Source organism: Streptomyces sp. NPDC051738, assembly GCF_044453205.1.
GTDB lineage: Bacteria > Actinomycetota > Actinomycetes > Streptomycetales > Streptomycetaceae > Streptomyces.
On the sequence record NZ_JBITCM010000004.1, the window covers coordinates 424,505 to 482,175 of the forward strand.

General features: G+C 70.5%; 44 protein-coding genes and 1 pseudogene (1 of these 45 cut by a window edge). 22 read left to right on the forward strand and 23 right to left on the reverse strand.

Translation table 11 applies throughout. The features are described 5' to 3' along the window. Positions 1–422: 422 nt before the first annotated feature. Positions 423–929 (reverse strand): MarR family winged helix-turn-helix transcriptional regulator, encoded by a 507-nt coding sequence (locus ACIA8X_RS12595; protein WP_393448974.1) that lies wholly within the window; start codon positions 927–929, stop codon positions 423–425. Positions 930–1,092: 163 nt separating this feature from the next. On the opposite strand from ACIA8X_RS12595, the gene ilvA reads away from it, so the two are divergent. From ilvA to ACIA8X_RS12610, 3 genes are all read left to right on the forward strand, one after another. Beyond that, a complete protein-coding gene (gene ilvA / locus ACIA8X_RS12600; protein ID WP_393448303.1) occupies positions 1,093–2,322 on the forward strand; it encodes a threonine ammonia-lyase in 1,230 nt (409 codons plus the stop codon). Positions 2,323–2,515: 193 nt separating this feature from the next. Further along, complete coding sequence (locus ACIA8X_RS12605; RefSeq protein WP_393448301.1) at positions 2,516–3,493, forward strand: ATP-binding cassette domain-containing protein; 978 nt, start codon at positions 2,516–2,518, stop codon at positions 3,491–3,493. Beyond that, positions 3,490–4,344, forward strand: coding sequence for an ABC transporter permease (locus tag ACIA8X_RS12610; protein ID WP_393448299.1), 855 nt, complete (start codon positions 3,490–3,492; stop codon positions 4,342–4,344). Before ACIA8X_RS12605 ends, ACIA8X_RS12610 begins: the two co-directional genes overlap by 4 nt. A gap of 80 nt (positions 4,345–4,424) precedes the next feature. Here ACIA8X_RS12610 and greA read toward each other — a convergent pair whose 3' ends face one another. Further along, positions 4,425–4,925 (reverse strand): transcription elongation factor GreA, encoded by a 501-nt coding sequence (gene greA, locus ACIA8X_RS12615; protein WP_093905007.1) that lies wholly within the window; start codon positions 4,923–4,925, stop codon positions 4,425–4,427. A 211-nt stretch (positions 4,926–5,136) separates the two neighbouring features. Beyond that, complete coding sequence (locus ACIA8X_RS12620; protein ID WP_393448297.1) at positions 5,137–5,535, reverse strand: DUF4307 domain-containing protein; 399 nt, start codon at positions 5,533–5,535, stop codon at positions 5,137–5,139. Positions 5,536–5,703: 168 nt separating this feature from the next. On the opposite strand from ACIA8X_RS12620, the gene mca reads away from it, so the two are divergent. Both mca and ACIA8X_RS12630 read left to right on the forward strand, forming a co-directional pair. Further along, entirely contained in the window at positions 5,704–6,564 is an 861-nt protein-coding gene (gene mca / locus ACIA8X_RS12625; RefSeq protein WP_393448971.1) for a mycothiol conjugate amidase Mca, read from the forward strand. Beyond that, on the forward strand, positions 6,557–6,817 hold the full coding sequence (locus ACIA8X_RS12630) for a hypothetical protein (RefSeq protein WP_393448295.1): 261 nt from the start codon (positions 6,557–6,559) through the stop codon (positions 6,815–6,817). The genes mca and ACIA8X_RS12630 overlap by 8 nt, the downstream gene beginning before the upstream one ends. A 76-nt stretch (positions 6,818–6,893) precedes the next feature. Here the strand turns inward: ACIA8X_RS12630 and ACIA8X_RS12635 are convergent, their stop codons facing one another. Further along, positions 6,894–10,094, reverse strand: a complete 3,201-nt coding sequence (locus ACIA8X_RS12635) for a tetratricopeptide repeat protein (protein WP_393448293.1) — start codon at positions 10,092–10,094, stop codon at positions 6,894–6,896. A 332-nt stretch (positions 10,095–10,426) separates the two neighbouring features. Between ACIA8X_RS12635 and ACIA8X_RS12640 the strand changes: the two genes are divergently transcribed. The 5 genes from ACIA8X_RS12640 to ACIA8X_RS12660 all read left to right on the forward strand — a co-directional run bounded on the left by ACIA8X_RS12640 (position 10,427) and on the right by ACIA8X_RS12660 (position 19,222). After that, a complete protein-coding gene (locus tag ACIA8X_RS12640) occupies positions 10,427–12,460 on the forward strand; it encodes a thioredoxin domain-containing protein (protein WP_393448290.1) in 2,034 nt (677 codons plus the stop codon). A 213-nt stretch (positions 12,461–12,673) separates the two neighbouring features. Continuing rightward, a complete protein-coding gene (locus tag ACIA8X_RS12645; RefSeq protein WP_393448288.1) occupies positions 12,674–13,951 on the forward strand; it encodes a glycosyltransferase in 1,278 nt (425 codons plus the stop codon). Beyond that, entirely contained in the window at positions 13,948–15,597 is a 1,650-nt protein-coding gene (locus ACIA8X_RS12650; protein ID WP_399458277.1) for an ArnT family glycosyltransferase, read from the forward strand. The genes ACIA8X_RS12645 and ACIA8X_RS12650 overlap by 4 nt, the downstream gene beginning before the upstream one ends. Next, positions 15,594–16,808, forward strand: coding sequence for a glycosyltransferase (locus ACIA8X_RS12655; protein ID WP_393448284.1), 1,215 nt, complete (start codon positions 15,594–15,596; stop codon positions 16,806–16,808). The genes ACIA8X_RS12650 and ACIA8X_RS12655 overlap by 4 nt, the downstream gene beginning before the upstream one ends. Next, positions 16,805–19,222 carry a galactose oxidase-like domain-containing protein gene (locus ACIA8X_RS12660; protein ID WP_399458278.1) on the forward strand — a complete coding sequence of 806 codons (2,418 nt, stop codon included), beginning with the start codon at positions 16,805–16,807 and terminating at the stop codon, positions 19,220–19,222. The genes ACIA8X_RS12655 and ACIA8X_RS12660 overlap by 4 nt, the downstream gene beginning before the upstream one ends. A gap of 3 nt (positions 19,223–19,225) precedes the next feature. Here ACIA8X_RS12660 and ACIA8X_RS12665 read toward each other — a convergent pair whose 3' ends face one another. From ACIA8X_RS12665 to ACIA8X_RS12680, 4 genes and pseudogenes are all read right to left on the reverse strand, one after another. Further along, positions 19,226–19,954: a Mut7-C RNAse domain-containing protein gene (locus tag ACIA8X_RS12665; protein ID WP_393448280.1), complete on the reverse strand. Its 729-nt coding sequence runs from the start codon at positions 19,952–19,954 to the stop codon at positions 19,226–19,228. Positions 19,955–19,987: 33 nt separating this feature from the next. Continuing rightward, positions 19,988–20,626: a TetR/AcrR family transcriptional regulator gene (locus ACIA8X_RS12670; protein WP_393448278.1), complete on the reverse strand. Its 639-nt coding sequence runs from the start codon at positions 20,624–20,626 to the stop codon at positions 19,988–19,990. Beyond that, positions 20,623–22,119: pseudogene (locus tag ACIA8X_RS12675) on the reverse strand (MFS transporter). Before ACIA8X_RS12675 ends, ACIA8X_RS12670 begins: the two are co-directional and overlap by 4 nt. Before the next feature lie 103 nt (positions 22,120–22,222). Next, on the reverse strand, positions 22,223–22,969 hold the full coding sequence (locus tag ACIA8X_RS12680; protein WP_393448276.1) for a hemolysin III family protein: 747 nt from the start codon (positions 22,967–22,969) through the stop codon (positions 22,223–22,225). Between the two features lie 353 nt (positions 22,970–23,322). Between ACIA8X_RS12680 and ACIA8X_RS12685 the strand changes: the two genes are divergently transcribed. Continuing rightward, a complete protein-coding gene (locus tag ACIA8X_RS12685; protein ID WP_393448274.1) occupies positions 23,323–25,146 on the forward strand; it encodes a phosphoenolpyruvate carboxykinase (GTP) in 1,824 nt (607 codons plus the stop codon). Positions 25,147–25,415: 269 nt separating this feature from the next. Here ACIA8X_RS12685 and ACIA8X_RS12690 read toward each other — a convergent pair whose 3' ends face one another. From ACIA8X_RS12690 to ACIA8X_RS12730, 9 genes are all read right to left on the reverse strand, one after another. Beyond that, positions 25,416–26,000: a hypothetical protein gene (locus ACIA8X_RS12690; protein ID WP_393448968.1), complete on the reverse strand. Its 585-nt coding sequence runs from the start codon at positions 25,998–26,000 to the stop codon at positions 25,416–25,418. A gap of 19 nt (positions 26,001–26,019) precedes the next feature. Then, a complete protein-coding gene (locus ACIA8X_RS12695) occupies positions 26,020–27,594 on the reverse strand; it encodes a substrate-binding domain-containing protein (RefSeq protein ID WP_399458279.1) in 1,575 nt (524 codons plus the stop codon). Continuing rightward, a complete protein-coding gene (locus ACIA8X_RS12700) occupies positions 27,591–28,760 on the reverse strand; it encodes a toxic anion resistance protein (RefSeq protein ID WP_393448270.1) in 1,170 nt (389 codons plus the stop codon). The genes ACIA8X_RS12695 and ACIA8X_RS12700 overlap by 4 nt, the downstream gene beginning before the upstream one ends. 15 nt (positions 28,761–28,775) lie before the next feature. Continuing rightward, positions 28,776–29,837: a hypothetical protein gene (locus ACIA8X_RS12705; RefSeq protein WP_399458280.1), complete on the reverse strand. Its 1,062-nt coding sequence runs from the start codon at positions 29,835–29,837 to the stop codon at positions 28,776–28,778. A 291-nt stretch (positions 29,838–30,128) separates the two neighbouring features. Continuing rightward, positions 30,129–30,539 (reverse strand): hypothetical protein, encoded by a 411-nt coding sequence (locus ACIA8X_RS12710; protein WP_399458281.1) that lies wholly within the window; start codon positions 30,537–30,539, stop codon positions 30,129–30,131. A 103-nt stretch (positions 30,540–30,642) separates the two neighbouring features. Then, positions 30,643–31,854: a pyridoxal phosphate-dependent aminotransferase gene (locus tag ACIA8X_RS12715; RefSeq protein ID WP_393448264.1), complete on the reverse strand. Its 1,212-nt coding sequence runs from the start codon at positions 31,852–31,854 to the stop codon at positions 30,643–30,645. Between the two features lie 104 nt (positions 31,855–31,958). After that, positions 31,959–32,399 (reverse strand): hypothetical protein, encoded by a 441-nt coding sequence (locus ACIA8X_RS12720; protein WP_399458282.1) that lies wholly within the window; start codon positions 32,397–32,399, stop codon positions 31,959–31,961. Beyond that, a complete protein-coding gene (locus tag ACIA8X_RS12725) occupies positions 32,396–33,139 on the reverse strand; it encodes a hypothetical protein (RefSeq protein WP_393448260.1) in 744 nt (247 codons plus the stop codon). Before ACIA8X_RS12725 ends, ACIA8X_RS12720 begins: the two co-directional genes overlap by 4 nt. 58 nt (positions 33,140–33,197) lie before the next feature. Further along, positions 33,198–37,937, reverse strand: a complete 4,740-nt coding sequence (locus tag ACIA8X_RS12730; protein ID WP_399458283.1) for a DUF6531 domain-containing protein — start codon at positions 37,935–37,937, stop codon at positions 33,198–33,200. 350 nt (positions 37,938–38,287) lie between these two features. Between ACIA8X_RS12730 and ACIA8X_RS12735 the strand changes: the two genes are divergently transcribed. Then, entirely contained in the window at positions 38,288–39,223 is a 936-nt protein-coding gene (locus ACIA8X_RS12735) for a serine protease (RefSeq protein WP_399458284.1), read from the forward strand. A 4-nt stretch (positions 39,224–39,227) separates the two neighbouring features. On the opposite strand, the gene ACIA8X_RS12740 is transcribed toward ACIA8X_RS12735, so the two are convergent. Both ACIA8X_RS12740 and ACIA8X_RS12745 read right to left on the reverse strand, forming a co-directional pair. Beyond that, on the reverse strand, positions 39,228–40,850 hold the full coding sequence (locus ACIA8X_RS12740) for an amidohydrolase family protein (protein ID WP_399458285.1): 1,623 nt from the start codon (positions 40,848–40,850) through the stop codon (positions 39,228–39,230). 29 nt (positions 40,851–40,879) lie between these two features. After that, positions 40,880–42,151, reverse strand: coding sequence for an amino acid deaminase (locus ACIA8X_RS12745; protein WP_399458286.1), 1,272 nt, complete (start codon positions 42,149–42,151; stop codon positions 40,880–40,882). Positions 42,152–42,289: 138 nt separating this feature from the next. Between ACIA8X_RS12745 and ACIA8X_RS12750 the strand changes: the two genes are divergently transcribed. From ACIA8X_RS12750 to ACIA8X_RS12770, 5 genes are all read left to right on the forward strand, one after another. Further along, positions 42,290–43,366, forward strand: a complete 1,077-nt coding sequence (locus tag ACIA8X_RS12750; protein ID WP_393448250.1) for a sugar kinase — start codon at positions 42,290–42,292, stop codon at positions 43,364–43,366. Beyond that, entirely contained in the window at positions 43,363–44,124 is a 762-nt protein-coding gene (locus ACIA8X_RS12755) for an IclR family transcriptional regulator (RefSeq protein WP_393448248.1), read from the forward strand. The genes ACIA8X_RS12750 and ACIA8X_RS12755 overlap by 4 nt, the downstream gene beginning before the upstream one ends. Positions 44,125–44,146: 22 nt before the next feature. After that, positions 44,147–44,557, forward strand: a complete 411-nt coding sequence (locus ACIA8X_RS12760; protein WP_393448246.1) for a RidA family protein — start codon at positions 44,147–44,149, stop codon at positions 44,555–44,557. Positions 44,558–44,690: 133 nt separating this feature from the next. After that, positions 44,691–46,169, forward strand: coding sequence for a GntP family permease (locus ACIA8X_RS12765; protein WP_399458287.1), 1,479 nt, complete (start codon positions 44,691–44,693; stop codon positions 46,167–46,169). A gap of 75 nt (positions 46,170–46,244) precedes the next feature. Beyond that, on the forward strand, positions 46,245–46,856 hold the full coding sequence (locus ACIA8X_RS12770) for a hypothetical protein (RefSeq protein WP_393448242.1): 612 nt from the start codon (positions 46,245–46,247) through the stop codon (positions 46,854–46,856). On the opposite strand, the gene ACIA8X_RS12775 is transcribed toward ACIA8X_RS12770, so the two are convergent. Continuing rightward, complete coding sequence (locus tag ACIA8X_RS12775; protein WP_393448240.1) at positions 46,857–48,218, reverse strand: M14 family metallopeptidase; 1,362 nt, start codon at positions 48,216–48,218, stop codon at positions 46,857–46,859. It abuts the gene before it with no gap. Between the two features lie 435 nt (positions 48,219–48,653). Here ACIA8X_RS12775 and ACIA8X_RS12780 point away from each other — a divergent pair, with 435 nt between their 5' ends. The 4 genes from ACIA8X_RS12780 (at position 48,654) to ACIA8X_RS12795 (ending at position 54,611) form a co-directional block, all read left to right on the forward strand. Further along, positions 48,654–51,674: a LuxR C-terminal-related transcriptional regulator gene (locus tag ACIA8X_RS12780; protein WP_399458288.1), complete on the forward strand. Its 3,021-nt coding sequence runs from the start codon at positions 48,654–48,656 to the stop codon at positions 51,672–51,674. A gap of 56 nt (positions 51,675–51,730) precedes the next feature. Continuing rightward, positions 51,731–52,645, forward strand: a complete 915-nt coding sequence (locus tag ACIA8X_RS12785) for an anti-sigma factor RsbA family regulatory protein (RefSeq protein ID WP_399458289.1) — start codon at positions 51,731–51,733, stop codon at positions 52,643–52,645. Between the two features lie 110 nt (positions 52,646–52,755). After that, positions 52,756–53,196 (forward strand): ATP-binding protein, encoded by a 441-nt coding sequence (locus ACIA8X_RS12790; RefSeq protein WP_399458290.1) that lies wholly within the window; start codon positions 52,756–52,758, stop codon positions 53,194–53,196. Positions 53,197–53,291: 95 nt separating this feature from the next. Continuing rightward, positions 53,292–54,611 (forward strand): Nramp family divalent metal transporter, encoded by a 1,320-nt coding sequence (locus ACIA8X_RS12795; protein ID WP_393448232.1) that lies wholly within the window; start codon positions 53,292–53,294, stop codon positions 54,609–54,611. A gap of 4 nt (positions 54,612–54,615) precedes the next feature. On the opposite strand, the gene ACIA8X_RS12800 is transcribed toward ACIA8X_RS12795, so the two are convergent. Both ACIA8X_RS12800 and ACIA8X_RS12805 read right to left on the reverse strand, forming a co-directional pair. Continuing rightward, positions 54,616–55,866 carry a hypothetical protein gene (locus ACIA8X_RS12800; protein WP_399458291.1) on the reverse strand — a complete coding sequence of 417 codons (1,251 nt, stop codon included), beginning with the start codon at positions 55,864–55,866 and terminating at the stop codon, positions 54,616–54,618. Positions 55,867–55,934: 68 nt separating this feature from the next. Then, the gene (locus ACIA8X_RS12805) at positions 55,935–56,450 is read right to left on the reverse strand and encodes a SigE family RNA polymerase sigma factor (RefSeq protein ID WP_393448228.1); all 516 of its coding nucleotides are present in this window, start codon (positions 56,448–56,450) and stop codon (positions 55,935–55,937) included. Between the two features lie 125 nt (positions 56,451–56,575). Here ACIA8X_RS12805 and ACIA8X_RS12810 point away from each other — a divergent pair, with 125 nt between their 5' ends. Further along, positions 56,576–57,046, forward strand: coding sequence for a hypothetical protein (locus ACIA8X_RS12810; protein WP_393448226.1), 471 nt, complete (start codon positions 56,576–56,578; stop codon positions 57,044–57,046). Positions 57,047–57,058: 12 nt separating this feature from the next. Here the strand turns inward: ACIA8X_RS12810 and ACIA8X_RS12815 are convergent, their stop codons facing one another. Then, positions 57,059–57,671, reverse strand: partial view of a chitinase gene (locus ACIA8X_RS12815; RefSeq protein ID WP_393448224.1) — the end only. The gene runs 1,064 nt beyond the window's last position; 613 of the gene's 1,677 nt are visible here — the last part of the coding sequence; its start codon lies off the right edge, out of view; its stop codon occupies positions 57,059–57,061.

Consider the following 57,671-nt stretch of genomic DNA (forward strand, 5'->3'; position numbering starts at 1 on the left):
CGGGTACAGGCTTTCAGCCCCGGCGTCCGAGGCGGTGGTCGTACCGTCCCGATCCCCCACCCACCCGCTGGGGGCGTTGTGGTGGAGCGAGGGCGATGTCTCGGCGCGGGTACAGGCTTTCAGCCCCGGCGTCCGAGGCGGTGGTCGTACCGTCCCGATCCCCCACCCACCCGCTGGGGGCGTTGTGGTGGAGCGAGGGCGACGTCTCGGCGCAGGCCCAGGCCTTTCAGCCCGTCCGGCGTTTGAGGACGAGGCCCTTTCGGGGCCGATACGGGGGTCTGGGGGCGGCAGCCCCCAGAAGGGGTGCCCGGGGTCGAAGGGGCAGAGCCCCTGGAGGACGGGACGGGTAGGGGCGGCGGGGGCGAGACCCATTCGCGGCCTGCGACGCGCCGACGCCGAACCGCCCCCGCAGAACCCCCTACTCAGGACGCCGCAGGCCCCTCCGCCCCCGAAATACCCTGCGCCGCCATCCGCGACGACAACGCGCTGTTGAACCGAGTGAGAAGCGCGCAGAACGCCTCCCGCTCCTCCGGCGCCCAGTCATGCGTCAGCTCGGCCATCAACTGACGCCGCGACGACCGCACTTCCTCCAGCCGGGACTGCCCGCGCGGGGACAGCTGAAGCACCACCGCCCGCCCGTCCTCCGGATGCGAGGTCCGCTTCACGAGCCCCGTGTCGACGAGCGGCGCCACCTGCCGGGTGACCGTCGACGAGTCGATCCCCATGCTCGCGGCGAGCGCCTTGACGCCCATCGGGCCTTCCTTGTCGAGGCGGTTGAGCAGCAGATATGCGGCGCGGTCCATGGAGTTGCGCACCTGCCCGACCCCACCGAGCCGGGTCTGTTCGGCACGGCGGGCGAACACCGCCACCTCGTGCTGCAGCGTGTCGAGGAGACCGCTGTCAGCGACGGTCGTCATGTCCATCGACATTTCAGGTGTTGTGGGCATGGCCGGGGGCTCACTTCATGAAGGGGGTGCTGGGTTGGGGGACAGGGTACGCGGCCCGGACGCGGGGTGTACCAGCGCTGGCGAAACCCATCTCGGTGCTTGGTCACACCAGGGCCTCGCGCCTGTGAACTGCGAGACTTGTGTCATGAGCTACAGCACGGCTGACTCCTTGCCGCCCGTCACGCTCGACGACGTGCGCGGCGCCCAGAAGATGCTGACGGGCGTGGCGCGGGTGACGGCGATGGAGGGCAGCAGGCACCTGTCCCAGTTGGTGGGCGCGCCGGTGCACCTCAAGTGCGAGAACCTCCAGCGGACGGGATCGTTCAAGCTGCGCGGCGCCTACGTGCGGATCGCCGGGCTGCTCCCGGAGGAGCGGGCGGCGGGGGTCGTCGCCGCGAGCGCCGGCAACCACGCGCAGGGCGTCGCCCTGGCATCGTCGCTGCTCGGCGTGCACGCCACGGTGTTCATGCCGAAGGGCGCCCCGCTGCCGAAGATCAGCGCAACTAAGGACTACGGCGCCGATGTGCGCCTGCACGGCCAGGTGGTCGACGAGACGCTGGCCGCCGCGCAGGAGTACGCGGCCGAGACGGGTGCGGTGTTCATCCACCCCTTCGACCACCCCGACGTCATCGCCGGTCAGGGCACGGTCGGCCTGGAGATCCTCGAACAGTGCCCGGAGGTGCGGACGATCGTCGTCGGCATCGGCGGGGGAGGGCTCGCGGCGGGGATCGCGACGGCGGTGAAGGTGCTGCGGCCGGACGTGCGGATCGTGGGCGTGCAGGCGGCGGGCGCGGCGGCGTACCCGCCCTCGCTGGCGGCCGGGCACCCGGTCGCGGTCGACAACCCGGCGACGATGGCCGACGGCATCAGGGTCGGCCGGCCCGGTGACGTGCCGTTCCGCATCGTCGGCGACCTGGTGGACGAGGTCCGCACGGTCACCGAGGACGAACTGGCCACCGCTCTGCTGCTGTGCCTGGAGCGGGCGAAGCTGGTCGTCGAACCGGCCGGGGCGAGCCCCGTCGCGGCGCTGCTGAGCGACCCCGGCGCCTTCGAGGGCCCGGTCGTCGCGGTGCTGTCCGGCGGCAACGTCGACCCGGTGCTGCTCCAGCGCGTCCTGCGGCACGGCATGGCCGCGCAGGGCCGCTACCTGGCCGTACGGCTGCGGCTGACGGACCGGCCGGGCGCGCTCGCCACGCTTTTGGGTGTGTTGTCAGTGGTGGACGCTAACGTCCTCGATGTGAGTCACGTACGGACCGACCCACGGCTCGGACTCACGGAGGCGGAGGTCGAGCTGCACCTGGAGACGAAGGGCCCCGTGCACTGCGTCGAGGTCGGCCAGGCCCTGCGCGAGGCGGGTTACACCGTCATCGACTGAGGCGCGAATCGGCGAAAGCGCAGGTCGGAGACCCTTGGTCACTCGTTCGAGTAAATCGAGCAAATCCCGTTGAGAGACGCGATACATCGCGTTATGGTGTGTCTCGTATCCCCGCCACAGCGCTGAGTCACGGCGCAGACGAAAAGTGCAAACCTAGGCTTTCCGAACGCTTCCCGACGACGTGGAGATTCATATGCCAGGCGCCATCTATGCCGAAGGCCTGGTGAAGACCTTCGGCGACGTAAGGGCTCTGGACGGCGTCGACCTCGACGTCCCCGAGGGCACGGTCCTCGGACTGCTCGGGCCGAACGGCGCGGGCAAGACGACGACCGTCCGCTGTCTGACGACGCTGCTGCGCCCCGACAGCGGCTCGGCGGTCGTCGCGGGCATCGACGTCCTCAAGCATCCCGACGCCGTGCGCCGCTCCATCGGCCTGTCCGGCCAGTTCGCGGCGGTCGACGAGTACCTCACCGGCCGAGAGAACCTGCAGATGGTCGGCCAGCTCTACCAGATGAAGGCCAAGGCGGCGAAGGCCCGCGCGGTCGAACTGCTGGAACAGTTCGGCCTCGCCGACGCCGCCGACCGCCCCACCAAGACCTACTCCGGCGGCATGCGCCGCCGCCTCGACCTGGCGGCCGCCCTGGTCGTCTCGCCGCCCGTGATGTTCATGGACGAGCCGACGACCGGCCTCGACCCACGCAACCGCCAGATGCTGTGGGAGGTCATCAAGCGGCTGGTCTCGGGTGGTACGACCCTGCTGCTGACCACCCAGTACCTCGAAGAGGCCGACCACCTGGCCCACGACATAGCGGTGGTCGACCAGGGCCGCGTCATCGCCAAGGGCACCTCCGACCAGCTCAAGGCCCGCACCGGCGGTGAGCGCGTCGAGCTCGTGGTGCACGAGCGCGAGGACATCCAGCCCGCGTCCGAGGTGCTGCGCGGCTTCGGCAAGGGTGAGACGACGGTCGAGGAGCACATGCGCAAGCTCACCGTGCCCGTGACAGGCGGCGCCAAGCTCCTCGCCGAGGTCATCCGCGAGCTCGACACCCGCGGTATCGAGATCGACGACATCGGTCTGCGCCGCCCGACCCTCGACGACGTGTTCCTGTCCCTGACGGGACACGTGGCCGAGGCGAAGTCCGAGGAGAACGGCAAGGAGGCCGTCAAGTGAGTGCTCTCGACGCCGTACGCGTCGCTCCGTCGACGAACCCGGTCAGCCAGTCCGTCCGGGACTCCGTGGTCGTCGCGAAACGGAACCTGATCCGGATGTCCCGGATCCCCGAGATGATCATCTATGGGCTGATCCAGCCCATCATGTTCGTGGTGCTGTTCACGTACGTCTTCGGCGGATCGATGCAGATCGGCGCCAGCACCAGCGCCGAGGACTACAAGAACTTCCTGATGGCCGGCATCTTCGCGCAGACCGTCACGTTCGCCACCGCCAGCTCCGGCGCGGGCATCGCCGACGACATGCACAAGGGCCTTATCGACCGCTTCCGCTCCCTGCCCATGGCCAGGGGCGCGGTGCTCACCGGGCGCACCTTCGCCGACCTCGTCCAGACCGCCCTGACGCTGGTCGTCCTGGCGGTGGTGGCCCTGCTGGTCGGCTGGCGCGTCGGATCGGACGGGGACACCAACGCCGCTCGGGTGCTGGGAGCCTTCGGGCTGCTGCTCCTGCTGGGGTACGCGTTCACCTGGATCGGCGCCCTGATCGGCATGTCCGTGCGGACGCCCGAGGCGGCCACGTCCAGCGGACTGATCTGGCTCTTCCCGGTCACCTTCATCTCGAACGCGTTCGTGGACACCAGCCACATGACCCCGTGGCTGCGTCACGTCGCCGACTGGAACCCGTTCAGCGCCACGGTCCAGGCCTGCCGCGAGCTCTTCGGCAACCCGGGGGTCTCACCCTCGGACGCCTGGCCCATGCAGCATCCGGTCTGGGCCTCGCTGATCTACTCGCTCCTGATCATCGTCATATTCCGCACCCTGGCGGTACGGAAGTACCGCTCGGCGACGGCATGACGAAAGCCCCCGGCGCCGCGTGGGCGCCGGGGGCCGGTCAAGGACATGTCGGTCGGGGTCAGCCGCCGCTACGCTCCGGGTCAGCCGCTGTAGGGCTCGGCCTTCAGGATCTTCACCGAGGCCTTCTTGCCGTTCGGCAGTTCGTACTCGGCGTCCTCGCCGACCTTGTGGCCGATGACGCCGGAGCCCAGCGGTGACTGCGGCGAGTAGGTCTCGACGTCGGCGCTCGCGTACTCGCGCGAGGCGAGCAGGAAGGTCATGGTGTCGTCCTCGTCGCCGTCGAAGGCGATCGTCACGACCATGCCGGGCGCCACCGCACCGTCGGCCGAGGCCGGCGCCTCGCCGACCTGGGCGTTCTCCAGGAGTTGGGTCAGCTGGCGCACACGGAGCTCCTGCTTGCCCTGTTCCTCCTTGGCCGCGTGGTACCCGCCGTTCTCGCGCAGGTCGCCCTCCTCGCGCGCGGCCGCGATCTTGGCGGCGATCTCCGTGCGCGCAGGACCAGACAGGTACTCCAGCTCGGCCTTGAGCTGGTTGTACGCCTCCTGGGTCAGCCAGGTGACGTTCTCGCTGGTCTGGGTCACAGGTGCTCCTCGTAGGTACTGGGAATACAAAGCATCGCCCTACCCAGAAGGATGTTCCTTCACGGATGGGCGAAACCACGAGCCTAACAATTCAATGGCCGAAGGGGGAGGACATAAGCCATCAGAATCACGTCAACGCAGGTCAGCGCCTACGTAATCCGGACAGGGGCGGTCGGTGTCGACCAGCCTCGGTCGGCTTCGATCAGCGGGGTCAGTCCGCGTGGCAGCCGAGCAGTTCGGCCGTCGTCCCCTGGGACGTCGTACGGAGCGTGACGACCTTGTCGATGCGTGAGGCGTCGCCGTCGAAGCGGAAGTCGGCCCGGCCCACCTCGGCGCCGTTCTCCGCCTGGGAGCGCAGCGTGCAGTAGCCGGAGGCGTCGGAGTCCTTGCGGACCTCCAGATGGACCTTCACCGCGTCCTTCGTCGCGTCGAACTCGATCACCTCGGCGCTGATCTTGTTCTGGCCGACGTAGTGGTAGCCGAAGTAGCCGACCAGCGCCAGCAGTGCCACGCCGAGGACGGCGCCGACGACCTTGAGCGTGCGGTCGGAGCGCGCGTCCGAGGAGCGGCCGTAGCGGCCCTCGGGCAGCCGCGTGCTCGCCGTACTCATGATCGTCCTCCCGGGCGGGGCGGGACGGATGTCCCGAAACGAGGCCTCCGGGCCGTACCCCGGAATTATCCGCCCCCCGATTCGGTCACTATAGAAGCCGCCGAACGCACCGGTTCACACCGGGCGCCGACTTACGAGGATTGAGTCTTGACTGACCAGTTGCGACTGATGGCCGTCCACGCCCACCCCGACGACGAGTCGAGCAAGGGCGCGGCCACCATGGCGAAGTACGTGTCCGAGGGGGTGGACGTGCTGGTCGTGACCTGCACGGGCGGGGAGCGCGGCTCCATCCTCAATCCGAAGCTCCAGGGCGACAAGTACATCGAGGAGCACATCCACGAGGTACGCAAGAAGGAGATGGACGAGGCGCGCGAGATCCTCGGCGTGCAGCAGGAGTGGCTCGGCTTCGTCGACTCCGGTCTGCCCGAGGGTGACCCGCTGCCGCCGTTGCCGGAGGGCTGCTTCGCTCTGGAGGACGTCGACAAGGCGGCCGGAGAGCTGGTGAAGCAGATCCGCTCGTTCCGCCCCCAGGTGATCACCACCTACGACGAGAACGGCGGTTACCCGCACCCCGACCACATCATGACCCACAAGATCTCGATGGTGGCCTTCGAGGGCGCGGCGGACACCGAGAAGTACCCGGAGTCGGAGTTCGGCCCCGCGTACCAGCCGCTGAAGCTCTACTACAACCAGGGCTTCAACCGCCCCCGCACCGAGGCCCTGCACAACGCGCTCCTGGAGCGCGGCATGGAGTCGCCGTACGGGGACTGGCTCAAGCGCTGGGACGAGTTCGAGCGCGTCGAGCGTACGATCACCACCCATGTCCCGTGCGCCGACTTCTATGAGATTCGCGACAAGGCACTGATCGCGCACGCCACCCAGATCGACCCCGACGGCGGCTGGTTCCGTGTCCCGCTGGAGCTCCAGAAGGAGGTCTGGCCCACGGAGGAGTACGAGCTGGCGAAGTCCCTCGTCGATACGTCCCTCCCCGAGGACGACCTCTTCGCGGGCGTCCGCGACAATGCCTGACATGAGCGCAAGCGCAAGCCTGGCAATGACACAGCTCGTCACCCTCGCCAAGGAGGTGGACGAGGACAAGGTCACCCCTGGCGTCCTCGGCTTCATCGTCTTCGCGGTGATGGCCCTGGCGGTGTGGGGCCTGATGAGGTCCATGAACCGCCATATGAACAGGGTCGACTTCAAGGAGGCCCCGGACCCCAAGGCACCGGTCTCCGGCGAGAGCGCGGAGGCGACCGGCCAGGCCAAGCCGCAGCAGGGCTGAGCACGACCGAGCGTCCGGCCGGTTCGGCACCGGTCGGACGCGGGACGTCCGGCCGGTGGGCGGCTGGGCGCCCGGCTCACTGCCGGGCCGTCACCGCCACCCCCATGACCTCCCGCGCATGCCGGTTCGGCACCATCCCCAAGCGCCAGGCCTGCCACCCGGCCTCCAGGTTCACGCCCCGTTCCAGCAACAGCAGATACGCCTCGACGTAGTCGCTGAGCTTGCCGTCCCGCAGCGTATGCCCGTCGCGTCCCAGCTGTGCCAGCTCCTCCTGCGCCACGGCGGTACCGATCTCGACACCGCCAGGCGCCGCGTACGGCAGCAGCGTGCAGCGCAGGAAGCGGGCCCAGTCCTCGCCCCTGCGGTCGCCGTACGACGCGAACAGGCCCACCGCGTCGTCGCACAGCGTCAGCGCCTGCTGGGTCCGGGTGTTCCCCGCGTCCACCACCGCCAGTTCCAGGCACGTCCACGCCTCGCCGTGGGCGACGCCGATGCGCTGGAAGTCGGCGCGGGCGTCCATCAGCAGCTGGCGGGCGAACCCGGAGTTCTTCAACGAGCCCGTCTGCGCCGCCCGTTGGTCGCGGGTGACCCGGGCCGAGTGGTGCCGGGCGCAGGCGAGGCCGTACACGTCGCGCATACGGGAGAACATCGTGCGGGAACGTTCCAGCTCGCGGACCGCCAGGTCCAGGTTGCCCGTCTCCTCCAGGGCCTGGCCCAGGTAGTAGACGGACCAGGCCTCGCCGCGCGCGTCCTCGTTGTCGCGGTGGCGGGAGGCCGCCTGGCGCAGTCCGTCCACCGCCGCGGACGGGTCGCCGGCGACCAGGCGGGCGCGGGCGAGCTGGGTCATCGCCCAGGCCTCGCCCCGGGCGTCGCGGGTACGGCCGTACAGGTCCAAGGCGGTGCGCAGATCCGCTTCCGCGCGCGGTACGTCGCCCCTGCGCAGGCTCAGTTGCCCCAGCTGGAAGTGGGCCCACGCCTCGCCGTGGAGGGACTCGCCGGCGCGGTGCAGGGCCAGGGAGTCGGCCAGCAGGGTGAGCGACTCGGAGATCCGGCCGCGGTCCCGCTCCACCGCCGCCAGCGCGTGCATCGTCCAGGCGCGGTCCGTCGCCAGTGCGGGGGCCGACTGCAGGTCCAGGGCCTCGCGGAGTTTCGCCGCCGCCTCGGTGAGGTTGCCCTGGTGGTGCAGCGTGATGCCGAGGGAGCACAGGGCGCGGGCCGCGCCCGCGTCGTGGTGGGCCTCCATGTAGAGGTCGACCACGGACGACAGGGTCGTGCGGGCCTTGTCCAGCTCGCCGAGGTGACGGGCTGCGATGCCGGTGCGCCACTGCACCGAGCGGATCAGCAGGCCCTGGTCCACCGCCTGCGCCAGCTCGTTGATCTCGCCGAGGCGGTAGAGGTCGCCCCGCAGGAGGCAGTAGTCGCACAGGGCGCCCAGCAGGTTCAGGACCGCCGCCTGGTTCACGTCCTCCGCGTGCCGAAGGGCCGCAGTGATGAAGCTCGACTCGTCGTCCAGCCAGCGCAGCGCGTCGTCCAGCGAGGTGAAGCCGTGCGGGCTGAAGCGGTCCGAGCGGGTCGACATGTTGCCGTCGACCAGGCGAAGGACCGAGTCCGCCAGCTCCGCGTAGTTCACCACCAGCCGCTCCTGCGCCGCCGTACGCTCCGCCGGCTCCTCCTCGTCGAGGAGGCGGGCGTGGGCGAAGGCGCGGACCAGGTCGTGCAGGCGGTAGCGGCTGCCGCGGACGTGGTCGATCAGGCCCGACCGGGACAGGGCCACCAGATGGCGGGTCGCCTCGGCCTCGTCCGTGGCCAGGAGCGATGCCGCCGCAGCGGCGCCCAGTGAGGCCCGGCCCGCCAGAGCCAGCCTGCGCAGCAGCCGCCGCGCCGCCTCCGACTGGTCGGTGTAGCGCAGCCACAGCACCCGCTCGATCGGCTCCACGGGGCCGTACGCACCCAGGTCCGTCGCCAGTGTGCGCGGCGAGCGCGGCCCCAGCGCCGAGCCCGCGATGCGCAGCGCCAGCGGCAGCCCACCGCACAACTGCCGGATGCTGTCGGCGGATTCGGCGTCGTAGGGGCCCGAGGAGTCCTGCGCCGCCGCCGTCAGCAGCTCCTCGGCGCCCGCCGCGTCCAGCGACTGCACCGGCAGCTCGTGCACCCAGGCGGCGAGGTCCGCGGGCAGGTCGAGGGGCTCGCGGGCGGTGACCAGGACCAGGCTGTCGGAGCGCTCGGGGACGAGGGTGCGGACCTGCTCCGGGTCCGAGGCGTCGTCCAGTACGACCGTGACCGGCAGGCCGGTGAGGTGCTGGTGGTAGAGCTCGCTCAGCCGCTTGACCTGCTGGTCGGCCGAGGAGCGCTCCCGGAACAGGAGCTGCTCGCGCGGCGCGCCCAAACGGTTCAGCAGATGCAGCAGCGCGTCTCTCGTCGACAGCGGCGGCTCCTCGGCGGTGTCGCCGCGCAGGTCCACCACGCACGCGCCGCGGAACTGGTCCTTCAGATCGTGGGCCGCGCGGACCGCCAGGGTCGTACGACCGCTCCCGGGCTTCCCGTGCAGCACGACGACCGTCGGCTTCGTCTCCGTACTCGCGCGTGCCGCCTGCACCCACTGCCGGATCCGGGCCATCTCCTGCCTGCGGCCCGCGAACGGACCCACCGGTTCCGGGAGTTGCCCGAACGACTGCTCCAGCACACTGCGCCCACGGGCCGCCGCGCTCTTGTCCGCGCCCTTCAGCCGCGGCCCCGTCTTCTTCGGGCCGGTGGACGCGCTCAGCACCCGCTGCTGGTCGAGGAACGGGCGGATGCCCCGTACCTCCAGTGCCGTCAGCCACTGCAGCCGCAGCTGTTCCGGGCCGCCGGGCTGGCTGGCGGCGCCCGCGCGGTGGTGCGCGGCGGGCAGATGGGCGCCGGCCACCTTCACGACCGTGGCCGCCGCGCCGACGACGCCGACGGTGACGCCCGCGCCGACGGCGGTGGTCGGGCCGGTGCCGAGGGCCAGGTCGGAGACGACGGCCGCGACCGCGGCGACGCCCGCCACCATCAGCGGCGTCGCACCGCCCTCCCGCGCGAACCGCTGACCGAACGTCAGCCGGTCGGCCTCCGCCTCGTCGAGGGCCCGGGTGTACGCCTCGTACTCCTCGGCCGCCGTCTGCGCCATGGAGTCCAGCGCCCCGCGCGCCCGCGACAGCAGCACCTGCCCGTCGACTCGCCCGCCCGAGCGCCGTACCTCCTCCTCCACGGCCCGAGTCAACAGCCGCTCGGCATCGGTCCGATGGCTGTCTCGCATGTGACGTCCCCCTCCGGCGGCAACGGCGTTCTTGGTCAAGTGTGCGGCGGACGGGGCGTTGTGGGGAGAGGGCCGGGTGATCGCGAGGGCCGGGTGGGGGTGTGATGGGTGGCGGTGGGGCGCTGGGGCGGGGGTCGGCGACGGCGTTCCCGGGCGAGCGCGCCGCTGGTCGGACACCCGGGCAGGGGCTGTCATCGGCCGGAGCGGCCGTGCCGGCGGCGGAGGCGTCCGAGTATGCGTCTCGCGGCACATTCATGCACCTGCACGGAACGTCAGCGCACCGGCCCATGTGCTGTCCGGCGCATCCCGGGTACTGCGGCAGGATGGACCCTATGCCGAACCGACTGGCGCACGAGACGTCCCCGTACCTCCTTCAGCACGCCGACAACCCCGTCGACTGGTGGCCCTGGTCCGGCGAGGCCTTCGAGGAGGCGCGGAAACGGAACGTGCCCGTGCTGCTCAGCGTCGGCTATTCAAGCTGCCACTGGTGTCACGTCATGGCCCACGAGTCCTTCGAGGACCAGGAAACCGCCGACTACCTCAACGCCCACTTCGTCAGCGTCAAGGTCGACCGCGAGGAACGCCCCGACGTGGACGCCGTCTACATGGAGGCCGTCCAGGCGGCCACCGGCCAGGGCGGCTGGCCCATGACCGTCTTCCTCACCCCGGACGCCGAGCCCTTCTACTTCGGCACCTACTTCCCGCCCGCCCCCCGCTCCGGCATGCCGTCCTTCCGGCAGGTGCTGGAGGGTGTGCGCAGCGCGTGGGCCGACCGGCGGGACGAGGTCGCCGAGGTCGCGGGGAAGATCGTGCGGGACCTCGCCGGGCGGGAGATCTCCTACGGCGGCCCCGAGGCACCCGGCGAGCCGGAGCTGGCCCAGGCGCTGCTCGGGCTCACCCGGGAGTACGACCCGCAGCGCGGCGGGTTCGGAGGGGCGCCCAAGTTCCCGCCGTCCATGGTGATCGAGTTCCTGCTGCGCCACCATGCGCGGACCGGCGCCGAGGGCGCCCTTGAGATGGCGCAGGACACCTGCGAGCGGATGGCCCGCGGCGGCATCTACGACCAGCTGGGCGGCGGCTTCGCGCGCTACTCCGTCGACCGCGACTGGATCGTGCCGCACTTCGAGAAGATGCTGTACGACAACGCCCTGCTGTGTCGCGCCTACGCCCACCTCTGGCGCGCCACCGGCTCCGAGCTCGCCCGCCGGGTCGCGCTGGAGACCGCCGACTTCATGGTGCGCGAACTGCGCACCAACGAGGGCGGGTTCGCCTCCGCGCTCGACGCCGACAGCGACGACGGGACCGGCAAGCACGTCGAGGGCGCGTACTACGCCTGGACCCCGCAGCAGCTGCGCGAGGTGCTCGGTGACGACGACGCCGAGGTCGCCGCCCGCTACTTCGGCGTGACGGAAGAGGGCACCTTCGAGCACGGCTCCTCCGTCCTGCAACTTCCGCAGCAGGACGGGCTGTTCGACGCCGAGAAGGTCACGTCGATCCGCGAACGGCTCCTCCGGCAGCGTGACACGCGGCCCGCCCCCGGGCGCGACGACAAGATCGTCGCCGCCTGGAACGGCCTCGCCATCGCCGCCCTCGGCGAGACCGGCGCCTACTTCGACCGCCCCGACCTCGTGGACGCCGCCCTCGGCGCCGCCGACCTCCTCGTGCGACTGCACCTCGACGACCACGCCCGCCTCTCCCGCACCAGCAAGGACGGCCAGGTCGGCGCCAACGCGGGTGTGCTGGAGGACTACGCCGATGTCGCCGAGGGCTTCCTCGCGCTGGCCTCCGTCACCGGCGAGGGCGTCTGGCTGGACTTCGCCGGGTTCCTGCTCGACCACGTCCTCGCTCGCTTCACGGACGAGGAGTCCGGCGCCCTCTACGACACCGCGGCCGACGCCGAGCAGCTGATCCGCCGCCCGCAGGACCCCACCGACAACGCCGCCCCCTCCGGCTGGACCGCGGCGGCCGGCGCCCTGCTGAGCTACGCCGCGCAGACCGGTGCCGAGCCCCACCGCACCGCCGCCGAGCGGGCGTTGGGCGTCGTCAAGGCCCTCGGCCCGCGCGTCCCCCGCTTCATCGGCTGGGGTCTGGCCGTCGCCGAGGCCAACCTCGACGGGCCGCGCGAGGTCGCGGTGGTCGGCACGTCCCTGGCCGACGAGGACACCAAGGCGCTGCACCGTACGGCACTCCTGGGCACCGCCCCGGGTGCGGTCGTGGCCGTGGGCACTCCGGACAGTGACGAGTTTCCGCTCCTCGCCGACCGGCCGCTGCAGCAGGGTGAACCCGCCGCGTACGTCTGCCGCAACTTCACGTGCGACGCCCCGACCACGGATCCGGACCGCTTGCGCACCACTCTGAGCAGCTGATGAGCAGTCGATGAGCAGCTGAAACGGCAGTCATAACGGGACACTTACGCAACCTGTGTTCGAATTGTTCATTCTCGGGTCCCGTTGTGATGAAACGCGCTCTTCATCGAAACAGCCTGCGGACTTCACAGATCCCCCCTAATGTCTCCACAGTGACGCGACGGTTGTAACTCACCGTTGCGACAGGGGGCATTGGGGATCTGGGGGGATCTGTTGCTGACGTCTGTCTTCATAGCCGTCGTCTCGCTGGCCTTGTTCTGGATGGCGGCTTTCACCTTGTGGTGGCAGATGCACGCGTGGCGTACGCCCGAAGTGCTCGCCTCCACCCGGTTCAGCAGACCGGACGGCGGCGAGCACGTGTCGTTCTCGCTGCTGTTGCCGGCCCGGCACGAACAAGCCGTGCTGGACCACACCATCCAGCGACTGCTGGAGTCCACACACACCGACTTCGAGATCATCGTCATCGTCGGGCACGACGACCCGGAGACCACGGAGGTGGCCGAGAAGGCCGCGGCACGCGACCCGCGCGTCCGCGTCGTCGTCGACACCCACGACAAGAAGAACAAGCCGAAGGCCATGAACACGGCGCTGCCGCACTGCCGCGGCGATGTCGTCGGGGTCTTCGACGCCGAGGACCAGGTCCATCCGGAGCTGCTTGCCCATGTCGACCACGCGTTCCGCACGACGGGCGCGGACGTGGTCCAGGGCGGGGTCCAGCTCATCAACTTCCACTCCAGCTGGTACAGCCTGCGCAACTGCCTGGAGTACTTCTTCTGGTTCCGGTCGCGACTCCATCTGCACGCGCAGAAGGGGTTCATCCCGCTCGGCGGGAACACCGTCTTCGTCCGCACGGACGTGCTCAGGGAGGCCGACGGCTGGGATCCCAACTGCCTCGCCGAGGACTGCGACCTGGGTGTCCGCCTCTCCAGCGTCGGCAAGAAGGTCGTCGTCGCCTACGACTCCGACATGGTGACCAAGGAGGAGACACCCGGCAGCCTGATGTCGCTGCTCAAGCAGCGCACCCGCTGGAACCAGGGCTTCCTTCAGGTCTACCGGAAGAAGGACTGGAAGCAACTGCCCACCTTCGGGCAGCGGTTGCTCGCCCGGTACACGCTCATGACGCCGTTCATGCAGGCCTTCACCGGGCTCATCATCCCGCTCAACATCGCCATCGCGGTGTTCCTCGACGTGTCCGTGACCGTCGCCTTCATCACCTTCCTGCCGGCCGTCACCGCGCTCGTCACCTTCGTCTTCGAGGTCGTCGGACTGCACGACTTCGGCAAGCAGTACGGGCTTCGGGTGCGCTTCGTGCACTACGTGAAGCTCGTCGTGGGCGGCCCCTTCTACCAGGTGCTCCTCGCCGGGGCCGCCGTCCGCGCCGTATGGCGTGAGCAGCGCGGCCAGAACGACTGGGAGTTGACCAGCCACGTCGGCGCGCATCTCACCGCCACCGACGTGACCCGCGACCTCCGAGAGGACGTCCCTGCGTGACCTCCACCCTTCCCGTGGTGACCCCTCCGAAGGTCCCCGCGCAGAGACAGCCTGTCCCTGAAACGCGTTCGACCGGCCGAACGGACCCGCCGAGCCGTCTCCGCTCCTCCCGCCCCGACCTGCTCCTGTGCGGTGCGCTCCTGGTCGCGATCCTCGTCGTACAGGGCTGGAACATCGCCGACTACCCGACCCTCAGCGACGACGAGGGCACCTACCTCGCCCAGGCCTGGGCCGTCCAGGAGGGTCGGGGCCTCGCCCACTACACCTACTGGTACGACCACCCGCCGCTCGGCTGGATCCAGATAGCCCTGCTGACCTGGATACCGGCCGCGCTCAGCCCCGAGTCGATGACCGTCGGCTCCATGCGCGCCGCGATGCTCGTCATCAGCGCGGTCAGCGCGGTCCTGGTCTACGTCCTCGGCCGGCGGCTGTCCCTGCCGCGCTGGGCGGCCGGGCTCGGCATGGCCCTGTTCGGGCTGTCCCCGCTGTCGGTCGTCCTCCAGCGGGAGATCTTCCTCGACAACCTCGCGGTGATGTGGACGCTGCTCGCCTTCGCCCTCGCCGCCTCGCCGAGCCGTCACCTCTGGCACCACTTCGGCGCCGGGATGGCGGCCGCCACGGCCGTGCTGACCAAGGAGACGATGCTCTTCGTCCTCCCCGCGGTCCTCGTCACCATGTGGCGGCACGGCCACCGCGACACCCGCAAGTTCGCCCTGACCGGCGCCATCACGGCGTGCGCGCTGATCGGCCTGTCGTACCCCCTGTTCGCCCTGCTGAAGGGCGAGTTGCTGCCGGGCGGCGGGCACGTCTCGCTGTGGGACGGCATCAAGTACCAGATGACCAGGCCCGGTTCGGGCTTCATCCTCGACCAGGGCTCCGGCTCGCACGGCGTGCTCCAGTCGTGGCTCTACTACGACCGCGTCCTCATCGTCGGCGGCCTCGCGGGCGCCCTGCTGCTCCTGGTCACCTGGCGCTGGTCGGTCACCGCCCGCGCCTTCGCCGGACCCTCGGTCGCGGTGGCGATCCTCGCCCTGGTGGCCATGCGCCCCAGCGGCTACCTGCCCGCCATGTACGTCATCCAGGCCCTGCCGTTCCTCGCCCTGGTCCTCGCCGGCGGAACGGCCTCCGTCGCCCACGCCGTGCTGCGGCGGTGGCGGTCCGACGCCGAGCACCGCTACGCCACCGGCGGACGGTACGCCCTCGCGGCCGTCCTCGCGATCTCCGCCGGCGCCTATGTCGTACCCCGCTGGTACGACGGCGACCGCACCGCCGTCACCGCCGACGCCAACGCGCCCTACCAGGCCGCCTCGAAGTGGCTGTCCACCGAGGTGGAGGACCCGAAGGACACCCGCGTCCTCGTCGACGACGCGCTGTGGCTGGACCTGGTGCACGCCGGGTACAAGCCGGGGCTCGGCGTCATCTGGTTCTACAAGGCCGACCTCGACCCGGCCGTGACGAAGACGATGCCGCGCGGCTGGAAGGACCTCGACTACGTCGTCGCCTCCCCGACGGTGCGGCGCGACGCGGTCGACCTGCCCAACGTCAAGGCGGCCATCGAGCACTCCACGCCCGTCGCGGTCTTCGGCAGCGGCGAGGACCGCGTCGAGATCCGCCAGATCCAGACAGCCTCCGGAGGGGTTCGATGAGCCAGGAGTACACCGCCCCCGAAGAGCTGGGCGATCCGTCGACGCAGGCCGTGGAGGTGCCCGAGCCGGGCGCCGTCACCATCGTCGTACCGACCTTCAACGAGTCGGCGAACGTACGGCAGTTGCTGCACATGATCACCGAGTCGGTGCCGGCCCGGCTGCCCTGCGAGGTCGTCTTCGTGGACGACTCCACCGACGACACCCCGCAGGTCATCAAGGAGGCCGCGCAGGACTGCCCGTTCCCCGTCACCGTCATCCACCGCGACGATCCCGTCGGCGGGCTCGGCGGCGCGGTCGTCGAGGGGATGAAGGCGGCCGGCTCGGACTGGATCGTCGTCATGGACGGCGACTGCCAGCATCCGCCGTCCCTGGTGCCGGACCTGGTCGCCACCGGCGAGCGGGCGAACGCCGGGCTCGTCGTCGCCTCCCGGTACGTCAAGGGCGGCAGCCGGGCCGGGCTCGCGGGCAGCTACCGGGTGGCCGTGTCGCGGGCCGCGACCTGGCTGACCAAGTCCCTCTTCCCGCGCCGGCTGCACGGCATCAGCGACCCGATGAGCGGCTTCTTCGCCATCCGCCGCAGCGACATCGCGGCCGAGGCGCTCAAGCCGCTCGGCTACAAGATCCTGCTGGAGCTGGCCGTACGGAGCCGTCCGCGCACGGTCACCGAGGTGCCGTTCGTGTTCCAGGAGCGGTTCGCGGGGGAGTCCAAGTCGACGGCGGCGGAGGGGCGCCGCTTCCTGCGGCACCTCGCCGGGCTGCGTACGGCGGACCCGCTGGCCCGCATGGTGGTGTTCGGGCTGATCGGGCTGACGGGCTTCGTGCCGAATCTGGCCGCGCTGTGGGCGCTGACGCAGGCGGGGCTGCACTACCTCCCGGCGGAGATAGTCGCCAACCAGTTCGGCGTGGCCTGGAACTTCCTGCTCATCGAGAAGCTGCTGTTCCGCGACCGGCGGCAGCACCGCCACTGGGCCGACCGCACCGTACGGTTCGCGCTGCTCGCCAACGCCGACCTGGTGCTGCGCATCCCGCTGATCGCGCTGCTCGTCGGGCAGTTCGGGCTGGCCGTGCTGCCCGCAACCGCACTGGCCCTGGTCGTCACCTTCGTCCTGCGCTTCGTCGGTACCGAAGCGCTGGTCTATCTGCCGCGCCGGGACCGGAAGGGCCGGAAGGAAGCCGGGCGCGGGAGCCGCACCGCAAGGAGTACTGCATGAGACCCAGCCGCTTGCGTTCCGGACGGAGAACGGCCCTGTTGGCCGTCATCGGCCTCACCGGAGGCCTTCTCCTCACCTCGCCCCAGTCCGCCTCCGCCGCCAACCTCATCAAGAACCCCGGCTTCGAGACCGCCGGCACCGACGACATGCCCTACTGCTGGAAGAAGTCCGGCTGGGGCGACAACGACTTCACCTTCGAGACGGTGGCCGACGCCCACAGCGGCTCCAAGGCGATGAAGGTGTCGCTGACCCGCCGCGTCGACGGCGACCGCAAGGCGCTGATCACCGAGTCCGCCGACTGCGCGCCCGTCGTCACGCCGGGCAAGCAGTACGACCTGGGGCTCTGGTACAAGTCGACCACCCCCGACACCTCGGTCACCCTCTTCCGGCACGACCCCACGGCGGGCTGGCAGTACTGGACCGACCTCAAGACGCTGGAGATGGCGGGCAGTTGGACCGAGGCCACGGTCCGCACCCCCGAGGTGCCCGCCGGTACGGACCGGATCGCCTGGGGCGTCTCCGTCTACGGCACCGGCTCCGTCACCACCGACGACTACACGATGGACCAGGTCGCCGACCCGGTCCCGGACCCGGTGTGCACGGGGACGGCCGAGGAGTGCGCGAACGGCCGCTGGGACGTCCTGCCGACCAAGAACCCCGTGCGCTCCATGCACTCCGTCGTCCTCCACAACGGCAAGGTGCTGCTGATCGCGGGCTCCGGCAACGACCCGGAGAAGTTCGCGGCGGGCACGTTCACCAGCGCGGTCTACGACCCGCAGAACGGCACGTACAAGCAGATCCCGACGCCCAAGGACATGTTCTGCTCGGGCCACGTCCAGCTCGACGACGGCCGGGTGCTCGTGATGAGCGGCAACAAGGGCTATCCGTCGGCCGACGGCACCATCGGCTACCAGGGCTACAAGGACTCGTACATCTTCGACCCGGTCACCGAGACCTACAGCAAGACGAACGACATGAACGACGGCCACTGGTACCCGTCGGCCACGATCCTCGGCAACGGTGACGTGATCTCCTTCGGCGGGCTGAAGGAGGACTCCACCGGCTCGGTCGCCGCCGAGCTGTGGTCGGACGCCGAGCAGAAGTGGCTCGAACTCTGGAAGGTCAACCAGACCTGGTCCTACTGGGGCCTGTATCCGTCGATGATCCTCATGCAGGACGGCCGCCTCTTCTACTCCGGCAGCCATGTCTTCGGCAACAACATCCCGGGCACCGGATCGGCGATCTACGACTACGACGCCAACACGATCACCCAGGTCCCGGGCCTGCAGAACAAGGACGAGCGCGACCAGTCCGCGAGCGTGCTGCTGCCCCCGGCCCAGGACCAGAAGGTCCTCACCATCGGCGGCGGCAACATCGACTCCAACCCGGACGCGAACCGCCTCACCGACGTCATCGACCTCAAGCAGCCCAACCCGTCCTACGTCGCCGGGCCCCCGATCCCGCAGGGCCAGGTCGACCTCGGCGCCGGCAAGGTCCCGCAGACCGGCGGCCAGGGCAAGATGTACCCCTCCGTCGTGCTGCTGCCCGACGGCAAGGTCCTGGAGACGGGCGGCGCACTGCACAACCGGGCCAACCCGGTGTACGAGACGTCGCTGTACGACCCGGCGACCAACACCTTCGACCCGGTGGCACCGGACCAGGAGGAGCGCGGCTACCACTCCTCCGCGTTCCTGCTGCCCGACGGCCGTGTGATGACCACCGGCGACAACCCGGGCAACGGCACCTGGAACCACGACGTGTCGGTCTACACCCCGCCCTACCTCCTCAAGGGCGAGCGCCCGACGATCACTTCGCTCATCGACACCGAGTGGACGTACGGCGACACCCAGCGGATCACCGTCGACCGGCCCATCGCCAAGGCCGAGCTGATCCGCCCGGCAGCCGTCACGCACTCCTCGGACCCGAACCAGCGCTTCGTGGATCTGCCGCTGTCGGTGGACGGCAACAACGTCGACCTGAACGTGACGAGCAACCCCAACCTGGCCCCGCCCGGCTGGTACATGCTCTTCGCGGTCGACGCGAACGGCGTCCCGTCGGTCGCCAAGTGGGTGCACCTCCAGGGCCCGCAGGCCCTCGGTGCCACCGACTCCTCGGCCCACGTCCACGACTTCGCCGACAGCCTCAAGGGCAAGGTCACGGGCCCCGGCAAGAAGCGCACCTCGCAGAAGGTCAGCCCGACCGTCTCCGGCTGCGACCGCCACTACGGCTCCGCCAACGTCTGCGTCCCGACCGACTTCCCGCCGACCGTGAAGGCGACGACGAAGTCCCGCTGCGACTGGCTGAAGAAGAACGACTACGGCCGCCTGAAGGTCAACGGCAAGGACGACCCGCTGAGGCTGGACCGGAACAAGGACGGAATCGCCTGCGGGAAGGGTGATGTGAGCAAGCGCTAGTTCTCAGCTCGCGTAGTCCGCGAGGGCGCGCTCCACGATGGCGACCAGCTGCTCGTGGTGCGCGCCCTTCCAGTACGCACGCCCGCACCGGGTGCACTGCGCGAAGACGTCGTACGACCGCCGCGTCCCGCCCTCCAGCTGGTTCGCCACCTCCTCCTTGGTGGCCTCCTTGAGCAGGCCGTTGCAGGCGGTGCAGCGGGTCCAGGGACGCAGTTCGGGGCGGAACCGTTCGAGGATGTCGCGGAGTTGGTCCTCGGGGCGGGTGCTGTAGACGTAGGCGCCGGCCCACAGTTCGCGGCGGCGCAGCAGGCCCCGGTCGCGGCTGAGCATGATCAGTTGCTCGGCGGCCGAGCGGGCGGCGAGCGCCGGGTCGCCGATGTCCGTCGACTCGTACGCGGTGTCCACGCCGAGCAGGCGCATACGGCGGGCGAGGGTGCCGAGGTGGACGTCGAGCAGGAAGCGCAGGGGAGCGCCGGGCACCCGCTGGGGGCGCTCGACGGGCCGTACGGCCACGGACTCGCCCGCCGCCGGGATGTGCGACACCGGCACCGTCCGGCCGCCCACGACCAGGGTGCCGACCTCGGTCAGCGGGACGCCGAGGGACTCGACGACATGGCCGAGGGTCGAGACACCGTCGGCGGCGACCCGGGCGGCACCGTCCTGGCGCCGCCCGTTGGGGAGGAACAGGCGCAGCTCGGGGGCGAACTCGACCTGGATCTCGGGACCGTTCACCCGGCCAGGATGTCACGCCCCCGGGCTCGTGCCTCAGGTGTTTTTCGAGGGGAGGCCGTGCTCGATGACGTCCAGGGCGCGGTCCAGGAGGTCGCCCAGGTCGTCCTCGAAGTCCTTCTCGGCCCAGTACAGGGAGATCTCCGCGAGGCCGCCGATGAGGGACATCGTGAAGACCCGCACCTCGAAGCTGTCCCGTGGCATGTCGGTGCGCTCGGCGATGGCCTCGGCGAGCATCCGGCCGGTGACCGACATGCTCTCCAGCATCCGGGACCGCACCGCGGGGACCTGCACCAACAGATGCGACCGCAGCCGGACGGCCTCGGGATCCTCCTGCGTCGCCGCGACGATGGCCAGCTTCATGACGTACCGCAGGGACTCCATCCACGGCTCGTCCGCCGGCCGCTTGCGCAGCTCGGCCAGCAGGATCGGGTCGTACTCGTCCGTGAGGACGATGTCCTCCTTGGTCGGGAAGTAGCGGAAGACCGTGGACGGCGACACCTCGGCGCGCTCGGCGATCTGCTCGATCGTGGTGGCGTCGTAGCCCTGCTCCTGGATGAGCGCGTACGTCGCGTCGCGGATCGCCGTCCGGGTCTTGATCTTCTTCCGTTCACGAAGCCCCAGCTGGGGACGGTCGGTGAGGGGAGAGCGGCGTGCGGGGGTCATGGGGGTCATTGTCGGGCATCGGCGTGCTCCGCGGCCAAGTCCGGGGTCTCGGGGCTCTTCTCGCGAGGCGTGCCCGGCAGGAACGCGGCCGCCAGCAGTGCGGCGACGAGGGCCGCGACGCCGCACACCAGCAGGACGACGCCCATGCCGTGGACGTAGGCGCTGTTCGCGGAGGCCGCGAGCTCCGCTGCCTTTGCGGGGCCCGCCCGCTCGGCGACGAGGTGCGCCGCGACCACGGACTCCCCGGCGGTGTCGGCGGCCCGCGCGGGCAGCCCGGTGACGTCGAGCCGGTCCCGGAAGGTACTGGAGAGCAGGCTGCCGAGCAGCGCGATGCCGATCGCGCCGCCGACCTGACGCAAGGTCATCAGCAGCCCGGACCCTCCCCCACTGCCTTAAAGGCGTGGGGGGACCCCCATCCGGCGCGGTCGCGGGGCAGGGTGCCCAGGGCGTTGCTCATGGCGGGCATGAGCGAGAAGCCGAAGCCGAGACCGGTGAGGGAGAGCCACAGCGCGGTGAAGCCGTAGCCGGAGTCGACCGCCGCCCATCATCGGCAGCAGCCGGATGCCGGTGCCGAGCGCGTCGTGGCCGAGGACCGCCTGGAGATACGGCGGCAGTACGAACAGCAGGCCGGTCAGGACGAACATCACCAGGGTCGCGGCGATGGTGTTGAAGAGGAAGCCGCGGCGGGCGAGCAGGCTCATGTCGAGCATGGGGCGCTCGACCCGCCGTTCGCGCAGCACCAGCGCGGTGATCAGCAGGACGGAGGCGGCGACCATGGCCAGGACCAGCGCGTTGGCCCAGCCTCGCGTGGGCACCTCGATGATCGCGTAGATCAGCGCGCCGAGGCCGGTCACGGTGAGCGCGGTGGAGAGGGCGTCGACCTTCGGGGAGGCCGGGTCCCGGGTCTCGGGGAGCAGGAAGACGCAGGCGGCGATGCCGATCGCGGCCATCGGGACGTTGACCAGGAAGACCGAGCCCCACCAGTAGTGGTTCAGCAGCCAGCCGCCGATGATCGGGCCGAGCGGCAGCCCGAGCGCTGAGGCGGCGGAGACGATGCCGACGGCCTTGGTGCGCTCGTCGGCGCCGAACAGCGAGGGCAGGACGGCGAGCGCGAGCGGGGTGACCAGGGCCGCTCCCACACCCATAACCGCGCGTGCGGCGATCACCGTGTTCACGTCGCCGGCCAGCGCGCCGACCAGCGACCCGACGAGGAAGATCCCGAGCCCCGTGATCAGCATCCGCCGCCGCCCGAAGCGGTCGCCGAGCAGGCCCGCGGGGAGCATCAGCGCCGCGAAGACGACGACGTACGCGTCGGCCATCCTCCCCCAGTGCTAAACGCCTGGGGGGACCCCCAGCTGCTGGCCGGTGCTTGCGCCCAGGTCGGCGGCCATCGTCGGCAGCGCCACGTTGAGGATCGTCATGTCGAAGCCGAGCGTGAGCATGCTCGCGACCAGGGCGCCCAGCGCCCACCAACGGCGTTCATGTGTAGTGACAGCAACCATGAAATGAGAGTAACTCTCAAAAGAGTGTGGCCGTCAATATTTTTGGGCGCGAAAGAGGGCCACGGCTCGAAAGCCGTGGCCCTTGAGGAACCTGCGTGGTGGGCTACCCGTGCTGGTACGCCACCAGTGAGATCCCCACGTAGTGCGTGATGAACGCCGCCAGCGTGAAGGAGTGGAAGACCTCGTGGAAGCCGAACCAGCGCGGTGACGGGTTCGGGCGCTTGATGCCGTAGATCACGCCGCCGGCGCTGTAGAGGAGACCGCCGACGATCACCAGGACCAGCACCGCGATGCCGCCGGTGCGCATGAAGTCCGGCAGGAAGAAGACGGCCGCCCAGCCCATCGCGATGTAGCAGGGGGTGTAGAGCCAGCGCGGGGCGCCGACCCAGAACACCCGGAAGACGATGCCCGCCGCGGCGGCGCCCCAGATGCCCCAGAGCAGCCACTGACCCTTGGCCTCCGGCAGGAGCAGCATCGTCAGTGGGGTGTACGTGCCCGCGATGATCAGGAAGATGTTGGCGTGATCCAGCCGGCGCAGGAAGCCGTCCATGCGCGGGCTCCAGTTGCCCCGGTGGTACAGCGCGCTCACGCCGAACAGCAGACAGGCCGTGAGGGCGAAGATCCCGCAGGCGAGACGGCCTCGCGGCGAGTCCGCGAGGGCGGTGAGCACCAGGCCGGAGACGAGCGCGGCCGGGAACATGCCCAGATGCAGCCAGCCCCGGAGTCTCGGCTTTATCTCCTCCGAGAGGTGCTGGGCGTGGTGCGCGATCTGGTGCGGCAAGGAGGGCGCGTCGGAACCGCGGCCGGCAGCTCGCGTGTCCCTGGGCGCGTCGGGGACGGGCGCAGTCATGGGGGGCATCGTACCTACGGAACCGTAAGTTACGCGTCAGGGCGGCCAGATGGGCGTCCCTAAGTGGCCATCGTCTCATGGGGTACCCGGGATGGACACACCCGCGGTGAAGCCGTGGTGACGCATCGAAAACATCTGGATGAGTGGCGATGCTCACGCCGCTCACTTGTGACGCCCTCTGGACATATGCGCAGACGCGTCGGATGATCAAATGAGTGCGGTCGGCACCGGATGAGCGCGAAAGATCCGGACGGTAGGTCCAGCGGTAGATCCCTCGCGAAGCATCCGGGTCGCGGCCCCCACGGGGCATACAAGGGCATATTCAGGACAAAACCCCTCACTTAGGAGCAACCGTGGCGCGCGACATCGCGGCTCCCCCCGTCGTCCCCACCCACCACCGGGAACTCGTCTCGTGGGTCAACGAGATCGCCGAACTGACGCAGCCGGACAGCGTGGTCTGGTGTGACGGATCCGAGGCCGAGTACGAGCGCCTGTCCGAGGAGCTCGTCGCGAAGGGCACCTTCAGGAAGCTCGACCCGATCAAGCGCCCCAACTCGTACTACGCCGCCTCCGACCCGACCGACGTCGCCCGCGTCGAGGACCGGACCTTCATCTGCTCCGAGAAGGATGAGGACGCCGGCCCGACGAACCACTGGAAGGACCCCGCCGAGATGCGGGAGATCTTCGCCGGTGAGAAGGGCGTCTTCCGCGGCTCCATGCGCGGCCGCACGATGTACGTCGTCCCGTTCTGCATGGGCCCCCTCGGCTCCGACCTCTCCGCGATCGGCGTCGAGATCACCGACTCCGCCTACGTCGCGGTCTCCATGCGCACCATGACCCGCATGGGGCAGCCCGTCCTCGACGAGCTCGGTGAGGACGGCTTCTTCGTGAAGGCCGTGCACACGCTCGGAGCGCCGCTGGAGGCGGGCGAGCAGGACGTGCCCTGGCCGTGCAACAGCACCAAGTACATCTCCCACTTCCCCGAGTCCCGCGAGATCTGGTCCTACGGCTCCGGCTACGGCGGCAACGCCCTGCTCGGCAAGAAGTGCTACGCCCTGCGCATCGCCTCCGTGATGGCCCGCGACGAGGGCTGGCTGGCCGAGCACATGCTGGTCCTCAAGCTCACCCCGCCGCAGGGCGAGTCCAAGTACGTCGCCGCCGCCTTCCCGAGCGCCTGCGGCAAGACCAACCTCGCCATGCTGGAGCCCACCATCTCCGGCTGGACCGTCGAGACGATCGGCGACGACATCGCCTGGATGCGCTTCGGCGAGGACGGCCGGCTGTACGCCATCAACCCCGAGGCCGGCTTCTTCGGCGTCGCGCCCGGTACCGGTGAGCACACCAACGCCAACGCGATGAAGACGCTGTGGGGCAACTCGGTCTTCACCAACGTCGCCCTCACCGACGACAACGACATCTGGTGGGAGGGCATGACGGAGGAGACCCCGGCCCACCTGACGGACTGGAAGGGCAACGACTGGACGCCGTCCTCCGAGACGCCGGCCGCCCACCCCAACGCCCGCTTCACCGTCCCGGCCTCCCAGTGCCCGATCATCGCGCCCGAGTGGGAGGACCCCAAGGGCGTGCCGATCTCGGCGATCCTCTTCGGTGGCCGCCGCGCCACGGCCGTCCCCCTGGTCACGGAGTCCTTCGACTGGAACCACGGCGTGTTCCTCGGCGCCAACGTGGCCAGCGAGAAGACCGCCGCCGCCGAGGGCAAGGTCGGCGAGCTGCGCCGCGACCCGTTCGCGATGCTGCCGTTCTGCGGCTACAACATGGGTGACTACATGGGCCACTGGGTCGACGTCGCCAAGGGCAAGGACCAGGCGAAGCTCCCGAAGATCTACTACGTCAACTGGTTCCGCAAGAACGACGAGGGCAAGTTCGTCTGGCCCGGCTTCGGCGAGAACAGCCGCGTCCTGAAGTGGATCGTCGAGCGCCTCGACGGCAAGGCCGAGGGCGTCGAGACCCCGATCGGCATCCTGCCGGCCAAGGGTGCCCTGGACACGAACGGTCTCGAACTGGCCGACTCCGACCTCGACTTCCTGCTCACCGTCGACAAGGAGGTCTGGCGCGAGGAGGCCGCGCTCGTTCCCGATCACCTCAATACCTTCGGTGAGCACACGCCGAAGGAGCTGTGGGACGAGTACCGGGCGTTGGTTTCGCGCCTGGGCTGAGGCCCGCCCCCCTATACGCCGCGGCCGGCTCCGATCGTGCCCTGACCAGCAATATCGTCACGGCCGGCCGCGGTGCACCACAGACCGGCGAGGTTCCGTACAACGGCGTGCGGAGCCATGGCCTGTCGTCGCGAGTTTCCGTCCGCCCCGACGGGAGTGTGCGGCGGCAGGCCTTCGCCTGTGCGGAGGCTCGCCGTTGGGGTTGTCGTCGTGTGCCGGGTGCGGCGCCGTGGGGGCTGGTCGCGCAGTTCCCCGCGCCCCTGGGTGGGCTACTGTGAGCGGTCTTCCAAGTAGCGGGTGTGGGATTCCTGGCGTCTTGCCTCCGTTTCCCGCAGGGCCGCTGCAAGTTGCTCGGCCTCCTTCCTCAGCAGGCCCAGCTGGCGTTCCAGATGGAGTTCGGGGGATTCCGTGCCCGGCGTCATCCGTGTCCACCACCGCGTTCGTACGAAACTGTCGACCGCCTCGGGAAGATCGCGCCGGACGATGCGGGAGAGCATGTGCACGCCCTCCGGGTCGTGGGCGAGGAGGTCTGCCACCCAGCCACGGTCCAGCAACGCGGTCAGCAGCTCGGTGAGTTCACGGAGTCGGGCCGCGGCCGTGACCGACAGGTCGATGTTCGTCAGATAGCCGCGCAGCTCCTCGAAGTCGTCCCGCAGCTCGTCGAGTTGAGCCGACGGGTCCGGGAAGTCGGGTGGTGCGGGGCGCTCCGGCGGGGCGATCAGGGCGCCCGCGCCGTACAGGCCCGCTACCACGACCGGCCAGTACGGGCCCGCCACCCCCGTGAAGGTCAGCACCAGGCCGACCAGCCCGCACGCGCTCCCCGCGATGTTCTTGCGGGACTCCAGGTAGGCCAGTGCCCTGCTCGCGGCCGGCTTATTGGTAGCCACGGATCTCCTCGAAGGCGCCGTCCAGCGAGCCCTCCTGGGCGTCGAAGAGACGGCCGCCGGTCAGCTCGGCGATGTGCTCCAGCTCGGACTCGTCGGAGTCGCCGAAGAGGATGGGGAAGACGGGTGTATCGCGCCTGTCGCGGTCGAGCCCTGCGTAGAAGGCGTCGAAGTCCGCCGCCTCGGCGCCGGTGGTGTTCTCGCCGTCCGTCATCAGCACGATCGACGTGAACGTGTCCCGGCCGGTGCCCAGATGGTCGTACGCCTTCTCCAGCGAGGTGTAGATCGCGGTGTCGCCCTCGGCCGACAGGGCCTCGGTGTCCTTGCGGATCCCGTCCAGCCCGGCCTTCGGGTCGGCCGGCTCCACGACATGGGTGCGCACGCTCTTCACCTCGGACCCGAACGGCATCAGCGTGACCTCCTCGCGTTCGCGGAAGTCGCCGGTGAGGTCGGCGAGCGATTGTTTCAGCTGCGCCAGGCGGTCGCCCTCCACCGAGCCCGAGGTGTCCAGGACGTAGACCGTCCTGGACGGGCGGCGCAGCTCGTTCTCGTACGAGTCGAGCAGTCCGTCGGCGACGGAACGGCTGCCCGGGAAGGGCAGTTCGCGCCGTCGGCCGGTGTCGAGGCCGGGCGCGGGCGTGACGGAGGCGACGACCGGGCGGCGATGGGTGCGCTCGGTGATCAGCCGCTGGACGTCCTCGGTGCGCAGGGCCTCGGTGAGGCGGCGGACGTCGTCGCGGGTCGCGGCGTTCGTGGAGGCGAGGGAGGAGAGCGGGTAGTCGGCGGTGACGACGCCGTCCTTGGGGCGGATCACGGTCAGGCCCGGGATGCCCTTGAGGACGGACTCGTAGTTGAGCAGCGCGTCGACGTTCCCGCGGCGCTTGTACGCCGTCGCCAGCCAGCCCGACGAACCCGACGTCAGCTTCTGCCCCGTGAAGAACTCCTTCAGCCGGGGCGTCGCCTTGGTCACGTCCGCGTCGGTGAGCGCGGACTGGGCGCCGGAGAGGGCCGAGGCGACGGAGACGAGGGTGGCGAAGCCGGAGTTGGAGCGGGCCGGGTCGGTCATGCCGTAGCTGAGCCCGCCGTCCTGGACGGCCTGCTCGATCTGCGACCAGGTGACGTCGTCCGGCTTCCAGCCCAGCGAGCCGAGCGTCGTCGACCTGACGCCGATCGCGACCGGGCTCGACATCACCGGCGTCTCCGACACGACCTTCTTCGCCGCCTCAGGGCGCAGCCGCAGATAGTCGTTGGAGGACAGCCACAGCGCGTCGTACTGCCCGTCCGCCTTGCCCTTGGCCAGCAGTTCCACGGCGTCGAGGGTGCCCATGTAGGTGGGCCGGACCTCGATGCCGGTGTCGTCGGCGATCCGGTCCAGGACCGGGGTCATGTCGCTGAGCTCGCTGGAGGCGAGGACGCGGAGGGTGCCGGGCCGCGGGGCGTTGGGGTTCGGGTCGTCGGTGGCCTTCTCCGACGTGCAGGCGGTCAGCAGGGCGAGCGCGGAGAGGGCGGCGGCGAGCAGGCGGCCGCCGCGTCGCGGGCCTTGGGGGCCTTGGGGGTGTCTCATCCGAGCCCACCCTCCAGCGCGCCCCGCGAACGGCTGCGGTCCAAGTAGGCGCTCGCGTGCTGCAGTTCGGCGGTCAGGTTCTCCACGGTCGTCGCCATCGCCTCGGTCGCCTGGACCTTGTAGGTGTCGATGGCGTCGAGCGTGCGGTAGATCTGCTGGAATGCGCTGCGCAGGGTCTCCGCGCCCACCGCCGGGTCGGCGGCGATGCGCTGGATCTCGCCGCTCTGCGTGGCCAGCATCTCGGCGTTGCCCCGGATCAGGTCCTCGGTCGTCCCGCGCAGGGCGTTGACCTGCTCGATGACCTTCTTCTGGTTGTCGAGCGCGGAGGCCAGCATCACGGAGATCCGCAGCGCCGAGACGGTCGTGGTCGCGGCCCGGTCGACGCCCTTGATGAGCTCCTCGTTGTTGCGTCGTACGACGTCCATGGCGAGGTAGCCCTGCGCGCACACCGCGAGCTGGGTGAGCAGGTCCTGGTGCTTCTGCCGGACCGGGAAGAGGATGTCGGCGCGCAGACTGTCGGCCTGCTGGGGATCCACGACCTGCCCGATGTGCTGCTCCACGGCCATGTCCAGGGCCTCCGTCAGCACGACGTACTCCTGGAGCTTGCCCATGGACTCCCAGAGCCGCACCCGCTCGGTCTGCAGGGCGGCGTTGTCCCGCCGCAGCTCGTCCTGCCCGCCCCGCAGCGACCCCACGATCTTGTTGAGGGTGCCCTGTGCGGAGGCGTACTTGGCGACGTGGTCGCGCAGCTTGTTGCCGCCGGGGAGCCTGGAGAGGAACTTGCGCCCCTTGGAGGCGGGCAGATCCCGCGGATCCAGGTCCTCCACCACCCTCCGCAGCTCGACGAGCGAGCCGGCGACCTGCGACTGGGCGTCCCCGCCCTTGTCGGGCAGGCTTCGGATGGTCCGCTCCAGCATGCGGTTGGACTGGGCGGCGGCGGTGCGCATGTCACCGGCGCCCAGGGCGGTGATCTCACCGACCTTGCCGGCGAACTCGGGGGAGCGGGCGTCGAGCGCCGCGAGCCCCTCCACGTAGTCGGAGGCCTTCTTGGCCATGTCCGTACGGACGCCGTCGTCGACCGGGACGAGTCCGCCGACCTTCTCCCGCGGCACGGTGGCCACGGGCTCGGGCGGAGTGAGGACGAAGGTGTCGTCAGTGCTGCTCATGTGCTGCTGCCCCCCTTATCCGCGCGCCCGTCGCGCCAGCTCGTGCAGCACCTTGGAGGTGGGCACGGCCGCCTGGTGGACGCCGGTCAGTTCCTGCTTGAGGTAGGTGGTGTCCGAGGCGAACTCGTCGGCCTCGCCCTGCGGGCGGAACCCGTGCCGGGCCTCCAGCTCGCGCAACTTAGGGTCCGAGGAGAGGAGTTCGGCGACGGCCTTGCCGCCCTCGGTCAGCGGTACGACGGTGTGGTCGCTGTTGACCGTGGTGTCCGGGTACAGGACGACCAGGTCGTCGGGCTGCTGCCCCTCCGCCAGCAGGGAGGCGACCTGGGACTCGTAGACCACGACGAGCGGGTTGCCCGCACCGCTGACGAAGTCCCGGAACACGGCGTCACTGCCGGACTGCTGGGCGCCCTGCACGCTGACCAGCTTGCGCAGCAGCGGGGCGGTGCGGCCGACCTCGGCGTCGGTGGCGACGACCTTGCCGCCGTTCTCGACATAGGAGGCGGCGGCCAGATAGAGGGCGCCGGAGTTGGAGGTCTCGGGATCGGTGCTGGACAGGTACAGGGTGCCCGTCAACTCCCCGTACTTCTGGGCGCCCTTGAGCTGCTGCCAGGTGCGGTCGGCGCGGGCGGCGTCCAGATAGGCGGCCATGCTGAAGGTGCCGCGGTGTTCGGTGTCCAGGGTGGCGAGCCCGTTCGCCGCGAGCACCTCGGCGGCGTTCTTGTGCGCCACGACGACGAGGGGCGAGTAGAAGGGGCGGGGGAGCGTCCCCGTCACCTTGTACTTCGCGGCGAGTTCGACGGCCGGCGCCTGACTCGACGGCAGCGCGAGGTCGTACCCCTTGAGGTCCAGCCCCTCCATGGCCCAGGACCCGGAGGTCTCGGCCTTCACGGTGTAGCCCTTGGCGGCCAGGGCCTCCACCACGTCGGGATCGGCGAAGAACTCGGCCTTCTCCGACCCGATCACCGCTTGCACGGTCTTCGTTGCCGTGCCGTCCTCATGACTGCGGCCCGCGACGACGGCAACCACCACGCCACCGATCAGCACCACCGCGAGGATGATTCCTGCGATACGTCTCACGCGAGGGAGAGTGCTCGCGGAATCCAACGTTCCCCGGCAAAAAGGATGAACGGGAGGTGTCACCCCGGTCCCGTTACAACACGGGGGACTGCAAGGCTTTTAGGGGCGCGGGGCTGTGTCGATATGCGGCTCCGCCGCGTGGGCGCGACAAGCCACAGACAACCCGCAGTCGCCGCACAACACAAACCGTCACGGCGAACCGGCGAACGCGGCCAAAGCCAACGCAGTGCTGTGGCACCCGGTCCGCGCGTCGCTGCGGGTGCACGCGGACCGGGGCCGTTCAAGGGGCGCTCAGCTGACGCCGGTCAACTCCTGCGCAGCGGCATGCGCATCCATACGCTCGGCGGCGAGAATCGCGGCAGCCGTATCGGCACGAGACGCGGCAACGACCAACGCCCGCCCGGCAAGGGCATGCGCACGCGCGTGCAGTGCCGCAACCCTCGGGTCACGGGCGGAGCCGGCCGCCCGGGCCGGCTTACGTCCCTCCCGGAGCCGGGCCACCTGGCCGGCGAGCTGCTCGGCCGCGAGGTCCAGGTCCTCCGAGGGCGCAGCCGCGCGCAACTCGTCCGTCACGGCAAGCAGCGCAGCGAGATGGCTCGCGAGCTGAATGTCCAGCTCTTCCTCACGCGAGCGGTGCGGAAAGTCCGTGGGGTCGCCGGCCATCGTGCTGTGGACCGACTTGGTGCGGATCGGTTCGTACATGGGGATGGCCTCCTGTGCGCTGACAGGAAACCATCCTAGCTTAGATTCCGTCTAAAGTTGAGCGGTTCGCAAAACAGGGCCGCGCGTACACCCAGCGTGAGCGTCACGGCTGGCTGTAGCCGTCCAGGAACCGCGCGATCCGCCCCACCGCGTCCCGCAGATCCGTGACCGCCGGCAGGGTCACCACCCGGAAGTGATCCGACTCCGGCCAGTTGAAGCCCGAGCCCTGGACGACCATGATCTTCTCGCGCCGCAGCAGGTCAAGGACCATCTGCCGGTCATCCTTGATCTTGAACACGTTGGGGTCGAGGCGCGGGAAGAGATACAGCGCACCCTTCGGCCGTACGCATGTCACGCCGGGGATCTGCGTCAGCAGCTCGTAGGCGACATCCATCTGCTCCTTCAGTCGCCCCCCTGGCAGCACCAGGTCCTGGATGGACTGCCGCCCGCTGAGCGCGGCCACGACCCCGTGCTGACCGGGCATGTTCGCGCACAGCCGCATGTTCGCGAGGATCGTGAGGCCCTCGATGTAGGAGTCGGCGTGGGCGCGGGGGCCCGAGATCGACATCCACCCCACCCGGTAGCCGGCCACCCGGTACGCCTTCGACATGCCGTTGAAGGTGAGGGTGAGCAGGTCGGGGGCGATGGCGGCGGTCGGGGTGTGCGTGGCGTCGTCGTAGAGGATCTTGTCGTAGATCTCGTCGGAGCAGACCAGGAGGTTGTGCCGCCGGGCGATGTCCGTCAGCCCCCGGAGCATGGCCTCGTCGTAGACCGCCCCCGTCGGGTTGTTGGGGTTGATGATGACGATGGCCTTGGTGCGGTCGGTGACCTTGCGCTCGATGTCGGCGAGGTCGGGCATCCAGTCGGACTGCTCGTCGCAGCGGTAGTGGACGGCGGTGCCGCCCGACAGGGAGACGGCGGCGGTCCACAGGGGGTAGTCCGGGGCGGGGACAAGCACCTCGTCACCGTCGTCGAGCAGTCCCTGCATGGCCATGACGATCAGCTCGGAGACGCCGTTGCCGATGAAGACGTGCTCGACGTCGGTCTCGATACCGAGGGTCTGGTTGTGCATGACGACGGCCCGACGCGCGGCCAGCAGGCCCTTCGCGTCGCCGTAGCCATGCGCCGACGACACGTTGCGGAGGACGTCCTCCAGGATCTCGGGCGGGCACTCGAAGCCGAACGCGGCCGGGTTTCCGGTGTTCAGCTTGAGGATCCGATGCCCCGCCGATTCAAGCCGCATCGCCTCCTCGAGCACCGGGCCCCGGATCTCGTAACAGACGTTGGCGAGCTTGGTCGACTGGATCACCTGCATGTCAAGGAGCTTACGGCTCGGTAAAGCCCCTTGGGCCGTGTTTTCCGACACGTGAGACGTGTGGGTTTGGGCTGTTATCGCCGGAAGTCGTCCTACTGGCTGTCCTACAGGCCGTCCAGCGGCGCCCAGGGCAGGGCTGTCCGCCAGTGGTCGTCGTCGCGTGCCCAGCTCTTGACGGCACCGGCGGCGATGTCATGGCCGTGGAAGGCGAAAGGGGCGGGGACGCGGGCCTGGAAGTGGGCGTGCGGTCCGCCCTCGCGGTACTCGACGAGGCAGCTGCCGTCGTCCTCCAGGTACACCTGGATGTAGTGCTGCCCGGGGTCGGACGACAGGGAAGAGCCAGATGGGTCAGATACGGCAGATGGGCCAGATGGGCCAGATGGGTCAGATGGGTCAGATGAGCCGGATGGGTCAGTCGACTCGATCCGCTCGACGACGAGGAAGCGGTGGACGAGGTTCAGTTCGCTGAGGAGGTCGTACAGGGTGTCCTCGGCGGGGTCGTCCCAGGTGTCACCGTTCCACGCCGTCGCCCGGATTCGGGTCATGCGGTGGCGTCGGCCTGGACGACGGACCGTTCGGCGAGGCTGAGCAGCTCGTCGGTGGTGACCTTGCGGTCGCCGGAGGCGGAGTGCAGCGTCAGGGCGGCGCCCGATTCGGCCTTCAGGACGCTGCCGACGCGGTTCTCCCACTCGACCCAGCTGCCGGGGGCGCCGTCGAGCAGCGACAGTTCGTTCAGCAGGACGGACAGGGGGGCCAGGCCGCGGTCGGGGCCGACGCTGTGGCTCCTGGTGCGGGTGTTGTCGTAGCGCATCCGCAGGAACGGCACGGGTTCCCGGTCGAGCTTGGTCGGCTGGAGCGCCAGGCGGAACAGATGCACCGCTTCGTCCACGGTCTCCGTTCCCGAGAACTCGCAGCGGTAGGCCGGGAAGAGCGTGTAGGTGGCCTTGTGCAGCTCGGGGTCGTCCTGGGCGTGGTTCTCGTGGACGTCGGGGCTGACGGCGGCGACGGTGTCGAATTCCCAGCCGGGGCAGGCGAATCCGTCCAGCGCCACGAGCGGCCGGTCGCTCGCGACGATACGAGCGCTGTGCTCACGGGCGAATTCCAGGACGGCGCGGGCCAGGTCGGCGTCGTAGCGCCCCATGACGCGCAACTCCAGCGCGTGTTCGCGGTCCTGGGTGAGGACGGCGTCGAAGTTGAAGATCACGCGTGACCAGTGCCAGGCGTCGGGCAGGCCCTCGATGGGTGCGGCGCCCGGCTGGCCGGACACCTTCGCCGTCAGGTCCATAGTCAGTCTCTCTTCCTCGTACTCGACGTTCTGGCCTGCACGTTCGTCCGCTGCCGGGTCAGGAGCAGCGGTAGTTCGGTCCGGTGTCCTGCCGGTAGGTCGATGTCATCCGTCCGCCGCCGCTGGAGTTCTGGCTGCGCGTCATCGGCTCCATGTTATTGGTGTCGTTGTAGTAGTCATTGCGGGTGGGCCGGTCGGAGTTGTACCCGGTCTGGTTCCAGTGGTCGACCACCGGGTGTCTGTGCTCGTAGGTCAGCTGGTCGCTGGGGATCGTGTTGCCGTTCGAGTCGAACCAGTTCAGCTGGTCACGGGGGATCCGCTGCCCGGCGCTGGCGTGTCCGGCGGGGTAGACCGGGACACCGCCCTGCGTCTGTCCTTCCACGGTCCACTGCGCGGCCATGGAGTCGTGGGTGGACTGGCGGTAGCTGCTGGGGTATTCGCTGTCGCGGTTGTGCTGGATGGCCGGCGCGTTGGGATCCCGCATGAACCGGCCGCCCGGCCCGTGGATGGCCGGCATGAGGCCGAGCGGGTCGGCGATGGTGAAGGGGTTGTCGACGTAGGCGTAGTCGTTCGGGGCCGCGGACAGACCGAGGGGGTCCGCGGTGAGGTAGCGGGCGGATTCCGGGTCGTAGTGCCGGAAGTAGTTGTAGTGCCAGCCGGTCTCGGCGTCGGCGTACTGGCCGGGGAAACGCAGCGGGCAGTCCGTCTGCGCGCCGTCCGAGGAGCCGGGCAGGGGTAAGCCCCAGACGGTGGTGCGCAGACGCCAGGCGATGGCGCCGTCGGGGGTGACGAGTTCGGTCGGCGCGCCGGACAGGTCGGTGACGACGGCGTGGAAGCGTGCGTCACCGTCGGGGCGGCGGTCGAGCTGGGTGAGCGGGCGGTGGGTGCCGGAGTGGTAGTCCCAGGTGGTCGCGGTGCCGGTGGCGGTGACCTGTTCGGCCAGCCGGGTGCCGTCCCAGCTGAAGGTGATCTCCTCGGCGGTGCCGCCGTCCGCGTCGAGCCTGCGCTTGGCGGTGCGCCGGCCCGCCGCGTCGTACTCGTAGACCCACTGGGTGCCGTCGGCGGTCGTGGTGCCGGTCAGCCGGTCGTCGCTGCTCCAGGTGTAACTGCTCGTGCGGGTCTGGCCGTTCAGTAACCGGGTGCGCCGGCTGACCAGCCGCCCGTTCGCGTCGTAGGTGGAGGTGGTGCGGCCGGAGCGGTGCAGGCGGCCTGCGGTGTACTCGCGCACGGGGTCGTCGGGGCCGCCCGCGCCGGGGATGTCGGCCTGGGTGAGGTTGCCGGTGGTGTCGTAGGCGTACGACTCGCTCCAGTCCTGGGCGTGGACGGTGGTGATCCGGCCTGCCGGGGTGAGGTCGAAGCGCCGGGTGCCGCCGGTGTTGTCGCGGATCTCGGTGAGGAACCCGTCCGGGCGGTAGGCGTACTGCCGGTGCTCCAGGACCTCGGTGCCATGGGCGAGCCGCTGGGCGCCGAGGCGGCCGGCCGGGTCCCACTCGTGGGCGAGGGTGAGATCGGGGCCGAGGCCGCGCAGGATTTCCCGGCCCGTGGCGTCGAAGCCGAAGTCCAGGCGGTGCCCCTCGGTGTCCAGGGCGGTGGGGCGGCCCGCGGCGTCGTAGCTCCAGGTGGACACGGTGCCGGACGGGGTGCGTCGCGAGGTGCGCCGGCCCAGGGCGTCGTAGGTCCAGGTGGTGGTGCGGCCGTTGACGCTCTCGGAGAGCTTGCGGCCGAGCGGGTCGTAGGTCTGCTCCACCGTGGTGGTGGCGTTGGCGGAGCGCAGCAGGCTTCCGGCCAGGTCGTAGGCGAAGGTGCTGACGCCGTCGGCGGAGTGCTCCTCCACGGGGCGGCCCAGGACGTCGCGGACGTAGGTGATGGTCTCGCCGGCGCCGTTGGTGCGGGCGGCCGCCGCGCCGGTCGGGTCCGGGCGGTAGGTCAGCGTGCGGTCGGCGAAGTCGGTCTCCCGGACCAGGCGGCCCGCCGCGTCGTACGCGTAGCTCCAGGTGCGGCCGGCCGGGTCCTCGACGCCCGTGAGACGCAGTTCGGTGTCGTGGCTGAAGGCGTGGCGGACTCCGTCCGGGGTGGTACGGGAGGTGGGCAGGCGGAAGTGGGTGAAGGTGAAGTGGGACGTGCCGCCGGCCCGGTCGGTGGTGGCGACGAGGTTGCCCTCGCCGTCCCACTCCCAGGTCTCCGTCGTACCGTCGGGCAGCTCGCGCCAGGCGGGCCGGCCCTCCGCGGTCCAGCCGAAGCGCTCGACGCGGCCCCCGGGGTCGGCGATGGAGCTCACCCGGCCGAACGCGTCGCGCTCGACGGTGGTGGTGTGGCCGAGCTCGTCGGTGAGCGTCTGCGGCAGGCCCGCCGGGTTGCTCACGATGCGACGCGTGTGCCCCAAGGCGTCGGTGACGGTGGTCGAGTTGCCCTGCGCGTCGTGGGCGTAGCCGGTCGTGGCGCCGGTCGGGTCGGTGACCGACAGGTGGTTGCCCTGCTCGTCGTAGGTGTGGCGCCAGGTCGCGCCGTCCACCTCGATGACCTCCAGGGGCTGGCCCAGGTCGTTGTAGACCGCCCGCATGGCATGCCCGTCGGGGCGGATGACGGCGGTGGTGTTCCCGGCATCGTCGTACTCGTACCGGGTGACGCGGCCCAGCGCGTCGGTGGCGGTGACCAGGCGGTCGGGTCCGTCCCAGACGCGGTGGACGGTGTTGCCCACGGCGTCGGTCCAGCCGGTCAGCTTCCGCTGCTCGTCGTACCGGTAGACGGTGGTGTGGCCGAGGGAGTCGGTGTACCGGTTGGCCCGGCCCACCGGGTCGTATTCGAGGGTGCAGCTCAGGAAGCCGCCGGCACCGGTGCCGCGCACACAGCGGTCCGCGCCGTCGTACTCCCAGCGGTACCAGCCGCCGGCCCGGTCGGTGCGCTCGACGATGCGGCCGTTGCCGTCGTAGGCGAAGCGGGCGGCATGGCCCATGGCGTCCACGACCTCCACGAGGTCGCCGTGCACGTCGTACCCGTAGCGGCGCAGGACGGTGCCCTGCGGACCGCCGTCCTCGGTGTCCAGCAGCCGCAGCGCGGTCACCCGGTGGTCGTCGGTGTCGACGGCGACCCGGTAGCCGCCGCTGTGCCAGACCTCGACGGGGGTGCCGTCCTCGGTGCGGTCGATCTCGACGCGGTGACCGTTTCGGTCGGTCACCCCGTACAGCGGCAGGGTCACCCGGCCGCCGGGCGGGGTGCCGGGCGCGGGCGCGTCCACGGGGGAGAAGTGGAAGGTCTGGCCGGTGCTCGGGTCGGTGACGTCGATCACCGAGCCGGGAGTGCCGTCCCACGTGAGCGGCCACCGTGGGCCGTGCTCGGGCAGGACGGGCACATCCGGCTGGGGCACCGGATAGACCAGCAGCATGCCGTCGGCCGTGGCCAGGACCAGGCCGTCGCCGTCGGCCTCCAGCCGCTGGTCGAAGGTGGACGCCCAGGAGCGGCCGAACCACTTCCCGCAGCGGTAGGACGAGACATGGGTGCGCTCGATGACGAGCCGGAGCAGCCCCGGCAGCTCCACGTCGGTCTCCGTGAGGATCATCTCGCCGGAGATCAGGTCGATCGGGTCGCCGCCCTTGCAGCGGCCCCCTGACGGCTGGCCGGACCCCAGCGGGTCCCGGTCCGCCCCGTCCCGCAGCGGGGAAGAGCCGTCGCCGCCTCGTCCGGGGCCGGTGTCGGTGCTGTTGGTGGAGGTGCCCACGCCGGAGCCCGGCGAGCGCGGGGTGTCCTTGCCGCCGTCGCCCTTGCGGATGCCGTCCAGGTGGTCGGCGATGCCGCGGTCGTTGTCGTCGTGGTTCTTGGCCATCCTCTTCAGGCCGTTGGTCATGTTCTCGTCGAGATGCTTGGCGGAGTTCTTCACGCCCTTCTCGATGCCGTCGATGACCTGGTCCAGCATGGCGTTGGCGGCGTCTGCGATCGCGTCCCGGCCCTTGGTGCGGCCGTGCGAAGACTTGGCCCGGGACAGCTTGCTGCCCGCCCCATCGCGGATCTTGCCGCCCGCGCCCGCGAGTTTCGTGCCCGCCCGGTCGAAGGCCTCCGGGTCCAGGCTGAACTGGCCTCCGCCCCCGCCTCCGCCGCCTCCTCCGCTCCCGCCGCCGGCGCTCGCGAGGGTCATGGAGCCGCCCGCTCCCTTGGCGGCGTCGATGCCGTCGTTCAGGCCCTCCTTGCCCGCTTTGGCGGTCTGGCCGAGGTCGACGCCGTTCTGTACGCCGAGTGCGTTGCCGCCCAACTGCACGACCAGGTCGCCGGCCATGGATCCGATGGCTTCGAAGACGGGGCCCATCGCGATCTCGATGACCCGCTCGGCGACCTGTTCGCACACTTCCTGGAAGATGCGTTTGACCGCGACCCGGGTGACCTGGGTCCCGGCGAGGCCGCCCAGCGTCGAGAGCCCGAGGGTGACCGGGGCCGCGGCGATGGCTGCCGCGATCTCGGCCGCGAGGATGCCCAGTTGGGCGATGGCGGCGAGTTTGGCGCCCTCGATCAGGACGGCCACCCCGTCCAGCGCGGTCGCCGCGAGCCGGCCCCCCTCGGCGAGGTTGGACAGGTGGGTGCCCTTGACCTTGCCCCAGTGTTTCTCGAGTGCCTGGACGGCCATGCCCTCGTTGCTGCCGAGCAGGTCGCTGATCGCGGCGTGGGCGTCGGCGGCGCCGTCATCGATGTCGTCGGCGAACTCCCGCATGGCCTGGGCCATTTCGCGGTAGTCGTCCTCGTCGACGTTCGGCCAGCTGACGCCGATGAGATCCAGGGCCTCGTCGAGATAGCTCGGCAGCGTGACACCCATGGAATCCCCCGTCCCCTACTCCGATGGAATCCCCCGTTCCCTGCCCCGCACCCGAAGAAACGTTGGGCCGGATCGCTCAACTAGCCTACATGGAGCGTAAGTTGGGCCTGTGTCCGAAAGCTCTCGGCGCCCCCGACGGCCGGTTGTGGCGATCTCATCCCCGTCCGGTGAATGTCCTGCGTCGCCTGCTCGGAACCCCTCTCCCGCCGTGATAGGGAAACCCCTATGGACCTGACTCGCCGGTAATCAAGTCCTTGTCCGCACCCCCCTCCTGCGTGAGAATGCGCATGACAAAAGTGCGGGTGACCGGAAATTTTTCGGTCACCCTCCTCGTATGAGGGGACCCCCACATGAGAAAACCGCTCGGCGCCGCCCTCCTCGCCCTGGCGATAGCCGGGGCCGGCGCCGCACCCGCGGTCGCGGCTCCCGTGGACTCGGCCGCTTCCTTCGGCAAGAGCGCGGACACGGGCTCGATCACGTCGGTGGTCAACGACACCGTCGCCTCCACCGCCGACACCCTCGGCCAGGTCCTGAACCGCAACCCCAAGGTTCAGGCCGTGAACTTCGCGGGCACCGTCGCGCTCAGCAACTGTTCCGGCTCCGTCGTCCGCTTCCCGGACTCGGAGGACAACGACCCGGCCCTGGTGATGACCAACGGCCACTGTCTGGAGACCGGCATGCCGGGACCCGGCGAGGTCGTGGTCGACCGGGCCTCCAGCCGAACGTTCAGCCTGCTCAACGCGTCGGGCAGCTCGGTCGGCACGCTGCGGGCCAGCAAGATCGCCTACGGGACGATGACCGACACGGACGTCGCCTTCTACCAACTCACCACGACGTACGCGCAGATCAAGAGCTCGTACAGCATCAACCCGCTCACCGTGGCCGACACCCACCCGGTCAAGGGCACCGCCATCACCGTCGCCTCCGGCTACTGGAAGCGGCTGTACAACTGCAACATCGACGGATTCGCGTACCAGCTCAAGGAAGGCGACTGGACCTTCAAGGACTCGGTCCGCTACACCTCCGCCTGCAACACCATCGGCGGCACGTCCGGCTCTCCCGTCATCGACCAGGCCACCAACCAGGTCGTCGCCGTCAACAACACCGGCAACGAGGACGGCGAGCGCTGCACGGTCAACAACCCGTGCGAGGTGGACGAGAGCGGCAACGTCACCGTCCGCCAGGGCATCAACTACGCCCAGGAGATCTACCAGATCCACGCCTGCTTCGGCGTCGACAACAAGCTCGACCTGAGCGCCAGTGGGTGCGTGCTGCCCAAGCCGTAACCGGCTAGGCGGTTCTACGGATCGCCCGTCCCGCCAGTACGTCCGTGCGGCGGCCGTCGTCGATCACGAAACGGCCGTCGATCAGGACGTACGGGAGGCCCGTCGGTAGCGTGCGAGGCTCCTCGAAGGAGGAGCCCGCCGCTACCGTCGCCGGGTCGAAGAGCACCAGGTCCGCCCGGTGGCCCTCGCGGACCAGCCCCCGGTCCGGCAGCCGCAGCCGCGCCGCCGGACGCGAGGTCAGATGGGCCACGCACTCCTCCAGCGACAGGACCCCCAACTCACGCACGTACCGGCCGAGATAGTGCGGGAACGTGCCGTACGCCCGCGGATGCGGCTTCGTGCCCTGCAGGATGCCGTCCGAGCCGCCCGTGTGGACGGGGTGCCGCATGATCGTCCGTACGTTCTCCTCGTGGCCGACGTGCTGGAGGATCGTCGAGCCCAGCCGGTCGTCGAGCAGCAGCCGCCGCGCGGTCACCCAGGGGGCCTCGCCCCGCGCGTCCGCCGACTGCTGGATCGTCCGGCCGACGAAGTCCCCGAGCGCCGCCTCGCTCACGCCCGAGATCTCGATCGTGTCCCACTCGATGGGCACACCGTGGCAGCCGTCGGCGCCGATGACCTCCATGTGGTGGCGGATGCGCTCGGCCGTCTCCTCGTCCGACAGCCGGGCCAGGATCGCCTCGGGGCCGCCCTCGCTCGCCCAGCTCGGCAGCATGGCGACCAGCGTCGTGCAGCCGGGGGTGTAGGGATAGGTGTCGAGGGAGATGTCGGCCCCTTCGGCGAGCGCCTTGTCCAGCAGCGACAGCAGCTCCGGGGCCCGGCCCTTGTTCACGCCGAAGTTCATGGTGGCGTGGGCCAGATGGAGGGAGCAGCCCGCCTCCCGGGTCAGGGCCACCATCTCCTCGTACGCCTGAAGGGCCCCGGCCCCGTAGGAGCGGTGGTGCGGGCAGTAGTAGCCGCCGTACGACGCCACCACCCGGCACAGCTCCGTCAGCTCCGCGTCCTTGGCGTACATGCCCGGCGTGTACGTCAGCCCCGAGGACAGGCCGACCGCGCCCTGCTCCAGGCCCTCCGCGACCAACTGCCGCATCCGGTCCAGCTCGTCCGGCGTCGCCTCCCGGTCCTCCCAGCCGACGGCGAGCGCGCGGACCGTGCCCTGCGGGATGAGGTACGCCGCGTTCACGGCGATGCCCCGGCCTTCGAAACCGGAGTCGAGGCGGTCCAGGTACTCGCCGACCGTCCGCCAGTCGAAGTCGATGTCGTCGCCGGAGCCGTTCCAGCCGGTGATCGCGCGGCGGACCTCGGCGAGGGTGCGGTCGTCGACGGGCGCGTACGACAGCCCGTCCTGGCCGATGACCTCCAGCGTCACGCCCTGCGCCGCCTTCGCGGTGTGGTCGGGGTCCCGCAGCAGCGCAAGATCGCTGTGGGCGTGCATGTCGATGAAGCCGGGGGAGAGGACGAGGCCCTCCGCGTCCAGCTCCCGGCGCGCCTTGGGCCGTTGGCAGCCGGCCGCGGCGGCCTCCTGCACGATGGACACGATCCGGCCGCCGTCGACGACCACATCGGCGCGGTAGGAGGGACCGCCACCGCCGTCCACGACCTCCGCGTCCCTGATCACCAGCTCTTCCATGGCCGCTGCCTCCCCTGTCCTGGGTGTCTCTAGAAGAACGTGCGGATGTAGTCGACGACGGTCCCGTCCGCCTCGGCGACCGGGATCAGCTGCCACTTGTCGAACGACGTGCACGGATGCGACAGCCCCATGCCGACCCAGTCCCCGACCTCCAGGTCCGCCTCCTCGGTCGTCCGCAGCCACGCGTGCTGGTCGGACAGGCCGGTCACCGACACACCGGTGGCCGGGCGCTCGGCGCCGTCGCGGCGGACCACCTGGGCGAACGGCAGATCGAGGTCGTAGGCCGCGTCCCGCTTGCCCGCGTTGAGGAAGGCCTGGTCGGGGGAGGGGCGGGAGACGACCTGGGCCCAGAGCCGGAACGCGGGCTCCAGGGCGCCCTCCTGCGGGACCCGGTTGAAAGGGGTCAGCTTGCGGTAGTGGCCGTCGTCGTGCGAGACGTACGCCCCCGAGCGCAGCAACTTCAGTACGGGGAGGGACAGTCCGGGGATCTCGGCGAAGACGTCCGCCACCGCGTCGAACCATGCGCTGCCGCCCGCGCTGACGACGATCTCGTCCAGGCCGGCGAACCGGCCCGCCTTGTCGAACTCGGCGGCGAGGGAGACGAGCCGCCGCAGCCAGGCGTGCACCCGCTCGGGGTTCGCGTTCGGCACCTCGCCCTCGTACCCGGCGACGCCGACCAGCCGCAGCGTCGACACGGCGGCCACCGCGTCCGCGACGGCGGCGCACTCCGCCTCCGTACGGACCCCGGTACGGGCCCCCTCGCCGGCCGCCAACTCGACGACGACGTCCAGCGGTCGGGTGGCCCCGGCGCCGCGGAGCGCCTCGTCCATCTGCTGCACGCCGCGCACGGAGTCGACGTAGCAGATGAGACGGAAGTCCGGGTCGGCGGCCAGCTCGCCGGCGATCCAGCGCAGGGCCGCCGCGTCCACCAGCTCGTTCGCGAGGAAGATCCGCCGGGTGCCGTACGCCCGCGCGACCCGCACCTGATGCGGCACCGCGAGCGTGATGCCCCAGGCGCCGTGCTCGATCTGCCGCTGGAACAGCTGCGGGGCCATGGAGGTCTTGCCGTGCGGGGCGAACGCGAGGCCGTGGCGGGCGGCGTACGTCTCCATGAGGTCGAGGTTGTGCTCCAGGCGCTCGGCGGAGAGCGCGAGGACGGGGGTGGCGAAACCGCCGGTGAAGAGGTTGCGGCGCTGGGCGGCCAGATCGGCGACGGTCAGGCCGTCGGCGTCCGGGGGGAGGCCCTTGAAGCGGTGGTCGACGCGTTCCTCGGCCAGGCGGGCGAGCGCCTCGTTGCTCATGGAACCTCCCTGATCTGCGAGGTTGCAATCCCTGCAACACTCATTGCGTATATCGCTTATGGCTGTCTAACATCTCGGCCAACCGCGGGTCAACGGAGCCGCCGATCCACCCGCACAAGACCTGGAGCTACGACGATCGTGACGATCACCGGACCCTGCAATGCCCTCGACGTCGTCGACGTTGTCGCGCTCGGCGAGTCCATGGTCACGTTCCTGCCGACGCGACCGGGGCGCCTCGCCGATGTGCCCTCGTTCGAGCGGGCGATCGGCGGGGCCGAGTCCAACGTGGCGTGCGGGCTCGCCGCCGCGGGGCATGCGGTGCGGTGGGTGAGCCGGGTGGGGGCGGACGGTTTCGGCGATCACCTGGTGGAGGCGATCGGCGGCTACGGCGTCGATGTCTCGGCCGTGGGGAGGGATACCGCGCGTCCGACCGGCGTGTACTTCCGCACGGCGGGGGACCGGGCGACGGAAGCCCATGAGGTGGCGTACTACCGGGCGGGTTCGGCGGCGTCGGCGATGTCCGTGGAGAACGTGGATCTGGGGGCGGTGCGTTCGGGGCGGGTGCTGCATCTGTCGGGGATCACGGCGGCGTTGTCGGAGGGGTGCCTGGGGTTGCTGCGTGAGCTGACGGCTCCTGCGGCGGGGCGTCCGCTGGTGTCCTTCGACGTGAACTATCGGGCGGGGCTGTGGCGGGACGCCGACAGTCCGCAGGTGCTGCTGGAGCTGGCCCGCGACTGCGATCTGGTCTTCGTGGGCGAGGACGAGGCGGAGGAGGCCTGGGGGATCACCGGGGGGCCGGAGGCGGTGCGTGCCGCGCTGCCCGAGCCGCAGGTGTTGGTGGTGAAGCAAGGACGAGCGGGGGTTACGGCGTTCGTGTCGGCTGCGGGAGGTGAGGGGCTGGGGGCTCTCACCCGGGTCGCTTTCGAACCTGCCCTGGCCGTCGATGTCGTAGCAACCATCGGAGCGGGTGATGCCTTCGCCGCCGGCTTCCTCTCCGCCACCCTCAGCGGCCTCCCCCTCCCCGCCCGCCTCCGCCATGGGCACCTCTGGGCCGCCGCCACCCTCACCACCCCCGGCGACTTCGCTCCACCCCCTTCCCGCGACCACGCCGACCGCCTGGTGGCCCTCGACGACGCCGGGTGGGAGAAACTTCGACTCGGCCCCGGCTGGACGCAAGCCGCTGAGCGGGCCGACGAGGAGGTACGTACGTCATGAGCCAGACCGTCGACCGTGCGCTGAGCATCCTGCCGTTGCTCGCCGAGGGGCCCGCCGACCTCGGCCAGGTCGCCGACCGGCTGGGGGTGCACAAGTCCACCGCCCTGCGGCTGCTGCGCACCCTGCACGAGCACGGCCTGGTATACCGCCAGTCCGACCAGCGCTACCGCCTGGGCGCCCGCCTCATCGCCCTCGCCCAGGAGGCGATGGAGAACCTCGACATCCGTGAGATCGCCCACCCCCACCTCGTACGACTGAACGAGAGCTGCGGCCACACCGTGCACCTCGCCGTGTACGAGGAGGACGAGGTGCTCTACATCGACAAGGTGGAGAGCCGCTACCCGGTGCGGATGTACTCGCGGATCGGGAAGCCGGTGGCCATCACCGTCGCCGCCGTCGCGAAGCTGCTCCTCGCCGATCTCCCCGAGCACGAGCGCCGCGCCCTCGCCGAGAAGCTCGACTACCCCATGTACACGGCCCGTTCGACGCCTAGCCCGGACGCCTTCCTCAGGGAACTCGCCAAGGTGCGCGAACAGGGCTGGGCCACCGACCTCGGTGGCCACGAGGAGTCCATCAACTGCGTCGGCGCGCCGATCCGGGGTGCCGACGGCCGGGTCGTCGCCGCGATGTCGGTCTCCGCGCCGAACGTCGTCGTCACCGCCGACGAACTCCTCACCCTGCTCCCGCTGGTGCGCCGTACGGCGGACGAGATCAGCGGCGAGTACTCCGGCAGGACATCGACCAAGAACCCCGTATGACCGAGCACGGCAAGGAATCCGTATGACCGAGAAGATCGCACTCACCCCGAAGACCCACACCACCCCGCCCGCGAAGTTCTCGCACGGCGTGCGGAAGGGGAACATCCTCCAGGTCGCCGGCCAGGTCGGGTTCCTCCCCGCCGTCGAGGGGCAGCCCCCGACGCCCGCCGGGCCCACCCTGCGCGAGCAGACCCTCCAGACCCTCGCCAACGTCAAGGCGATCCTGGAGGAGGGCGCTGCCTCCTGGGACGACGTGATGATGATCCGCGTCTATCTGACGGACGTCGCCCACTTCGCCGAGATGAACGAGATCTACAACACCTACTTCGAGGAGCAGGGCCTCACCCAGCCGCCCGCCGCCCGGACCACGGTCTACGTCGGTCTGCCCGCGGGGCTCCTCATCGAGATCGACGCCCTCGCGGTACTGGGCTGACCCGTACCGGGCTGATCTCCGCTCTCCCCGAAACTCCCGCACGCCGTGAACGGTTCGGCGCCCCCTGGGGCGCCGTGCCGCGCTCCTCCCTGCCCGAAAGCTCCATGTACCCCTTACGAAGAGGACCCCCCAAATGTCCCATCCGCTCGCCGCGGCCGCCGCCCCCGAGACCCCACCCCACACCGGCGGCCTGCTCCTCCTGATCGACGGTACGGCCGGTCTCCTGACCGTCGCCGCCATCGGTATCGCGCTCCTGCTCTACCTGATCATCAAGGCCCGCCTGCAGCCCTTCGTGGCCCTCCTCGCGGTCTCCATAGCCGTCGGCCTGATGGCCGGCCTCTCGGTCACCGAACTCTTCGGCACGGTCCAGCGAAGCGACGCCGTGTCGACCATCGAGTCCGGCATGGGCGGCATCCTCGGCCATGTCGCGATCATCATCGGCCTGGGCACGATGCTCGGCGCGATCCTCGAAGTGAGCGGCGGCGCCGAGGTGTTGGCGTCCCGTCTGCTCAACCTCTTCGGGGAGAAGCGCGCCCCGCTCGCCATGGGCCTGACCGGCCTGATCTTCGGTATCCCGGTCTTCTTCGACGTCGGCATCTTCGTCCTGGCGCCGCTCGTGTACGCCGCCGCCAAGCGCTCGGGGAAGTCCGTCCTCCTCTACTGCCTGCCGCTGCTCGCGGGCCTGTCCATGACCCACGCCTTCCTGCCCCCGCACCCGGGCCCGGTCGCGGCGGCCGGCCTCCTCCATGTCGAGCTGGGCTGGGTCATCCTCATGGGCATCATCTGCGGTATCCCCGCGGTGCTGGCCGCCTGGGTGTTCTCGGCCTGGATCGGCAAGCGCATCTTCGTCGCCGTGCCGCAGGACATGGTCGAGGCGGCGGACGAGGCGAAGCAGGCCGTGCTCGACGAGCAGCGGGCGGCCGGGGTGGAGCCCCAGGAGAAGCCGGTACCGCTCGGCACGGTTCTCGCCATCATCGGTACGCCGCTGGCGCTGATCCTGGCCGCGACGTTCTCCTCGATCGCCCTGGACCCCTCCACCACCCGCTCGGTGATCGAGTTCTTCGGCAACCCGTTCGTGGCCCTGACGATCGCCCTGCTGCTCGCGTACTACCTGCTGGGCATCCGCCGCGGCTGGTCCCGCAAGTCCCTGGAATCGGTGTCGACCTCGTCGCTCAAGCCGGTCGGCAACATCCTGCTCGTCGTCGGCGCGGGCGGTGTCTTCGGCGCCGTCCTCAAGGCCAGCGGCGTCGCCCAGGCCCTCTCCGACACCTTCAACGACGTCGGCCTGCCCGTGATCGTCCTCTCCTACCTGATCTCGGTGGTCCTGCGGGTCGCCCAGGGCTCGGCGACGGTCGCCATCGTCACCACGGCCGGCATCGTCGCCCCCCTCCTCACCGAGGGCGACCACTCCCAGCCCTTCATCGCCCTGGTCATCATGGCCATCTCGGCCGGCTCGATCTTCGCCTCGCACGTCAACGACGGCGGTTTCTGGATCGTCGCGAAGTACTTCGGCATCAGCGAGCGGGACACGTTGAAGACGTGGACGGTGCTGGAGAGCGTGCTGTCGGTGGCCGGGTTCGTGGTGGCGGCGGTGTTGAGCCTGTTCGTCTGAATCATCTGCATCATCGTGTAACGATGCGGGGGCTGGTTGCGCGGGACACAGGGTCGTCGACCATACTGCTCCGCTGTGGAGCAGCGCATAGGTTCAGGCAGCCAGCCCCTGGAAGGCGCCGGGTTCGACCCGGCCTTCATCCCCGGGCTCACCTCGCCCGCGTCCGCCAAGCCGGGGGGTGTGCAGGGCAAGGAGGACAAGGACGTGGCCGATGAGGCCACCGCCGGGGAAGCCCCTTCCGAGGAGACGCAAACCGAGCAGCCGGAGTCCGCGGACACCGACGCCGACGAGACGGACCTCGAAGCCGACGGCGAGCCCGCGGCGGAGGACGACGAGGAGGCTGACGACGAGGCCGACGAAGAGGACGGCGACGAGGCCGAGGAGGAGGCTCCCGTCGACGGACCCGTCTTCGAGGCCGCCGACCGCCGGGCCCGAATCGTCGCCGACCACAAGGGCGTACGACTCTCCCTGGACGACCAGGAGTGCGAGTTCCGCTGGGACGAGATCGGCGCCGTCGAGACGGAGTCCCCGCGGTTCGGGAAGCGGTTCACCATCACGGTGCACACTCCTGACCGCCGCTGGTACCCGATCGAGATCGAGGCGACGGCCAGGAGCCGCTTCAAGGAGTGGGACGAGGAGTTGGACGCCGTCCTCGACGCCTACTTCGAAGACGCGGACGCCAAGTAGCTAGCTGCAGTACTGGGCTTCCTTCCCGATCGACCGGTACATGCAGTCCGCGTTCTCCAGCAACTGCAGCACCGCATCCCTGTTCCGGGACGTCTCCCGCTCGATCACCTCGTCGGGCGGGTAGAACCCGCCTCCGGAACTGGAGGACGGGTACATCTCGAAGGTGTACCCGAAGATCTTCTGGGACCCCCACAGCCAGTCGTCGATCGACCCGTCGGTGATGTACAGGTCACTGGACTGCTCCGCCGTATAGCCGTTGCTGGCCGCCATCTTCTGCCCGATCGTCGCGAACGCGTTCCGGTCGTCCGCGGTCATCCCGGTCGTCGTGTCGGAGTACGTGTACCCGAACGGCCACAGCACCAGCTCGCTGTACGTGTGGAAGTCGACCCCGGCCTTGATCTGCTGCTTGCCGCCCACGACCCGGCTGCGCACGAAGTTCGCGACCACCTTCACCTCGGGCGCCGACTCGGCGGACGCACCCCGGTAGGTGTCGGAGGACGTCGACCCCGACGACCCGCCGCAGCAACCCCACTGGTAGTTCCAGTTCCGGTTGAGGTCGGTCCCGACGTACGACGAACCGGAGTTGGGCTGCCGGTTCTTGCGCCACGACCGGTAGGAGCCGCTGGCGATGTCGTACTCGCCGCCGTCCGGGTTGAGGTCGGGCACGATCCAGATCTCGCGGTTGTTCACCATGCTGGTGACCCGGGAGTCGGTGCCGTAGTCGGAGGTCAGCTCGCGCAGCAGATAGAGCGCCATCTCGACGGTGAGGTGCTCACGGGCGTGCTGATGGTGCGTGAAGAGGACCTCGGGCTCGGACTCGTCGGTGCCCACGTTGTCGCTGATCTTGATGGCGACGATGTTCCGGCCCTGGTGCGAGGTGCCGATGACGCGCTGGCTCGCGATGGAGGAGTTGGCCGAGACCAGCGAGTTGATCTCGCTCGTCATCTCCGCGTAGTTGTGATAGCGCGAGTCTCCGGACGGGAAGTCGAAGAGGCGTACGTCGCCCTCGTCGGCGGACCGGTCGGGGACCGCGCCGAGCGGGGTGACGTCGTAGCCGAGCGACTTCAGCTTCTTGATCTGGTCCGCCCGGCCGGAGACGACGACGCCGTGGCCATGGGTCTCGTCCACGGTCACGCCGGTGCGCTGAAGTGCCGTGCGGTCCTTGGCGGTGGAGTGCATGTGGATCTCGTACTGCCGGACGTCGTCGGCCGAGGAAGCCGCCGTGGTGGGGCTGTCGGCGCTGTCGGCGTTCGCCGTCACGTTCGCGGAGAGGGGAGCCGCGAGGGTGAGGGCGAGCAGGGTGGCGAGCGCGGCGGTACGTCTGCCGCTGCGGGCGCCTGAACCGCGGATGCGGAGTCGCATGAAGTCTCCTTGTGGGAGTGGGGGGTGGGGTTCAGTGCGACGTACGTGGTGCGGGTGTGGCGCTCATCGTGGGCCGGTGGCATGTGCAGGTCAAGAGTGACTCGCCGGTCGATGGCGAGAACCCTTCGGAAATCAGCCGCGCAGTGTACGCGCGCGCCCTGCGCACGGAGTGGTCCCGGACCAAGTCCACCCAGGGGGGTGATCCGGATGTGCGGGGCGGCGCGAGGGCGGGGGAGGGTGAGGAACCGCGCAAGGGGGGAGCGGTGGGAGCGGCGGGAGTGGTGGGGAACGCCGCACCCTCCGACTCCCCCCGGCTCCTCCACTCCTGGCTCTTCCAGTTCCCGGCTCCTCCACTCCCGGCTCCTTCGGACGACACCCCGGATGACGACACCCTCGGATGCGGATTCGGACCACACCCCAGAGGAACGGCTGATCATGGGCGGATCAGCGCCACGACGGGATCACCAACTGCCGGTCGAGACGACCAGCTTCGTCGACCGGCGCGGCGAACTCGCCGCCGGACGCGAGCTGCTGACCCGGACCCGGCTGGTCACGCTGACCGGCCCCGGCGGCGTCGGCAAGACCCGCCTCGCCGCGCGCATCGCGGCCGCCGTACGGCGCACCTTCCCGGACGGCGTGCGGTACGTGCACCTCTCCGGCCTGGACGACCCCGAACTCGTCCCGCTCGCCGCGGCCGACGCCCTCGACCTGCACGACCACTCCGCGCGCCCGCCGCTGCAGGCGCTGGTGGAGCGGGTACGGGACCGCCGGCTGCTCCTGCTGATCGACAACTGCGAACACCTGCTGCCCGCCTGCGCCGAACTCGCCGCGGCCCTGCTGCACGGCACGACCGGGGTACGGATCCTCGCCACCAGCCGCCACCGCCTGGGCCTGACCGAGGAACACCTCCTGGACGTACGGCCGCTGCCGGTCCCCGACCCGGACGGCGACCTCTCCGCTGCGGAGGGCTACCCGGCCCTGGCCCTCTTCGCCGACCGGGCCGCAGCGGTGGTCCCCGGCTTCCGCCTGACCGCCGCGAACCGGGCGGCCGTGGCCCGCCTCTGCCGCCGCCTCGACGGCCTCCCCTTGGCCATCGAACTAGCCGCCGTACGCATGCGCGTCCTCGACGTCGACCAACTCCTCGACCGCCTCGACGACCGCTACCGCCTCCTCACCGGCGGCAGCCCCGCAGCCCTGCCCCGCCACCAGACCCTGCGGGCGGCGGTCGACTGGAGCCACGAACTGTGCACCGAGCGGGAGCGGTTGGTGTGGGCGCGATTGTCGGTGCTGGCGGGGAGCTTTGACCTGGAGACGGCGGAGGCGGTGTGCGCGGGCGGGGAGGGGCTGGCGGAGGCGGGTCCTCTCCGCCCGGAGGGTGTGGTGGGCGCGGGGCGGGTGGGTTGGGAGGGCGTGGCGGGGGCGGATGGCGTGGGTTGGGAGGGCGTGGCGGGGGCGGATCGTGCGGGTTGGGCAGGTGTGGCGGGCGCCGATGGCGCGGGTTGGGAAGGCGTGACGGGGGCGGATCGTGCGGGTTGGGCAGGTATGGCGGGCGCCGATGGCGCGGGTTGGGAAGGCGTGACGGGCGCGGGTCGCGCGGGTTGGGCAGGTGTGGCGGGCGCCGATGGCGCGGGTTGGGAAGGTGTGGCGGGGGCGGATCGCCCGGGTTGGGAAGGCGTGACGGCGGCTGATCGTGCGGGTGGGAATGAAGCGGCGAGGGGAGTCCGGACTGGCGGGGAGGTAACGGCGGGGGTGCTGCCGGCGGGCGGGGCTTCCCGGCCGGGTGAGTCGAGGGGGGAGTCGAGCCTCTTGGCCGACCGGGTCGGGAGGGGGGTGCCCCCGCGCGAGCGAGGCCGAGCGTGGGGGCTGGTGGGCGAGGCCGGGGGTCTGGGGGCGGAGCCCGCAGTGGGGTCCAGGGGCGGAGCCCCTGGCGGGGTCGAAGGGGCCGCGCCCCTGGAGGACGGGACGGGTAGGGGCGGCGGGGGCGAGAAACCTCCGGCTCCCACCACCCCCCGCATCCACCCCCACGACGTCCTCGACGCCATCGTCGGCCTCGTCGACAAGTCCGTGCTGTGCCGGGAGTCCGCCCCCGACACCACCCGCTACCGCCTCCTCGACACCCTGCGCCACTACGGCCTGGAGCGCCTGCGCCGCCTCCCCGGCGAGGAACCCGCCGCCCGCCGCCGCCAACGGGACTGGATGCTCCATCGCGCCGCCACCTGCGAGAGCACCTGGTTCGGACCGGGCCAGCGGCAGATCGTCGCCCGCCTCCGCGCCGACCAGGACAACCTCCGCGCCGCCCTCGACTTCAGCCTCACCACCCCGGGCGAACACCTCCCGGGACTGCGCCTCGCCGGCACCCTGTGGTTCTACTGGCACGCCTGCGGCGCCCCCCGCGAGGGCCGCCACTGGCTCGACCGCGCCCTGGCCGCCAACCCGGAACCGACCCGCGAACGGGCCCGCGGCCTGTGGATCGCGGGCCTCCTCGCCGCCGCCACCCACGACCTCACCGCCGGCCTCGCCCGCGCCCGCGACGCCCACGCCCTGGCCCGCGTTCTGGACGACGAGGCGGAGGCGGCGCACGCCGAGTACGCCATCGGCGTCATCACCCTGTTCCTGGACGACCTCCCGACCGCGCTGAAGCACTTCGAGGCCAGCGTCGCCCGCGGCCCCGTCCCCGGCCAGCACCTCAGCCTGCACGGCCTCGACCAGGTCGAACTCGCCTGCGCGCTGGGCTTCCTGGGCGAGGCCGACCGCGCCGTCGAGGTCTGCGAGCGGGCCCGGCAGATGTGTGAACGGCACGGCGAGGAGTGGGTGCACTCCTATGTGCTGCGGATGCTCGCCCTCGCCCACACCGTGCAGCGCGACTGGCGCCGGGCCGAACACCACGCCCGCCAGGCCCTGCGCCTCAAACTCGCCGTCCACGACGTCCTCGGCATCGCCCTCACCCTCGACCTCCTGGCCGGCGTCGCCACGCAGACCGGCGCCCACGAACGCGCGGCCGTCCTGCTCGGCACCGCCGACCGCACCTGGTCCGCCATCGACCGCGACCGCTGGGGATCGGCGGCCCTCAACGCGGCCCGCCACGACACCGAGACCCGCGCCCGCGCGGCCCTGGACGGACCCGCCTTCCGACGGGCGTACGAACGCGGCACCGCACTCGGCCTCACGGAGAGCGTCGACTACGCGATCAACACCGCCACCAGTACGACCGTCACCACGGCCCCCCGCACGGCGAACGGCAGACCCGGATCCCCCCGCCCCACGACCGGCGTCCACCTCACCCGTCGCGAGACCGAGGTCGCCGAACTCGTCGCGCAGGGCCTGGCCAACCAGCAGATCGCCGACCGCCTGGTCATCGCCCGCCGCACCGCCGAGGGCCACGTCGAACGCATCCTCGGCAAGCTCGGCTTCAGCAACCGCAGCCAGATCGCGGCCTGGGTGGCGGCCCAGCGCTGAGCCCCACGACGCACGACCGGCACACCCGACACCGGCTCCCAAGGAGGGCCCACCCCATGACCCCCCAGCCCGCCCCGTCCCAGTCCCCCTTCGATCACCGCATGGCCGTCTACGCCACCGACGACGAGTTCCTCGCCACCGCCCTGCCCTTCCTCGCCGAAGCCCTCGCCGCCCCGGACGAACCCCCGCCCGTGGCCATCGCCGCCCCCGCGAGCCTGGACCTCCTGCGCGACGCCCTCGGCACCGACGCGAAGGACGTCGGTCTCGTCCCGCACACCGAGTGGTACACCGGCTCCGCCGCCAACGCGATCGCCCAGGGCGCCGGTTACCTCGCCGCGAACGCCGGCCCCGGCGGCCGTATCCATCTCCTCATGGAGCCCGTCTGGGGCGGCCGAGCGGGCCGCTCGCCGCGGGAGGCCGCCGAGTGGATCCGCTACGAGGCCCTCGCCAACCTCCTCTTCGCCCCGCTCGCGACGACGGCCCTGTGCGCCTACGACGCCCGCGTCGCGGGCCCCGCCGTCGTCGCCGCCGCCCGCCGCGCCCACCCCGACACCGGCGTGTACGAGGACCCGGTCCGCCTCGCCGCGGAACTCGACGCCGTACCGCAGCCACCGGCCCCCGCCGACGCCGAGTGGTTCCCCGGCCCGGCGCCCACCGGCGACGCCGTACGCACCTGGGCTGCCGCGTGCGGACTGTCCGCCGCGGACGCGGCGTTGTTCGCCACGGCCGTCACGGAGGCGGCGAACACCCTCGGCCCGCTCGACGGGGCCCTGCTGTGGGGCGAGGCCCCGGAGTGCGTCGCCGAACTGCGCACCGCGCGCCGCGTCGACGACCCGCTCGCGGGCTTCGTACCGCCGCCGAGCGCGGAACTGGAACCCGGGCAGGGGCTCTGGTTCGCCCGGCAGGTGTGTGCGTACGTCGATGTCCGCGACGAAGGGGAAGGGGCGAGCGTACGGCTGCAGTACGGGTAGCCGGTACGGGTGGCGGGGGCCCGGTGCGGGGGCACGTACGGACCGACACAGGTATGGAAGCGGGTATTCCTCCCCGTGCGACCGAGCCCCCGTACCGCCACCCTGGACCCATGCTGCACCTCTCCGGGTATCCCCAACCGCCCATGAGGGCCGGCCATCTGAGCGTCGAGTACGACCCCCGTCCCTCCGTGGTCCGTGAAGCCCGTGCGGAGGTTCGCCGGCAGTTGGAGGGATGGGGGTTCGCGGACCTGGACGACGACGTGGCGGACGTGGCCGAGTTGCTGGTGAGTGAGCTGGCCACCAACGCCCTGCTCCACTCGACGGGCCGCTTTCGACTCACCTTGTTCGCAGCGCACGGGATCCTGCGCTGCGAGGTCCGGGACGAGGGTCGTCGCGTTCCCACCGTGCTGGAGGCGGGCGCGGCCGAGAACGGCCGCGGAATGTTCCTGGTGGAAGCGCTGGCCCGGCGCTGGGGCTGCCACCGGGACGGGGCGGGCAAGACGGTGTGGTTCGAACTGGGTACGTGCGGGTCCGACGACTGCTGCCGGTGACAGGCCCGGCGCCTGCCAAGCCCCCGTGAGCACATTGGGTGGAGATCGCGCACGCCCTCTTGTCCCCTCGGCGCCTTTGCGCTTTCTTGACGTTCATGGCGGACACCACGGGAAACACAGAGACACCTCCGGTCGGCGAGGCGGACTCCCGCCCCCGTAAGTCCAGTTGGCGCTACATCGGCCCCGGCATCGTCGTCGCCGCGACCGGCGTGGGCGCCGGCGATCTCGTCGCCACCCTCATCGCGGGCAGCAACTTCGGCTACACCCTGCTCTGGGCCGCGGTCCTCGGCTGTCTGGTGAAGATCTCGCTCGCCGAGGCGGCGGGGCGCTGGCATCTGTCCACCGGGCGGACCCTCTTCGACGGCTGGGCGAGCCTCGGCCGCTGGACCACCTGGTTCTTCGTCGTCTACGTGGTGATCTGGGGCTTCGTCTACGGCGCGGCCGCGATGTCGTCGAGCGCGCTGCCGCTGCAGGCGCTGTTCCCGGACGTGATGGACCTGGAGTGGTGGGCCATCGCCTGCGGTCTGGTCGGACTGGTCTTCGTCTGGTTCAACAAGTACGCCGTCTTCGAGAAGGTCATGACGGTCCTGGTGGGCGTCATGTTCGTGGTGACGGTGTATCTGGCGATCCGCGTCACGCCCAACCTCCCGGACGCCTTCGCCGGTCTGCTGCCCGTCCTCCCGGACGAGAAGGACTCGATCCTCAACACCCTCGGCCTGATCGGCGGCGTCGGCGGCACCATCACCCTTGCCGCGTACGGCTACTGGGTCAACGCCAAGGGCTGGACGAACACCGGCTGGATGAAGGTCATGCGGCTCGACAACCGCGTCGCCTACGCCACCACCGGCATCTTCGTGATCGCGATGCTCTTCGTCGGCGCCGAACTGCTGCACTCCGCGAACATCGCCATCGCCAGTGGCGACAAGGGGCTGATCCAGCTGGGCGGCATCCTGGAGGACGAGTACGGCACGGCGACGGCCAAGTTCTTCCTGATCGGCTTCTTCGCCACCTCCTTCACCTCCCTGATCGGCGTCTGGCACGGCGTGAGCCTGATGTTCGCGGACTTCGTCGCCCGCTTCCGGGGCCAGGGCGAGCAGAAGGGCGAGGAGGTCGCCTCCGGCGCACGCGAACGCTCCTGGCCGTTCCGCGCGTACCTGCTGTGGCTGACCTTCCCGCCCATCGTCCTGCTCTTCCAGGGCGAACCCTTCCGCCTGATCATCATCTACGGCGTCCTGGGCGCGGCCTTCCTGCCGTTCCTGGCCGGCACCCTGATCTGGCTCCTCAACTCCTCGCGCACACCGAGGGAGTGGCGCAACGGGCCGGTGAGCAACGCGATGCTCGTGATCGCGGGCCTGCTGTTCCTGGTGCTGTGCGTGAAGCAGGTCTGGGACCAGCCGTGGGCAGATTTCTTCTAGCGGCCTAGCGGAAACTGTTCCACTGCGGGCTCAGGGCGATCTCCCGGAGCTGCTTCACGGTCAGGGCGGGCTTGGCACGGGACGGGGCGGCGTGCGGGCCGCCCGCGTTGTAGGCGCTGACCGCGACCCGGAAGCCGTCGGTGCGCAGGGTGTCGACGGTCCACCGCACGCAGCCCGGGACGTCCTTGTCGCCCGCGTCCTGGCGGTCCGTGACCTTGGTGCCGTCCGCCAGAGTCTCGGCGTCGCTCCCGAACAGTTCGCCGGCGACATCGCCCATGCCGTGCTGGACGTCGATCTCGACGAGGCTCCTGCCCTTGCCGTCGTCGATCACGAGGTACGAGTAGTCGTCGCCCCGCTCGACCACCTCGGCACCCTTGGGGAGGAGCGGCACGAGCGTGTCCAGGATCTTGTCGTAGGTCGGCTCCTCAACGGGTCCCGGCGCGGTCGTCGCCGTGGGCTTCCCGGTGTCCTCGGGAATGAATTCGACGTACTTGCGCCACACCTGGGCCGTCACCAGTTCCTTCAACTGGGCGGTGGACAGGGGTGGTTCGGGCCTGCTGACCGGTGCGTCCTTCTCGGCGGCGGCGTTCCACTCGCTGACGGAGACATGCTGTCCGCTCGGGGTGACCAGGTCGGCCGTCCACCTCTTGGTGTCGACGCGCCGGTCGGGATACTCGTAGCCCTGGAACAGCATGAGCAGGGAGCCGTCCGGCAGCCGGCTGGAGACGCAACTGTCGTGCGGGGTCAGCGTCTTGTCAGGGCAGTCGACCGCCTGGCGGGCCTGCTCGCTGCCCGGCTCGACCCGGTTCAGGCTGACGCCGATCGCTCCGGCGCCCTTGCCGTCGTCGTGGACGAGGTGGACGTACGGCGACGGCATCGGGCCCTCGGTGCCCCGTGCCTGCTGCTCGCTGACCTTCCCTTCGGGGAGCAGCCCTTCGAGGGCCGCGATGAGTTCGCGGCCCGTCAGGGGAACCGCGGACGGTGTGGCGGAGGGCTGTTCGGCCACGCTGGAGTCGGCCGGCCGCGGGGCGGGCGCTCCGCCCCAGGGCACCAGCAGCGCCCCGCCCACTCCCACCAGCGCGATCCCGGCCGCGCCGCCCGCCACGGCGGCCCGCCGCCGCAGCCGCTGCCGGCGTCCCCGCGCCAGGCCGCCGGCGACGAGCGCGCCCCGGTCGGCCTCGAAGTGGTCACCGGTGTCGTGCAGGGCGTGACCGAGCCGCCCCGCGAAGTGCTCCTCGTCGTGTTCCACAGGCATGGCAAACCACCGTTTCTCGGGATGTGGGGTCGTGGGAGTCGTGGGCGTCGTGGGAGAGGGGCCGGGGGTCAGGAAGCCGCGTACTCGCCGAGGTCCTCGCCCAGCAGCTCGCGCAACCGGCCGAGCGCCCGGCTGCAGCGCGTGCGCACCGCCGCGGAACTGGCGTTCAGCGCGTCGGCGGTCTCCTCGACGGACCGGTCCTCCCAGTACCGCAGGACGATCACGGCCCGGTCCTTGGCGGGCAGGCCGGCGAGCGCCTGGAGCAGGGTCAGCCGCAGTGGCAGGTCGGCGTGGCCGCCGTAGGACGCGGCGCGGTCGGGAATCGTGTCCGTGGCCCGCTCGGTGCTGCTGCGCCGCCGCTGATGGGCGAGGAAGGCGCGGGTGAGGACGGTCTGCGCGTACCCGGCGGGGTTGTCCACCCGGGAGACGCGTCCCCAGCGGACGTAGATCCGGCCGAGGGTCTCCTGGACGAGGTCCTCGGCGAGGTGGGTGTCCCCGGCGGTCAGCAGACAGGCCGACCGGTACAGATGGCCGGCCCTGGCCGCGGCGAACTCCGCGTACTCGTCCGCGCGGCCCTGTCTCATGCGCTCCCCCTGCTGCTGTGTGCCGGCTGTCGGCGAGGTCCTCACTTCACTGATGCGGCGGGACAGGGAGAATGTTTCACCGCAGGACCGAAAAGTTCTCAGCGCGCACAAGGACACAGGACCCGATGACCGAGCAGCCACCCCCACCCGCCCCGGGTTTCGGCCCGCCCCCGCCGCAGTACGCCCCCGCGCAGCCACCCAACGCCCCCGCGCAGCCACCCAACGCGCCCGCGCAACCCCCCAACGCGCCCGCACAACCCCCCTACGCCCCCGCGCAGCCGCCGTACGCCCAGGTCCCGCCCCAGCCGGCACCGGCCGGCCCCGAGTTCCTGGCCGTCGACAAACGCAACGCGGTCGTGGTCGACGCGTCCGGCGTGGTCTTCGAGCTGGCGGACTTCACGATGGAGTTCCCCTGGCCCGAGATCCGCAGCGTCCACTACCAGGCGAGCCCCGACGGCAAGGCCCTGATGGTCGCCGTGATCCCCATGGACGGCCGGTTCTACGAGTGCGTGGTGGAGGCCAAGCCCCGGACGAGGCTGCAGGAGTGGTTCCCGCAGCTCGCCTGGGTGCTCGGCCACTACCGTCCGATGGGGTGAGACGGGCGGCTCCTACGGCAGCCCGTGCACATGCGGCCCCACCGCGTTCGACCACGCGTTGCCGGCCGCGGCGTCCCAGTTCGTCGACCAGGTCATCGCGCCCCGCAGGTCGGGATAGGTCCTGGACGGCTTGAACGAGCCGCAGTTCGTGCCCCTCGCCAGACAGTCCAGGGCGTTGTTCACGACGGTGGGCGAGACATACCCGCTGCCCGCGCCGCTCGGCGAGGCGGGCAGGCCCAGACCCACCTGGGACGGGGCGAGGCCGCCCTCCAGCTGGATGCAGGCCAGGGCGGTCAAGAAGTCCACCGAGCCCTGGCTGTAGACCTTGCCGTCGCAGCCCAGCATCGAACCGCTGTTGTAGTACTGCATGTTGACGACCGTGAGGATGTCCTTGATGTTCAGGGCCGTCTGGAAGTAGGAGTTCGACGTCGACTGCATGTCGATGGTCTGCGGCGCCATCGTGATGACCAGCGACGAGCCCGCCTTCGCCGAGAGCGACCGCAGGGCCTGCGTCATGTAGGTGGCGTTGAGGCCGTTCTCCAGATCGATGTCGACGCCGTCGAAGCCGTACTCCTGCATCACCGCGTACACCGAGTTCGCGAAGTTCGTCGCCGACGCGGCGTCG

What these genes read in the sequence shown, in the direction of transcription:
- ACIA8X_RS12595 (WP_393448974.1), bottom strand. Translation starts at nt 929, where the DNA reads ATGTCGATGGACATGACGACCGTCGCTGACAGCGGTCTCCTCGACACG.
- ilvA (WP_393448303.1), top strand. Translation starts at nt 1,093, where the DNA reads ATGAGCTACAGCACGGCTGACTCCTTGCCGCCCGTCACGCTCGACGAC.
- ACIA8X_RS12605 (WP_393448301.1), top strand. Translation starts at nt 2,516, where the DNA reads ATGCCAGGCGCCATCTATGCCGAAGGCCTGGTGAAGACCTTCGGCGAC.
- ACIA8X_RS12620 (WP_393448297.1), bottom strand. Translation starts at nt 5,535, where the DNA reads ATGAGTACGGCGAGCACGCGGCTGCCCGAGGGCCGCTACGGCCGCTCC.
- mca (WP_393448971.1), top strand. Translation starts at nt 5,704, where the DNA reads ATGGCCGTCCACGCCCACCCCGACGACGAGTCGAGCAAGGGCGCGGCC.
- ACIA8X_RS12630 (WP_393448295.1), top strand. Translation starts at nt 6,557, where the DNA reads ATGCCTGACATGAGCGCAAGCGCAAGCCTGGCAATGACACAGCTCGTC.
- ACIA8X_RS12635 (WP_393448293.1), bottom strand. Translation starts at nt 10,094, where the DNA reads ATGCGAGACAGCCATCGGACCGATGCCGAGCGGCTGTTGACTCGGGCC.
- ACIA8X_RS12640 (WP_393448290.1), top strand. Translation starts at nt 10,427, where the DNA reads ATGCCGAACCGACTGGCGCACGAGACGTCCCCGTACCTCCTTCAGCAC.
- ACIA8X_RS12655 (WP_393448284.1), top strand. Translation starts at nt 15,594, where the DNA reads ATGAGCCAGGAGTACACCGCCCCCGAAGAGCTGGGCGATCCGTCGACG.
- ACIA8X_RS12660 (WP_399458278.1), top strand. Translation starts at nt 16,805, where the DNA reads ATGAGACCCAGCCGCTTGCGTTCCGGACGGAGAACGGCCCTGTTGGCC.
- ACIA8X_RS12670 (WP_393448278.1), bottom strand. Translation starts at nt 20,626, where the DNA reads ATGACCCCCATGACCCCCGCACGCCGCTCTCCCCTCACCGACCGTCCC.
- ACIA8X_RS12680 (WP_393448276.1), bottom strand. Translation starts at nt 22,969, where the DNA reads ATGACTGCGCCCGTCCCCGACGCGCCCAGGGACACGCGAGCTGCCGGC.
- ACIA8X_RS12695 (WP_399458279.1), bottom strand. Translation starts at nt 27,594, where the DNA reads ATGAGACACCCCCAAGGCCCCCAAGGCCCGCGACGCGGCGGCCGCCTG.
- ACIA8X_RS12700 (WP_393448270.1), bottom strand. Translation starts at nt 28,760, where the DNA reads ATGAGCAGCACTGACGACACCTTCGTCCTCACTCCGCCCGAGCCCGTG.
- ACIA8X_RS12710 (WP_399458281.1), bottom strand. Translation starts at nt 30,539, where the DNA reads ATGTACGAACCGATCCGCACCAAGTCGGTCCACAGCACGATGGCCGGC.
- ACIA8X_RS12715 (WP_393448264.1), bottom strand. Translation starts at nt 31,854, where the DNA reads ATGCAGGTGATCCAGTCGACCAAGCTCGCCAACGTCTGTTACGAGATC.
- ACIA8X_RS12720 (WP_399458282.1), bottom strand. Translation starts at nt 32,399, where the DNA reads ATGACCCGAATCCGGGCGACGGCGTGGAACGGTGACACCTGGGACGAC.
- ACIA8X_RS12725 (WP_393448260.1), bottom strand. Translation starts at nt 33,139, where the DNA reads ATGGACCTGACGGCGAAGGTGTCCGGCCAGCCGGGCGCCGCACCCATC.
- ACIA8X_RS12730 (WP_399458283.1), bottom strand. Translation starts at nt 37,937, where the DNA reads ATGGGTGTCACGCTGCCGAGCTATCTCGACGAGGCCCTGGATCTCATC.
- ACIA8X_RS12735 (WP_399458284.1), top strand. Translation starts at nt 38,288, where the DNA reads ATGAGAAAACCGCTCGGCGCCGCCCTCCTCGCCCTGGCGATAGCCGGG.
- ACIA8X_RS12740 (WP_399458285.1), bottom strand. Translation starts at nt 40,850, where the DNA reads ATGGAAGAGCTGGTGATCAGGGACGCGGAGGTCGTGGACGGCGGTGGC.
- ACIA8X_RS12745 (WP_399458286.1), bottom strand. Translation starts at nt 42,151, where the DNA reads ATGAGCAACGAGGCGCTCGCCCGCCTGGCCGAGGAACGCGTCGACCAC.
- ACIA8X_RS12755 (WP_393448248.1), top strand. Translation starts at nt 43,363, where the DNA reads ATGAGCCAGACCGTCGACCGTGCGCTGAGCATCCTGCCGTTGCTCGCC.
- ACIA8X_RS12760 (WP_393448246.1), top strand. Translation starts at nt 44,147, where the DNA reads ATGACCGAGAAGATCGCACTCACCCCGAAGACCCACACCACCCCGCCC.
- ACIA8X_RS12765 (WP_399458287.1), top strand. Translation starts at nt 44,691, where the DNA reads ATGTCCCATCCGCTCGCCGCGGCCGCCGCCCCCGAGACCCCACCCCAC.
- ACIA8X_RS12775 (WP_393448240.1), bottom strand. Translation starts at nt 48,218, where the DNA reads ATGCGACTCCGCATCCGCGGTTCAGGCGCCCGCAGCGGCAGACGTACC.
- ACIA8X_RS12780 (WP_399458288.1), top strand. Translation starts at nt 48,654, where the DNA reads ATGGGCGGATCAGCGCCACGACGGGATCACCAACTGCCGGTCGAGACG.
- ACIA8X_RS12785 (WP_399458289.1), top strand. Translation starts at nt 51,731, where the DNA reads ATGACCCCCCAGCCCGCCCCGTCCCAGTCCCCCTTCGATCACCGCATG.
- ACIA8X_RS12790 (WP_399458290.1), top strand. Translation starts at nt 52,756, where the DNA reads ATGCTGCACCTCTCCGGGTATCCCCAACCGCCCATGAGGGCCGGCCAT.
- ACIA8X_RS12795 (WP_393448232.1), top strand. Translation starts at nt 53,292, where the DNA reads ATGGCGGACACCACGGGAAACACAGAGACACCTCCGGTCGGCGAGGCG.
- ACIA8X_RS12800 (WP_399458291.1), bottom strand. Translation starts at nt 55,866, where the DNA reads ATGCCTGTGGAACACGACGAGGAGCACTTCGCGGGGCGGCTCGGTCAC.
- ACIA8X_RS12805 (WP_393448228.1), bottom strand. Translation starts at nt 56,450, where the DNA reads ATGAGACAGGGCCGCGCGGACGAGTACGCGGAGTTCGCCGCGGCCAGG.
- ACIA8X_RS12810 (WP_393448226.1), top strand. Translation starts at nt 56,576, where the DNA reads ATGACCGAGCAGCCACCCCCACCCGCCCCGGGTTTCGGCCCGCCCCCG.